At 35.4% G+C, this 40,849-nt stretch carries 35 protein-coding genes; 15 read left to right on the top strand and 20 right to left on the bottom strand.

Going from position 1 to position 40,849, the window contains the following annotated elements; all coding sequences use genetic code 11:
- The 3 genes from ACH2CJ_RS09130 to ACH2CJ_RS09120 all read left to right on the top strand — a co-directional run.
- Positions 1-824 (top strand): transposase (locus ACH2CJ_RS09130; protein WP_394992267.1); only part of this gene is annotated, 824 nt, incomplete at its 5' end.
- Positions 825-1,123: 299 nt separating this feature from the next.
- The gene (gene chrA / locus ACH2CJ_RS09125; protein ID WP_394992265.1) at positions 1,124-1,696 is read left to right on the top strand and encodes a chromate efflux transporter; all 573 of its coding nucleotides are present in this window, start codon (positions 1,124-1,126) and stop codon (positions 1,694-1,696) included.
- Complete coding sequence (locus ACH2CJ_RS09120; RefSeq protein ID WP_394992263.1) at positions 1,693-2,418, top strand: superoxide dismutase; 726 nt, start codon at positions 1,693-1,695, stop codon at positions 2,416-2,418. The genes chrA and ACH2CJ_RS09120 overlap by 4 nt, the downstream gene beginning before the upstream one ends.
- A 13-nt stretch (positions 2,419-2,431) precedes the next feature.
- Here the strand turns inward: ACH2CJ_RS09120 and ACH2CJ_RS09115 are convergent, their stop codons facing one another.
- Both ACH2CJ_RS09115 and ACH2CJ_RS09110 read right to left on the bottom strand, forming a co-directional pair.
- Positions 2,432-5,062 (bottom strand): TonB-dependent receptor, encoded by a 2,631-nt coding sequence (locus tag ACH2CJ_RS09115; RefSeq protein WP_394992261.1) that lies wholly within the window; start codon positions 5,060-5,062, stop codon positions 2,432-2,434.
- 64 nt (positions 5,063-5,126) lie between these two features.
- A complete protein-coding gene (locus tag ACH2CJ_RS09110) occupies positions 5,127-5,495 on the bottom strand; it encodes a winged helix-turn-helix domain-containing protein (protein ID WP_394992259.1) in 369 nt (122 codons plus the stop codon).
- 348 nt (positions 5,496-5,843) lie between these two features.
- Here ACH2CJ_RS09110 and ACH2CJ_RS09105 point away from each other — a divergent pair, with 348 nt between their 5' ends.
- The 3 genes from ACH2CJ_RS09105 to ACH2CJ_RS09095 all read left to right on the top strand — a co-directional run bounded on the left by ACH2CJ_RS09105 (position 5,844) and on the right by ACH2CJ_RS09095 (position 10,206).
- Positions 5,844-8,411: a TonB-dependent receptor gene (locus tag ACH2CJ_RS09105; protein WP_394992257.1), complete on the top strand. Its 2,568-nt coding sequence runs from the start codon at positions 5,844-5,846 to the stop codon at positions 8,409-8,411.
- Positions 8,412-8,495: 84 nt separating this feature from the next.
- Complete coding sequence (locus ACH2CJ_RS09100; protein ID WP_394992255.1) at positions 8,496-9,251, top strand: DUF2490 domain-containing protein; 756 nt, start codon at positions 8,496-8,498, stop codon at positions 9,249-9,251.
- Positions 9,252-9,330: 79 nt separating this feature from the next.
- Entirely contained in the window at positions 9,331-10,206 is an 876-nt protein-coding gene (locus ACH2CJ_RS09095; RefSeq protein WP_394992253.1) for an aldo/keto reductase family oxidoreductase, read from the top strand.
- A 67-nt stretch (positions 10,207-10,273) separates the two neighbouring features.
- Here ACH2CJ_RS09095 and ACH2CJ_RS09090 read toward each other — a convergent pair whose 3' ends face one another.
- Together ACH2CJ_RS09090 and ACH2CJ_RS09085 are read right to left on the bottom strand one after the other, a co-directional pair.
- Positions 10,274-11,452, bottom strand: coding sequence for an AGE family epimerase/isomerase (locus ACH2CJ_RS09090; protein ID WP_394992252.1), 1,179 nt, complete (start codon positions 11,450-11,452; stop codon positions 10,274-10,276).
- A gap of 85 nt (positions 11,453-11,537) precedes the next feature.
- Entirely contained in the window at positions 11,538-13,595 is a 2,058-nt protein-coding gene (locus ACH2CJ_RS09085) for a glycosyl hydrolase family 95 catalytic domain-containing protein (RefSeq protein WP_394992251.1), read from the bottom strand.
- Positions 13,596-13,710: 115 nt separating this feature from the next.
- Between ACH2CJ_RS09085 and ACH2CJ_RS09080 the strand changes: the two genes are divergently transcribed.
- A complete protein-coding gene (locus ACH2CJ_RS09080) occupies positions 13,711-14,553 on the top strand; it encodes a c-type cytochrome (RefSeq protein WP_394992249.1) in 843 nt (280 codons plus the stop codon).
- A 136-nt stretch (positions 14,554-14,689) separates the two neighbouring features.
- On the opposite strand, the gene ACH2CJ_RS09075 is transcribed toward ACH2CJ_RS09080, so the two are convergent.
- The 4 genes from ACH2CJ_RS09075 to ACH2CJ_RS09060 form a co-directional block, all read right to left on the bottom strand.
- Entirely contained in the window at positions 14,690-16,204 is a 1,515-nt protein-coding gene (locus tag ACH2CJ_RS09075) for an outer membrane beta-barrel protein (RefSeq protein WP_394992248.1), read from the bottom strand.
- 33 nt (positions 16,205-16,237) lie between these two features.
- Positions 16,238-16,801, bottom strand: coding sequence for an RNA polymerase sigma factor (locus tag ACH2CJ_RS09070; protein ID WP_394992247.1), 564 nt, complete (start codon positions 16,799-16,801; stop codon positions 16,238-16,240).
- Between the two features lie 227 nt (positions 16,802-17,028).
- A complete protein-coding gene (locus ACH2CJ_RS09065; RefSeq protein ID WP_394992245.1) occupies positions 17,029-17,754 on the bottom strand; it encodes a hypothetical protein in 726 nt (241 codons plus the stop codon).
- A 204-nt stretch (positions 17,755-17,958) separates the two neighbouring features.
- Entirely contained in the window at positions 17,959-19,626 is a 1,668-nt protein-coding gene (locus tag ACH2CJ_RS09060; protein ID WP_394992243.1) for a glutamine--tRNA ligase/YqeY domain fusion protein, read from the bottom strand.
- A 216-nt stretch (positions 19,627-19,842) separates the two neighbouring features.
- Between ACH2CJ_RS09060 and ACH2CJ_RS09055 the strand changes: the two genes are divergently transcribed.
- Entirely contained in the window at positions 19,843-20,685 is an 843-nt protein-coding gene (locus tag ACH2CJ_RS09055) for an N-acetylglucosamine kinase (protein ID WP_394992241.1), read from the top strand.
- On the opposite strand, the gene ACH2CJ_RS09050 is transcribed toward ACH2CJ_RS09055, so the two are convergent.
- The 4 genes from ACH2CJ_RS09050 to ACH2CJ_RS09035 all read right to left on the bottom strand — a co-directional run bounded on the left by ACH2CJ_RS09050 (position 20,682) and on the right by ACH2CJ_RS09035 (position 25,467).
- Complete coding sequence (locus tag ACH2CJ_RS09050; protein WP_394992239.1) at positions 20,682-22,667, bottom strand: helix-hairpin-helix domain-containing protein; 1,986 nt, start codon at positions 22,665-22,667, stop codon at positions 20,682-20,684. The genes ACH2CJ_RS09055 and ACH2CJ_RS09050 overlap by 4 nt on opposite strands.
- A gap of 75 nt (positions 22,668-22,742) precedes the next feature.
- Positions 22,743-23,471, bottom strand: coding sequence for an RluA family pseudouridine synthase (locus ACH2CJ_RS09045; RefSeq protein ID WP_394992269.1), 729 nt, complete (start codon positions 23,469-23,471; stop codon positions 22,743-22,745).
- A gap of 123 nt (positions 23,472-23,594) precedes the next feature.
- On the bottom strand, positions 23,595-24,650 hold the full coding sequence (locus ACH2CJ_RS09040) for a sensor histidine kinase (RefSeq protein WP_394992238.1): 1,056 nt from the start codon (positions 24,648-24,650) through the stop codon (positions 23,595-23,597).
- Between the two features lie 127 nt (positions 24,651-24,777).
- The gene (locus ACH2CJ_RS09035; protein ID WP_394992236.1) at positions 24,778-25,467 is read right to left on the bottom strand and encodes a response regulator transcription factor; all 690 of its coding nucleotides are present in this window, start codon (positions 25,465-25,467) and stop codon (positions 24,778-24,780) included.
- 345 nt (positions 25,468-25,812) lie between these two features.
- Between ACH2CJ_RS09035 and ACH2CJ_RS09030 the strand changes: the two genes are divergently transcribed.
- From ACH2CJ_RS09030 to ACH2CJ_RS09015, 4 genes are all read left to right on the top strand, one after another.
- Positions 25,813-26,565 carry a bacteriorhodopsin-like gene (locus tag ACH2CJ_RS09030; RefSeq protein WP_394992235.1) on the top strand — a complete coding sequence of 251 codons (753 nt, stop codon included), beginning with the start codon at positions 25,813-25,815 and terminating at the stop codon, positions 26,563-26,565.
- Positions 26,566-26,682: 117 nt separating this feature from the next.
- Positions 26,683-27,621 carry a Brp/Blh family beta-carotene 15,15'-dioxygenase gene (locus tag ACH2CJ_RS09025; protein WP_394992233.1) on the top strand — a complete coding sequence of 313 codons (939 nt, stop codon included), beginning with the start codon at positions 26,683-26,685 and terminating at the stop codon, positions 27,619-27,621.
- 67 nt (positions 27,622-27,688) lie between these two features.
- Positions 27,689-28,159, top strand: a complete 471-nt coding sequence (locus ACH2CJ_RS09020; protein ID WP_394992231.1) for a CYTH domain-containing protein — start codon at positions 27,689-27,691, stop codon at positions 28,157-28,159.
- A gap of 75 nt (positions 28,160-28,234) precedes the next feature.
- Complete coding sequence (locus ACH2CJ_RS09015; protein WP_394992229.1) at positions 28,235-29,221, top strand: cation diffusion facilitator family transporter; 987 nt, start codon at positions 28,235-28,237, stop codon at positions 29,219-29,221.
- Between the two features lie 3 nt (positions 29,222-29,224).
- On the opposite strand, the gene ACH2CJ_RS09010 is transcribed toward ACH2CJ_RS09015, so the two are convergent.
- The 4 genes from ACH2CJ_RS09010 to ACH2CJ_RS08995 all read right to left on the bottom strand — a co-directional run bounded on the left by ACH2CJ_RS09010 (position 29,225) and on the right by ACH2CJ_RS08995 (position 33,360).
- Positions 29,225-30,127: a tetratricopeptide repeat protein gene (locus ACH2CJ_RS09010; RefSeq protein ID WP_394992228.1), complete on the bottom strand. Its 903-nt coding sequence runs from the start codon at positions 30,125-30,127 to the stop codon at positions 29,225-29,227.
- Between the two features lie 114 nt (positions 30,128-30,241).
- A complete protein-coding gene (locus ACH2CJ_RS09005) occupies positions 30,242-31,015 on the bottom strand; it encodes a hypothetical protein (RefSeq protein WP_394992227.1) in 774 nt (257 codons plus the stop codon).
- A 299-nt stretch (positions 31,016-31,314) separates the two neighbouring features.
- Positions 31,315-31,863: a hypothetical protein gene (locus ACH2CJ_RS09000; protein WP_394992225.1), complete on the bottom strand. Its 549-nt coding sequence runs from the start codon at positions 31,861-31,863 to the stop codon at positions 31,315-31,317.
- A 102-nt stretch (positions 31,864-31,965) separates the two neighbouring features.
- Positions 31,966-33,360, bottom strand: coding sequence for a BamA/TamA family outer membrane protein (locus ACH2CJ_RS08995; protein ID WP_394992224.1), 1,395 nt, complete (start codon positions 33,358-33,360; stop codon positions 31,966-31,968).
- A gap of 209 nt (positions 33,361-33,569) precedes the next feature.
- Between ACH2CJ_RS08995 and ACH2CJ_RS08990 the strand changes: the two genes are divergently transcribed.
- Positions 33,570-34,784 carry an acyl-CoA dehydrogenase family protein gene (locus ACH2CJ_RS08990; protein ID WP_394992222.1) on the top strand — a complete coding sequence of 405 codons (1,215 nt, stop codon included), beginning with the start codon at positions 33,570-33,572 and terminating at the stop codon, positions 34,782-34,784.
- Positions 34,785-34,841: 57 nt separating this feature from the next.
- Positions 34,842-35,636 carry an alpha/beta fold hydrolase gene (locus ACH2CJ_RS08985; RefSeq protein WP_394992220.1) on the top strand — a complete coding sequence of 265 codons (795 nt, stop codon included), beginning with the start codon at positions 34,842-34,844 and terminating at the stop codon, positions 35,634-35,636.
- On the opposite strand, the gene ACH2CJ_RS08980 is transcribed toward ACH2CJ_RS08985, so the two are convergent.
- A complete protein-coding gene (locus ACH2CJ_RS08980; protein ID WP_394992218.1) occupies positions 35,633-36,838 on the bottom strand; it encodes a sensor histidine kinase in 1,206 nt (401 codons plus the stop codon). The genes ACH2CJ_RS08985 and ACH2CJ_RS08980 overlap by 4 nt on opposite strands.
- A 481-nt stretch (positions 36,839-37,319) precedes the next feature.
- Between ACH2CJ_RS08980 and hemA the strand changes: the two genes are divergently transcribed.
- On the top strand, positions 37,320-38,576 hold the full coding sequence (gene hemA / locus ACH2CJ_RS08975) for a glutamyl-tRNA reductase (protein WP_394992217.1): 1,257 nt from the start codon (positions 37,320-37,322) through the stop codon (positions 38,574-38,576).
- An 87-nt stretch (positions 38,577-38,663) separates the two neighbouring features.
- Here hemA and ACH2CJ_RS08970 read toward each other — a convergent pair whose 3' ends face one another.
- The 3 genes from ACH2CJ_RS08970 to ACH2CJ_RS08960 all read right to left on the bottom strand — a co-directional run.
- Positions 38,664-39,125, bottom strand: a complete 462-nt coding sequence (locus ACH2CJ_RS08970; RefSeq protein WP_394992215.1) for a hypothetical protein — start codon at positions 39,123-39,125, stop codon at positions 38,664-38,666.
- Complete coding sequence (locus ACH2CJ_RS08965; RefSeq protein ID WP_394992213.1) at positions 39,122-39,316, bottom strand: hypothetical protein; 195 nt, start codon at positions 39,314-39,316, stop codon at positions 39,122-39,124. The genes ACH2CJ_RS08970 and ACH2CJ_RS08965 overlap by 4 nt, the downstream gene beginning before the upstream one ends.
- A gap of 92 nt (positions 39,317-39,408) precedes the next feature.
- On the bottom strand, positions 39,409-40,849 hold a 1,441-nt coding region (locus ACH2CJ_RS08960), incomplete at its 5' end, for an ATP-binding protein (protein ID WP_394992211.1).

Below are 40,849 nucleotides of genomic sequence, written 5' to 3'. Positions count from 1 at the left end.
TGTATAGTGATTATTTGATAGTAAATCAAGGACAGGCAACTGCAACTGATTTAGCTATGTTAGTGGACGGGCATTACTCACATGACAAAATTACAAGGTCTTTGAGTAAAACCGTTTTAGGTTCAAAAGAATTGTGGCAAATAGTCAAGCCCCAATTAAAATTAATTAACAAAATAGGCGGTGTTTTGATAATAGATGATACTATAGAAGAAAAGGCATATATGAGTGAAAATGACCTCATCTGTTGGCATCATGACCATGTAAGCGGTCGAACCCTAAAAGGCATAAATCAAGTAACGGCTTTGTATTATAATGATGAAATTAGTCTACCTGTTGCCTATGAACTTGTTAAGAAAACCGAATGGGTATTCGATAAAAAAAAGCAAAAAGACAAACGAGTAAGTGCTATTTCAAAACATGAACATTTTAGGAACTTAATTACTCAAAGTATAGCTAATGATTTGATTATCAGCTACATACTTGCGGACAAATGGTTTTCGTCTGCCGAAAACTTTGTTTTTATAGAATCATTATCTCAGAAATTCATTATCCCCTTGAAGGATAATCGAAAAATAGCACTTAGCAAAGAGGCTCAAATTAATGGGCTATATCAGTCAATCGGGTCGTTGGCGATAGAAGAGAACCAAACGCTTCAAGTGTATTTAGAAGGGGTGGATTTTCCCTTGCTTTTAACTAAACAGCTATTCAAAAACGAAGATGCCGAAGCGGTTCTCTATCTGGTAACCAATGACTTGATGGCTGATGTAGAAACAATTAAAACCCAATACCAAAAACGGTGGAAATCGGACCGCCGAAGCGGTTGAAACCTTTTACAAATCAATCAAATCTAATTTAGGGTACGCCAATTCTCCAACCCATACTGTAAAAACACAAAATAACCACCTGTTTTTATCTATGGTTGCTTTTGCTAAAATGGAAATTCTTAAAAATATTACACAAAAAAATCACTTTGCTTTAAAAAGACTATTATCAATGAATGCCTTAAAAGCCGCTTGGAAAAAACTCCAAGTTATTAAAGCTGATAATACTCTACTAAATCAGTGTGCGTAACTAAACTTGGTTAATTAAAGTTCCACCAAAATTTACTCGATTCAATCTAATTTTGCCAATTTTACTTCAAATTCCTGCATTATCTACCGAAAATGCTATTTTATGGAAAATATTTTTGTTTTTCGGAAAAGCAGGAGCATTTGTTTTTGGTAGTGGTTTGGCAATCGTGCCGTTCCTATATTCAGGCGTGGTGAAAGAATATGGCTGGCTCAACGAACAACAATTTTTAGATGCCATAGCAGTTGCTATGATAACTCCCGGTCCAGTCGTAATTACCGTTGGTTTTATTGGCTATTTGGTCGCAGGTTTCAAAGGAGCTTCGGTGGCGGCTTTGGCAACTTTCTTGCCTTGCTATTTGCTTACAATTTTGCCCGCACCCTACTTCAAAAAATATGGAAAACTTCCTGCCATTAAAGCATTTGTTGATGGCGTAACGGCTTCTGCCATTGGTACGATTGCTGGGGCGGTTATAATTTTGGGTAAAAAATCTTTGATAGATATTCCTACCATTCTGATTGCTCTAATTTCGATAATAATGCTTTGGAAATACAAAAAAATTACTGAACCTTACATCATTATTGCTTGTGCGGTAATTGGATTTATTTTAAAAAACTATGTTTTATGACACGAAATCAATTTCTAACAAATACCGCCATCATTACGGGAGCAAGTCTCTTGAAAGGCAATGATGTTTTTAGTGCTACGCTCAACGAAAGTGGTTTAGATAAATTGACAGATGAATCTGGAAAATTTATTTTAGGTGCTTTGCCCTATTCTGACACATTTTTAGAGCCATTTATGCCTGCCGATGTATTGAAACTCCACTATACTGCCCATCATGGCGGAGCAGTCAATACTGCCAATAAAGCAACCGGATTAATAAAGTCTGCCTTAGAAACTGGCAATTTTGAAGGCGTTGATTACTGGACAAAGAAACTTTCGCTGCACCTTTCGAGCCATGTGCTACATACTATTTTTTGGACAAATATTACCAACAGAAAATCACAGCCCACAGGTGATTTATTAAAAAGAATAGAAAAAGATTTTGGTTCGTTCGATAAAATGAAGGTGCAATTGGCTCATCATTCCAAAAATGTTGACGGAAATGGTTGGGGATTGTTGGGTTTTCATCCACAAAGCAATCGTTTGATGATTTTGGAAGTAGAAAACCATGAAAAACTAACTGTTTGGGGCATTGTACCATTAATGGTTGTTGATGTTTGGGAACACGCTTATTATTTGAAATACAAAAACAAACGTGCCGATTTTGTAGATGAATTGTTCAATTATATGAATTGGGACAATGCCGCCCAAAGACTTGAAATTGCTTTGAAAATAGTTAAATAGTTTATAATTAGCATTAACTACTTTTTTGAAATAATCTGTTAAATGTAACCGTGGCATAATAAAATGCCCCGATAGTTGGTCCAGCAATGAAACTTACATAGTGATTATTGAAAACATTTGTACCAGCAATTTTGAACTGTATCCCTTTGTTTCGTAAGTAATAGGTAAGTTGAGCATCAAAATTAGTAATTTTAGGCACAATGCCTGATGCCAAAGCCGACTGCCACAAAAATGATTCTTGGTGTTTATAATTGACACCAAAACCAATGTTTTTGGTCAATGTTGCATTATTAATACCAACATTCACTATCCAACGAGGTGTATTAAAAGCTTCTTCAAAACCATCATTATTTGCCACATTTTTGAGTTTTGCAAATGACGTATTACTTGTAATTATAAAGTTTTTATAAAAATTATAAGTTAGGCTAATTCCTCCACCATAGTTTTTGACAATCGTTTTTGAGTTTGTCCAAAGGCGATAGCGAGCTTGTTTATTACGGTCGTACATATAAAAAGCCAATGAATCGGTATTTGTACCAATCGGCACATTCGCTTCAATTTGTGCCATGAAATTTCGATAAACATTATAATAAAAATCAGTATCTAAAAATAGTCTTTTCCCTATCGGATAACCTTTATAACCAATCTCAAAACTATTGACATATTCGGGTTGGAGGTAAGTATAATCATTTTTACGAAGGACGTTTTTATTCTTCAAAATTGCCTCATTTTGACTCAACTTATTGACATTAATGTCTTGATTGACTGCCGCCGTAAAATCATCAATAGCTTTGCGTAGATAAGAGTTTTCAAAAATTCCCTGCGACATAATCGGCAAACCACCTACCCGTTTTACACCACCACTATTAATATTTGAAAAAGCCTCAAATAAACTCGGAAAACGATAGCCATTTTGGTAAGAGGCTCTAAAATGATTGTTTTCATTGAGCGAATACACCACTGAACCACGAGGATTGAATCGCAAATCAAAATATTGATTTTTATCACCTCTTAGTGTAAGTATAAATTTAAGTTTTTCGTCAAAAAATTTCTTACTCAATTGTACAAAACCGCCTGATTTCCAGTAAGTTAGCATCTTACCTGTTTCTTTTGGATTGATAAAATAATTTCCGTCAGGAATCACAAAGTAGTTTCGGTAATCGAATCCTGCTAAAAGTCCAAAACCTTTTTTTTGTAAAACAGGAGAAAGTTTTTTGCTCAAATCGGTCAAGCCTTCGGTATGCAAAAGATATGATTTTACTCGCAAAGCAGCACCAATATCCCAATTATTGATGTCTCCTAATTTTTCAATCAAATCATTAAATTGCTGCGTAGTTGGTTGGGGTCGTCCTTTATCTGCAACAGTTCGAGCAATTGTCAAAGCATCAACAGTTGTTTTACCTTGCTTGTTTTGATTATTAAATTCATTCGTAAAATCTGTAAACCAAGTATTATCAGTTTTGAAACTTCGGTCAATATTTTCTGCCATCGAACGAATATTATACGATTTTCCCGTATTTTCGGAAGTCAAATATGCTTTAATTTGTGTCGTTAAGTTTTGGTAAACCAAAGCGTTTTGAGACAGTCGATAGTTGTCCAAACGAAAACGATTGGTGCGTTGATAAACATTATCTAACTGAGCATATTTGAAAATATACGAAATTTCATGATTAGGTTTTAGCGGAACGCCGCCCATCCTAAAATTGACGGCAAAATCGCCCTTAATATTATTGATTGAATAATCAGTTACCTCTTCCTCCAAATACCCTGTTCGAGCAACTACGTATCTTTTTCCGCTTAAAGTAAGCGTTCGGCGATTAGAAGATTCATTGCCGTACGAATTTACATAATCTGCTCCTACATTATCTTTGCCTAATAAACCCACCGATGTATTGGCGTTTGGATTAAGGTCTATGATTGAATTTGCAATCCAATCATAGCCTTTTTGATAGGTAAAGTTTGTTTTAAAAGCCCATTTTTCACTCAATTTTTTTGCATAACGCAAGCTTATTTCTGAAAATAATTTAGGATTAACTGTTTTATTATCATGCTGACTGCCGCCCAGCAGGGTGCCGCCAGTATGATTCACGCCTGTTTTTTGCTGAAAACTCAAACCCTCAGACTCAAACGGATTCAATGTAATTAAGTTAACCAAACCATTCAAAGAGTTCATGCCATACAATGCCGAAGCTACTCCAGGAATCATCTCAACTTGTCGAATATCAAGATCATTTGGTGCCATTGCTGAAGCGATAGGCGAGCCAATATGCGGAGCTTGGTTATCAATTCCATCAACTAATTGTACAAATCTCACATTAGTAGTATTAGTAAAACCACGTGCATTATATACTTTAAACCCCAAACTTGGGGTGATGAGTTGAATCCCCCTCATGTTTTCGATTGCGTCGAAATAACTCAAAGCTGGACTTTGTTGGATTTGCTTGAGGGTCAACAGCTCAATACTTGTTGGAGATTTTAAGTAGTTTTCTTTAATTCTTGAGGCTGAAATAACCACCTCATTCAATATTTGAGATTTTAATGTATCTGCTTGTCCTTTTACAAGAAATGAAAAAAGGAAGAAACAAGTAAACGTTATATAAATAAAAATATAACGATTTACATGGGAAGATAAATTTTTAATCATTGAAAAACCATGAAAGAATTTGTGAAATGAAGCGTTATATTTACAAATATATAACGAAATCTCCTCAAGATTGTAAAAAGGTCTCCAATTTTTCAGAAAGATAAATTTCAAAGTCATTATGCAATTTTTTGAATGCTATAATTAGCTGCTTGCCATCTTCTGTTACAATCGTTCCGCCGCCTCTTTCACCTCCAGTTTGGGTCATAACAATAGGCGTATTAGTATGCTTGTTTATTGAGTTAATCAAATCCCATGCTTTTTTGTACGACATCCCCATCAATTTGGCTGCTTGGCTAATTGAACCCGTCTCTATTATTTTTTCGAGTAATTCGATTCTACCCGGTCCTAAAAATCGGTCGTCATTGCTTTCTATTCTAAGCAAACTTCTCAGATGGAGTATCTTTGAAGGTTTTAAAATTTCTTTGATTGACATTCTAACCTTTATAAATTAAAAAAATGTGCCGATTCGTTTGTAATCTTTCCCAAATATATAGATAAAGACAACAATTTTGAAGGTTTTTACAATTACATTAGAAAAAATAAAATTATTACTCTACTTATTTGGTAGATTAGATATAGTGTTTTACTTTTGCACCAGAAACACAAGAAAATTATACCCAAATGAACTTAAATATTACCTGTTGTAACTAAAACGGAAAAACCAGTTTGGCTGCAACCAAACTGGCATAATTTAACTCAAATAATATCACGACTAAATGACTCCAAACGGTAAACAAAATTACTTGTTCAGACCTTATTTTAAATTAAACGATTAAAATTAATGAAAAAACTTTTAAAATCAACACTCTCAGTATGGGTAATATTTTTACCCTTAGCCCTTTCGGCTCAAAATAAACCTGAAATAAATGCGACGGTTTTGGGAAGAGTAATAGATTCTCGCACTAATGAATTATTGATTGGTGCAACAGTAACAATCAAAGGCACAACCAATGGTGCAACGACCGATGCAAATGGAGAGTTTGCTTTAATTACAGGTCAAAAACTACCTTTTACGCTCATTATATCTTTTGTAGGCTATCTGAAAAAAGAAATTATAATCAATAATGGCAAGGTAGAAATCAGACTTGAAGAAAATGTTAATCAGCTTGATGATGTGGTGGTATCTTCACGCCGTCGCCAAGAATCGGTACAAGATATTCCTATTCCGATTTCGGTCATTCGAGGCGTAACAGCAGAAGATGCAGGTGCATTCAACCCAAATCGCTTGAAAGAACTTATACCTTCAGTACAACTTTATTCATCGAATGGACGAAATACAACCCTTAATATTCGTGGATTGGGTTCGTCTTTTGGTCTTACCAACGATGGTATTGACCCTGGTGTTGGTTTTTATGTTGATGGTGTTTACTATGCCCGGCCAGCAGCTACGTCGATTGACTTTGTTGATATTGAACAAGTAGAGGTACTTCGTGGACCTCAAGGAACACTTTACGGAAAAAATACAACGGCTGGTACATTTAATATTACCACAAGAGCTCCCAGCTTTACACCAAGTGCCAGTTTTGAAACAAGCTACGGAAACCTGAATTACATTCAGGCAAAGGCTTCGATAACAGGTCCTTTGAGCAAAAAAATTGCTGCAAGATTATCTTTTTCAGGAACGCAACGTGACGGAACGCTTTACAATACTACCACACTAAAACCAGTAAATTCGCTTAATAATGTAGGTTTCAGAGCTCAATTTCTTTATACACCGACCGACAAAATCAATATTACAATATCGGGAGACAATGCTCGTCAAAGGTCAGATGGAAATGCAACAGTGGTGACAGGAGTTATAACGACTAAACGTGCGGCTTATCGTCAGTTTGGTAATATTATTGCTGACCTTGGCTATAAATTACCAACGACCAATCCTTTCGATAGAATAACAGATTCTGATTCGCCTTGGAGAGTAAATAATGATTTTGGTGGAGCTTCAATTAATATTGATGCAAAAATTGGAAAAGGGAAATTGACTTCAACTTCGGCTTGGCGTTATTGGATTTGGGACCCATCGAACGACCGTGACTTTATTGGTCTTCCTGTATTAACCAAATCGCAAGGCAATTCAAGACATGACCAATATACACAAGAAATTCGCTACGCAGGACAATTTTCTTCAAGATTGAGCGGCGTTTTAGGTGTATTTTTCATTGACCAAATTCTAACATCAGACCCTGTGCAAATAGAAGAATCTGGTTCAGCACAATGGCGTTTTTCACAAAACTCGACTTCTGCCCTATGGAAAACCGCAGGTTTATTTGATGGATTTGGCACTAAAACTACTTCAAGACTTGAAACGCTCGGTGCAGCAGTATTTGGTCAAGCTGACTGGGCTATTACTGAAAAACTACACTTATTGCCGGGTATCAGATTCAACTACGATAAGAAAGATGTAGATTATAAACGTGAAACTTATGGTGGCTTACAAACCACTGACCCAGCATTACTTGCTCTCAAGAATGGTGTTTATACCAATCAGGCTTTCAAGTTTAATGTTGAAGAAAACAATTTTTCAGGTCAAGTTACACTTGCCTATAAGCCAAATAAAGATGTCAATGCCTTTGCCACTTATGCCAATAGTTACAAACCTGTGGGTGTAAACCTTGGCGGCTTACCCACTGCCAATGGTACAGTTTTGATTGATTTGGCAAGAGTGAAACCTGAGTATGTAACCCATTATGAAATTGGCTTGAAGACCAAACCAACGCCACTATCTACCTTAAATTTCGTTGTTTTCAATACTGATATTAAAGATTATCAAACACAGGTTCAAACGGCAGAAGTGGGTGTAAATAGAGGATATTTGGCAAATGCCGAAAAAGTACGTGTAAAAGGTGCAGAGTTAGATGGAAACATTAGGGTTAGCAATCATTTATCATTTACGGGTGCAGTAAGCTACACCGATGGAAAATATATTTCCTTTAAAAATGCACCAGTTCCGTTAGAAGAAGTAGGCGGAGAAAGTGCATTCAAAGATGTTTCGGGCGGAGTTTTGCCCGGTATTTCCAAATGGGCAGGTTCGTTAGGTGGTGAAGTTACAAGAAATGGTAACTTACTCACACTCAAAGGCAAATATTTTTTGGCTATTGATACTTACTACCGATCTTCGTTTTCGTCAAGTTCTTCCCCTTCAAAATATTTGAATATAGACGGTTATACTTTATTGAATGGCAGAATTGGTTTCCGTGCCTCAAATGGTTTTTCAATCTTGGTTTGGTCTCGTAACTTAGCAAATAAAAATTATTTCGAGCAATTATTGCCAGCGGCTGGCAGTGCAGGGCATTATGCCGCTGTACTGGGCGACCAACGAACTTATGGTACTACTTTGAGATATACGTTTTAAAAAGCATTTTTATTGAATGCTAAGTAAACAAAAACTATTTTTGATAAAAATTTGATAAAAATCTAAGCATAGTTCATAATTATCATGAAGAAAACACTCCTTTTTTTACTATTTAATCTCGTTGTTTTTACAGTTATATCTCAAAACTCTCGTATTGTACAAGATGAAGAACAATTTTGGACAGGTTATTTTAACCAAACTCGACTATCTGACAAATGGGGAATTTGGCTTGATGTGAATTTACGTACGACCGAGCATTTTGTAAAAAAACCTTCAAAAGCTATTGGCCGTTTAGGGCTAATGTATTACTTGAATGATGATTTGAAGTTTACAAATGCGTATGCATTCATTAATCATTTTCCCGAAGAAGGTCATGCCAATATTTCTCAACCTGAGCATCGCATTTGGCATCAACTACAATGGCATACCAAATACGGAAAAATTAGAACGATGCAGTGGGTAAGATTGGAAGAAAGATTCCGACAAAAAATAAAAAATGATAATGAACTGGCAGAAGGCTATCGTTTCGATGAGCGAATCAGGTATAATTTTTTGTTAAATATTCCTCTCAATAAAAAAGGCATTGTTCCGAAGAGTTTTTCGGCGATTTTGAATAATGAAGTGATGATAAATCTTTCAAAAAACAACATTTATAACATATTTGACCAAAACCGTTTTTTTGTTGGACTTGCCTATAATTTCAATGCTCATTCCAATCTTCAATTTGGTTACATGAATGTTTATCAGCAATTGGCAGCAGGAAATAAGTACAAAAATATCAATGCGATAAGGGTATTCTTCTTCCAAAATCTTGATTTTAGAACGAGAAAGGATAAATAATTTTCAAAAATAGCCAAAAATATCTACATGAAACTAAAATTACTATCTTTACCACGCGAAAATAAAAACCTTGAACAACATGAAAAAAGTATATCTCAGTGATTCGGGTCCGAAAGTATCAGAGGCAATTTATGGTTTTTGGAGATGGGAAAATCTGGATAATACCTCAGCCAAAATGGAGCAAATTATTAATTTATGCTTAGAATTAGGCATTAATACATTTGACCATGCCGATATTTATGGTGATTTTACGATTGAAGAGCATTTCGGAAAAATCATTAACAAGAAGTCTTTCAAGCGTGAAGAAATTGTTCTGTTTAGTAAATGTGGTATTCGTAAATCAGAAAGTGGAAAGGTTTTTTACTTCGATAATTCAAGAAATTATATAGTAAAAAGTGTTGAAAATTCCTTAAAAAATCTAAAAACCGACTATTTAGATATATTTTTATTGAACCAAAGTGATTTTTTGGCAGATCCAGAACAAACAGCAATGGCTTTGGCAGAAGTAGTCAATTCGGGAAAAGTAAAACATATTGGCGTAGCAAATTTCACTGCTTTTCAACATAGATTATTGGCTTCGTATCTTACTATTCCTATCGTTACGAACCATATCGAACTAAATTTGATGAATATTTCGGCAATTGAAGATGGTCGTTTGGATTTTATCAAGCAGAGTTTCAGCAAACCTTTGGCTTGGGCTCCCTTAGCTGGTGGCGAAATTTTGGAAGGAAAAGAGGGAAAATCGGCCGTTATTAAGAATAAACTCGAAGTAATTGGCAAAAAATACGACGCCAATGTTGAGCAAACTGCCGTCGCTTGGTTGATGCAACTCGGCACATTACCAATTATTGGTTCGTTGTCAGAAACTCGCATCAAAAATGCAGCAAGTGCTTCCGAAATCAAACTAAGTCGTGAAGACTGGTACGATATTTATCAAACTTGTATAGCTTCTTGATTTACAAATTACGACTTTTAAATAATTATCAGCAGCTTGTATTTTCATTCGTAAATCGTCATTTCTCCTATTCCCCCGCTCTTCGCCAAATTTCTAAGCAGGCACGGGCGTTGTGGTAAGGGCATTTCCAAAAATTTATTTTATCTGTATTATAAACCGAATGGTCTTCTTTTACACCCCAATACCATTCACCATGTTCTTTATCAATCAAATATTTTTTAATAAATTCCCACGAATTGGTCGCTTTTTCTAAATAATTCACTTTCCCCGATAGTTGGTAGGCGTTATAAAATCCTACCATTGCTTCGGCCTGAACCCACCAATCTTTATTGGTATTGAGGTGACTTGTTGCCACATTCAACTCGTAATTCAGTCCACTATCTGCTGCCAAACCATCAGCAGCAGCTTTTGCCATACCAATAGAAATATCTTTTATTTTTGGCAAAAGCACCTTATCATCTAAAACCTCGGCGGCTTCCCACAAAAGCCACGAGGCTTCAATATCATGCCCATAAGAAATTTCTGTGCTTTTTACATTCCATTGTTCATCAAAAAACAACCTCATGCGATTGTTAGCAATAAGATGTTCGGTAAACGAACCTAACATTTTTTTCAATTGTTGACGAAGTCCCACTTCTGGAAAAGCTCGATAAAGATTGGTATAGGCTTCTAATAAATGCAGGTGCGTATTCATAGATTTACGATGGTCGCCTTTACTCAAAATATAATCATCGGTTTGCGACCAATCGGGTGCAAAGGCCTCAATATAGCCACCATTTTGAGGGTCAAAACTATATTTTTCGACTAATTTGTAGAGTTCAATCGCTAAATCTAAGGCTTTTGCTTGTTTGGTTGCTCGGTAATATTCGCTCAAACCAAAAATAGCAAAAGCATGGCCATAGATTTGTTTTTTGCGTTCAAGTGGCGAACCGTCAGCATTAACTGACCAATAGACTCCGCCATTTTGTGTGTCAATAAAATAGGTTTCTACATAATTAAATGCCCTTGTAGCAACCGCCAAATAAGCTTGTTTTCGGAAAAGAATATAGGCCGTAGAGAAAGTCCAGAGAATACGGCTGTTGATTACAATAGATTTTGGTTCGTTAGGCACAGGCTTATTATCGGCAGTAACACGACCATAAAAACCACCTTTTTCCTCATCAATTGAATAATTTATCCAATAAGAAAGAATGTTATTGAATTCTTGATAGGCTTCTTGTCCGAGAGCAGGAATACTTAGTGGCATTTTTATAATGGGGTTAGATAACATAAAATTAGCACAAAAAAACTCCGTCTTTATCAAACGGAGTTTTTTTCTTGGAAAAAGGAAATTACTTCACCGAAAAAGTCTTTTTTTCAACACCTACTCCATTGATAGTCAATGACTTCCATTGTTTTGGAAGTTTAGTTTTCAATTGAATAATTCCTGCATCGGTGATGTCAAGTCCGCCCCAACCATTGATTAATGTTTGCAAATAGCCTCCTGCACCTGTGGCAAAATACGGGTTTGTCCCTCCAGCTGTTTCCGCCAAAACGCCAAAAGGCGGAGCTTCGTTTGGTTTATAACTATCCATGTATTGTTTGTAAGCAGTTTCGGTTTCACCCAAACGCACATTCAGAATCGAAAAAACTCCGTGAGCCATTGCAGGACTTTGTCCTTTTCTTCCTGGCTGGTTGTCGGCAAGGGCTTTCCAATAAAAATCTAAATCCTTCTTAATCGTCTGATTATCAGTAATTTGTTTCATCGGATATGCCAATAGATTTACATCTCCTTGCTTGATTAATTCGCCGTTATAGGTGGCGTGTTCACGAGTAGTACCATCAGGAAACTTCAAAATTACAATTCCATCTTGCACTTCTTTCCATTTCGGATTTTCGGGCAAATCTAATTCTTTTGCTGCTTGATTAGCATAGCCTAATACTTCCTTTGCCATTCCATTCGTATAGGCATTATCGTCAACATTTTCGGCCCATTCATCAGCACACACTACATTAATAATATGGTATTTGCCATCAGCCCCTTTTTCTACCCTACTTGTCCAAAAATCTGCAACTTCTTTTAATATCGGATAACCCCTATCTTTGAGCCAAGATTTATCTTTTGTTACTTGATAATATTTCCAAAAAGCAAAGCCAACATCGCCTGTAATATGGTGCTGAAAAGGGCCAGTCAATGCCCAAACAGGCGTAGATTCCTGCCCCGTATCGTCAGATTCCCACGGAAACATTGCTCCTTGATAACCGTGTTCTTTGGCATTATTTTTGGCAGATTCGAGGCGTTGGAAGCGGTATTCTAGTAAAGATTTTGCCATTTCTGGGTGCAAAGTTAGCATTGGAGGGAACATCCAAATTTCGGTATCCCAAAAAACATGCCCGTTGTAGCCTAAACCAGACAAACCCATCGGCGAAAGGCTATACGCTTGCCCTTCTCGACAAAAAGAATACAAATGATACAAAGAAAAATGAGCTGCTCGTTGAGCTTCTTCATCTCCTTCAATAATAATGTCCGACTCCCATAATTTTGCCCAAGCCTCTTTGTGTTTTTTCAATAACCGCTCACGTTTTTCAAGTGCTGCAAAGATTGTCAAACGCTCGGCTTCATTGTGTGGGTCGCTCACTTGAGCTGTCGAAATAACCGAGCCAACCACCGAAAACTTGTAGGTTTCTCCTGCTTTCAGTTTTTTTGTAAACTTCATTCGGTGCATGCCATTGTCCCATTCTTCATGAATCAACTGCGGCTCTTTTCCCCTTTCTTCTTCAAACAAAAACGAATTTGATGCTGCAATTGTATGTTTTCCTGTGGGTGTTTTTGCCACTGAAGTCATTAAAGGAATCAAAGAATGGGGCCGGTCAATGGTATGAAAAAAATTCTGCACATCACGTAGCATATCGGGTGTTTGCATGATGCTGATAGGGGTAAATTCAATGTCTTGTTTTGCCGTAATTTCCATGTCAATCATGGCAGTATGAGGTAAATGTCTGAGTGCCAATATATTAGACTTAACTGAAACTTTATTTCCCAAATCGAAAGTGGTTGTAAAAATGGCATTTTGCATATCAATCGTCTGCACAAAATTGCTAATATTCTTGCGGTCAATCATCTGATTATCAACAATTAACTCCATATTGGCAAACTCAAAAACTTTCATAATATTTGCTACACGCCCACGTCCGTAGGTATCAAATGTGCCATTCAACACAATTTCTTTTACTTTCAGCGGGTCGGGTGACGAAATAATACCAATCATCCCATTAGCAACCGTTACACCATAATAATTATTCGGGTCGAAGTTTTTAGCCGAAATTTGCCATTGAGCAATGGTAGGCATAGATACTATGATGCACAGCAGAAGCAGGACGAATTTCATCCTTAAAGTTGATTTTTTCATAGGTTAAGTTTTAAATTTATGCTTAAAGATACCATTTTTTTAAGAAAAAAAGCAAAAAACAGAGATTTTTCATTACTTTTAGGCGTATTTCTGACCACTTTTAATTAGTTAAATCATGAAGAGAATTTCGATAATTATTTCATTATCAGTATTTTATATTTCTTGTAATAATTCAAAAACAACACATGGGGATTCTTTGCGGGTGGCAAAATTGGAAAAAATTGAAATTCCTGCAGGCGATACACTTAATATTGATTTGGTAGATTTGAAGGCCAAAGGTCTATTAATAAACACGCAAGTTGTAACAGTAAATGATGACCCTGTTTATCACAAAACTAAAAAATTTAATGCTTTACCTCTGAAAGAATTATTAGAGAAATTTTCTTCAATAGAAAACCTTAATGCTGCTAATACAAAAGTAGTTTTTGAGTGCGAAGATGGTTATAAACCAGAAATGCCTCTCGAAAAGTTACTTTCAGCAAAGGCTTTTTTAGCTGTAAGTGATGTTGATGCACCCGAAGGGCGTGAATGGGAACAGATTTTGAAAGATGGACATGCTATGAAAGCCGAGCCTTTTTATTTAATTTATGCAGGGGTTTCGCCCAAAGATGGAGATTTTAAGTGGCCTTATAATTTAGTAAAAATTCATTTTGCTCCACTAAACGAAAACGATGCCATGCTTGTTCCAAAAGACGCTACGGCAATGACTGGCTATAATTTATTTAAGAAACATTGCCAAACTTGCCATGCGATAAATAAGATTGGCGGTAAGATGGGGCCAGAATTAAATTTTCCAAAAAGTGTAATCGAATATTGGAAAATAGAAGATTTGAAAGCATTTATTCAAAACCCTGCGAGCTATCGAAATGACGTAAAAATGCCAACATTAGGCATAAAACCAACAGAAGTTACCGAGATATTGAAATATTTGGAGTATATGAGTAAACATAAAATATGAGTATCCGCCATAGAGACGCATTGCAATGCGTCTGATGCCATAACAAATAATGCGTCTGATGCCATAACAAACAATGAATCTATATTTATTACACCATGTAGAGACGCATTGCAATGCGTCTCTACATGCCTAATATCTAAAACCGATAATTTAAACCATAATTCACACCCAACATTCGTAGTCTCATTTGTAGGGCGGTAGATGAATTGATACCCGAAAACAACGAATGTTGATAAGAACTGCCAATATTTGCTTGCCAATGTTGGCTTATTAAATAGCTTGCACGAACACCACCTAAACCACTGATATTCAATGGCTTGTATATATTATTTATGCCATTAATTGTGCTTTTTTCTTGTACAAAAGTGTTATCACTGGCAATGGTATTTTGCAAGAAAATATCGGTTGAAATACCAGCTAAAAAATTCAAACCAAACTTTTTTGACAAGCCAATTTCATACCCTACTTGCATCGGTATCATCAAATATTCGTAACGATTATTAAATTGTGAGGCATCTGCCACAACCGTATTGGTTGGATTTTGAGTAGCAGTCAAATTATTACTTGAGTTTTGGAGTAAATAATCTGCAAAAAAAGTATTTACATAGCCATTTTGCTGAAAAGCGTAAGTATTACTCTGTAAAGTAGAATTGCCACGTAAATACCGCACGCCACTCTCAATGTTCCATTTCTTAGCAACTTTATAACCAAAAGCAAAACCCGTATTGAGTCCTATACCTGATTTGATTGCATTTTGAGGTTGAGAAACTGCAACGCTTCCTGCGGGTTGTGCTCCAATAGCTCCTGTACTTGGCGAAGATGGCATATTTGATGCTTTAGCAAAGGCATCTGCTTCTTTCAAAGCAAAAGTATTCAGCCCGCTCAATTTCATATTTGGGTCAAAAGGAGCAACTCCTGACTGAATTCCTAACCAAAATTTCGATACATTTGAGGCAATTGTTTTTGTTTCTGGGGCTTCATAATCGAAAACTAATTTGTTACGATTGAGTGTGTATCTGCTTCCAAAATATGTATATTCCTTTCTTTTTAAAGTATTAATATCAGCAAATGAATTTCGAGAATCATTTGCAAAAGCATTTCTATTCTCTACATTAATTACTTGATTATCAATACTTTGCATTACTTCAATTTTGTTTTCAGGAATAATATCATCAACTTTAGACATTGTCATAAGTACAGGTTTTTCAAAAAAACTATTTGAGTTTTGATTCTCAATTCTGTTCGAGCGGTGTTTGTTAACTTTACTTTTAAGTCTAACATTATCTGACAATTGAGTTGGATTTCTAATTGAAGCTAATGTTTCATCGTTCGAAATATTTTGCGTTGAGTTTGGTACTTTAGCTATTGATTCTACTGATTGAATGGCTTTAGATGTATTTTGGGTATATTTTTTTTGATTTCCTATATCATTTTTATTAAAGAAAAGTAGTCCTCCTAAAACCAAAACCAAAGCCGCAGCTAAGCCCGAAGCAATAGCTGAAGGTCGGAAAAAAAATAGGAAAGGGCGACGTTTCTTGCGTTCTAATTCTATCTCAATTTTATCCCACATATCAGCAGAGGGAAAAATTGAAGCATTTTCAAACGCTTGTTGCCATTCTTCTTCAAAACTATTTTGTTTTAGTGGTTTCATGTATCTTGTAACACATATTTTATTTTGTGCATTTTAACTTTCATTTCTTGTTTGAGGAGTGTACAATGTTCCTCTATTTTTTAATTTCGCTTGTAATAATACTCTCGCCCTTGAATATTGCGATTTTGAAGTTCCTTCCGAAACGCCCAGCATTTTTGCAATCTCATTATGCTGGTAGCCTTCAATTGCATAAAGGTTAAAAACCGTGCGACAGCCATCAGGCAAACTCTGCACTATCTCCATCAATTGCTCAAACTGAAAGCCAGAAAGCGTAAGTTCTTCTTGTTCAACTTCATCACTAATCAATTGACTATCAGTGTGTTGCATCCAGTTAGGCTGATTCTGTAATGCTTTTAATGCAGTATTGACAACTATCTTTCTGAGCCATGCCTCCAACGGGCAATCAAAGCGAAAGGCGGTTATTTTTTGATAAATCTTTATAAATGAATCTTGTACAACATCTTCAGCATCAGCTCTATTTTTCATGTAACGCATAGCCGTAGCAAACAACTTACTCGCAAATTGCGTGTAAAGCTGTCGCTGAGCGAGGCGTTCTTGGCGAATACAAGCCTGTACTAATTCTTGTTCGCTGTACATGAAAAGGGTATTTTTTTATCCAACCTTATGGATTTAATTGGGTTGCATTAGGAAGACCCAATTTATTTAGAAATGGTTGGAATTGGTTTGAAAAAACATTGAGATTTGAGATTTTAAATATGGAATATGACATTTTCCCAAAATCTCGAATCTCCTATCTCAAAATCTAATTTAAGCAAAAAAAAGCCCCTCAAAAAATTGAGAGGCATAATATTTTGAAAATAGGTTTAACGACTAAAAAACTCTGCTCCGATTTTATCATTAAAAACAAAACTGGTCGTCAATTTTATGACTCGTTTATCAACGCTACTCTGATACGTTGATTCGGAAGGATATTTAATGCCATAAGCCGAATCTGAGTATTTGGAATAATCTTCTGTAATCACTTCTTTTGTAGGCAAAGTAAATTTTTTTCTTACCAAAAGCCCCGTAGCTTCATCAAAATATAGGTTATATTTTATGCCGTTTCCACTTAGTTCTACCTGACTTACTTTTGTATCGTTTAGCGTTTCAGTATCTACCAAAGTTGCAATGTAGCCTTTATCTTGATAGTCTAAAAAAGGTAAAACTATCTCTTTTAGCTCTCTACGCATATTTTGTTGCTCTTTTTCGCTTAGGCCTTTGGTTTCATATTGCGTAGCTTTATCACTACTACCAAGCGGAACTTTCAGCCATCCTTCTGTGCCTCTAATTCCATAAATAAAAGTTCTTTTCATAATCGTTTTTGCTTTATATAAAGCTGCATCGTCAAATGAACCCTTAATATCCATGTCATAATCGGCAGCCGAATTTCCACGATAAGTCTGTTTCATCGAATATGTAGAAACGCCATCCCAAAGAGCTTTTCCGCCAGTAGCCTCTATGTATTTATCAAAAACAACATCGGCAGTTTGTGCAAAAGAAGTGGTGCTTATAGCTAGAAATGTTAGAATACTAATGATTATATTTTTCATAAAATTTGTTGTCTTGATTGTTGTCGGTAATAACGTTGTTTAGCACAAAATGGTATATTTGATGATTAAGATTTCTTTTAAAAGTCAAAAATTGAGATAAATCTAACGAAAAGTCCTCGAAAAATCATAGAGTTTTTATTTATTTATTACCTTTATTTTAAAAGCTTGAGAGCTTCTCAATGCTGACTAAAAACTTTTCTTTTATTACTTCCCAGCCTCTTTCGCCCACGTATCACGCAAGCCAACGGTACGGTTGAAAATCAATTTCTCGGTTGTAGTATCTCGGTCTAAGTAATAATACCCTTTTCTTAAAAACTGATAATGTATTGATAATGAGGCATTTGCTAAACTTGGCTCTACAAAAGCCGTAATCGTTTGTAAAGAATCTTGGTTAATATAATCTTTAAAATCTCCATCTTCACGACTTGGGTCTTCCACCTTGAAAAGTCGGTCATATAACCTAATTTCTGCTTCAATCGCTTGTGCTGCCGACACCCAATGAATCGTACCTTTTACCGCAATACCCGAAGTATCATGTCCACTTTTTGAGTTTTCGATATAAGAGCAGTGTAACTCAATTATTTCCCCAGCAGCATCTTTTATTACTTCGTCGCAACGAACGATGTAAGCACTTTTCAAACGAACCATTAAGCCAGGAGCTAAACGAAAATATTTTTTCGATGGATTTTCCATGAAATCATCCTTTTCAATCAAAATCTCTCGACTAAACGGCATCGTTCTTGTGCCGCTATCATGGTCTTCTGGATTATTTTCGGTCGTCAATTCTTCAACTTTCCCTTTTGGATAATTCGTAATGATTACCTTTAAAGGGTCAATCACAGCCATCACGCGAGTAGCTATTTTGTTGAGATGCTCACGCACACAAAATTCCAATAAACTTACATCTATTAAATTATCACGTTTTGCAACGCCGATTCTTTCGCAAAAATCACGAATTGCTTCTGGTGTATAACCTCTTCTTCGCATTCCCGAAATAGTCGGCATACGTGGATCGTCCCACCCTGTAACGTGTTTATCATTAACCAATTGCAGCAATTTTCGCTTGCTCATAATGGCGTACGAAAGATTCAAACGAGCAAATTCATATTGTTTTGAAGGGAAAATTTCCAAATTTCCGATACACCAATCATATAATTCACGATGAGGAATGAATTCTAAAGTACAAATAGAGTGCGTAATATTTTCGATAGAATCGGACTGCCCATGAGCAAAATCGTACATCGGATAAATGCACCATTTATCAGCTGTACGGTGGTGCGTAGCAAATTTGATGCGATAAATAACAGGGTCTCGCATCAACATATTGGTCGATGCCATGTCAATTTTTGCTCGAAGCACTTGCGTACCTTCTGCAAATTCACCGTTTTTCATTCGCTCAAACAAATCAGCATTTTCTTCGATACTTCTGCTGCGACACGAACTGTTCATTCCTGGCAAGGTTGGCGTACCTTTCATGGCGGCCATTTCTTCTGAAGTACTGTCGTCCACATAAGCTAAACCTTTATTTATCAGCTTTTTAGCAAATTCATAAAGATGGTCGAAGTAATCGGAAGCATATAATTCTTCTGCCCAATCGAAGCCCAACCATTTTACATCGGCTTTGATTGATTCTACATATTCTGTTTCTTCTGTTACAGGGTTTGTGTCATCAAATCGTAGGTTTGTTTTTCCACCGTATTTTTGGGCAACACCAAAATTTAAACAGATAGATTTAGCATGACCAATATGCAAATATCCGTTTGGCTCTGGTGGAAAACGAGTCAAAACTCGACCATTATTTTTGCCTACTGCGAGGTCATCTTCGATGATTTGTTCAATAAAATTTAGTGATTTTTCCGATGCGTCTGCCATGATTCCGTAAGTGGTAATGTTGCTTGTGATGCGAATTTAAACATTTTTTAAGTTTAAAGGTTTTTTGTTTTTACATTATACTTTATTTTATTGGATTTGTTAAAGAAAAAATTGAAATTGTTATACTTATATACAACCGTTTTCTTAAACCGTAGTACGATAAATCACAAATTTTTCAGATATTTACGCTAATTTCATTTTTCAAAACTTCCTCGCATGATTCTTATCGCAGATAGTGGCTCAACCAAAACCGATTGGCGTATTTTAGACGAAAGTAAAGTAGTTGGGCAAACCCAAACTGTAGGTTTTAATCCATATTACCAAGATGCTAATTCTATTGCCAACGAACTGACAATCAATCTTTTACCTCTTTGCAAAAATAAGATAAACCAAGTTTTTTATTATGGAACAGGCGTAACTAATGACGAAAAAGCAGGTGTTATCAAAGAAGCAATTTTGAAGGTTTTTCCGACTTGTTCAAAAATTGAAGCATTTAGCGATGTAGTGGGGGCAGCACGAGCAGCTTGTGGGCGTGAAGCAGGCATTGTTTGCATTCTGGGAACAGGTTCAAATTCTATTTATTTTGATGGAGAAAAAACTGGTTTTCAAGTGCCTCCTTTGGGGTTTTGGTTAGGAGATGAAGGAAGTGGCGGACATTTAGGTAAAAGTCTAATCTTGAGTTATTTACACAAAGAAATGCCACTTGAAATCAGAGCAAAATTTGAAGAAAAATATGGAGTAATGGATAGATTGACTGTACTTGAAAATGCTTATCACAAACCTTTTCCGAATCGTTATTTTGCTTCTTTTTCGAGGTTTTTGTTTGATAACCTTGACAATGTTTTTTGTTATGACTTAGTAAAAAAATGTTTCTTCGAGTTTTTTGAAAAATATATTTTAAAATACCCAATGTGTCACAATGTAAGTATAAATTTTGTGGGTTCGGTTGCTTTTTATTACAAAGATTTATTAGCAGAAGTGGCTTACAGTCAAGGCATTAGCATTGGTTTGGTCTTAGAAGCTCCTATTGGTGGCTTGGTTAAATACCATCTTAATTAAAACCGATACCTGACCTGTGCTTTCAAATCTGACTTGTGGGGAGCATTTATTTGGTCAGTACCACTGCCTATTGATGTAACATTATTTAGTTGAGTACGAGCAAAACGAACCCACAAATCTAAATTACGATTAATGCCATAACGAGCAATTAAATAGGTGCGAAAACCTTTACCATAATAAGCAGGTAATGACACTGCGTAAAGCACATCATTTTCGTAAGCGTAGATTCTCGAATCATAATCATCAGTACTAAAAAACGCAATTCTACCCTTCAATTGTAAGCGTTTTACTGACCCTTCAATGTCTTGCATAATTACATAACCCTTTGACGTTGAACGACTTGCATATCGAAATGTATTCATCTGTACACGAGTTTGACTCTTGAAAGTTCGGTTGATAGAATATTCAAAGTTTACCAAAACACTTTGTCGCAAGGTATTGACCACTACATCTGAAACAGTCATATTATTTGGCAAGTTTTTACCTTTATGTTCTTCATGATATTGGGTATAAAACAGCATTTTTTTATTGGGTTGATACGTCATTCTGAGCAAATAATCAAACCCAATTGATGGTGAATCAACCAAATATTTTAGCCACGGAAATTGAAAACGATCATAAAAAGCACTAAATATCAAGCCTTTCATTGGCGTAAATTTCAAGCCCATATAAATGCCTTTTTCGTTAATAGTACGGCTATTTTCACCAAAAGCATTGGCGTAAAAACTATGAAAATTTTTGTCGTAACTTCTTATATTTACCGCCCATTCGACTTGCCTACTAAGAGATGCTATAAAGCCGCCAATTGCACCTACTCCCCCGCTACTTGAATGAGCCGCTTCTCCAAAGAAATTGATATTTTGCCAAGTATAAGTGAAGTTTGTTCCAACTACTAAATTATGTTTTCCTGAAAATTCAAACTTATTGTATAAGTAGGGTGTTCGTTGCAAAATAGCATCAAATTGTGTATTGAGTATTGTTGCTCCAATTTGACCATTCTTTAGTTGAAAAGTAGCATTTACGCCAATATTTTGTTCGGAAATTTGATTTTTTCGAGCTAGTTCTGCTTCAGTTCTGTGATACCCACCTGTGAGAATCGAACTGAAATAATCTTCTCTTTCGCCGTCTATTTCATCAACATTTGCATCTCGTTTTGTATAAGAGTAAAAGGCTGTTAAGTCTATTTTACCCAATTGATAAGTAGCGGCTGCACCTCTAAAATAGCCACCTTCGAGTAAAGAACCATAAGGGCGAATGCCCAAATTGCTGCGACGAGTGGTAGCAATGGCTTCGCTACCTTTGCCTAATGCAAAACCAGCCGAACAAATGAGTCCTTGTCCAAACTGGGCTTGGTAATCTCCTAAAACCAAGTTTTTTAAATGCCCTTTATTGCGTAATTGAAAATGGAAAGTATAATAATCGAGGTAGTTTTTTTCGCCAGCATCTTTCTCAATAATAAATCCAACCTGAAAATCCTTTGGATGACTCAGGCGATAGCGAGCGTATATACGTTGTGGTGAACCCAAATATTTTCCATCTTCAAAACCTTTAGATTTTTCTAAAACTTGGTCGCTTCGTAATACTAAATAATGTTCTGTGGCATTGGTCAAGCGATTTTTTAAGTCATTTATCGAAAAATTATATCTTACTTCTACAAAAGGCAGCAATCGGTTGATGGTTTCCACATCAAAATTTGGTACAGCTTGTAGTTCATAAATGCTTAGAAAATCGCCGTTTTTTTGACGATGTTCCAAAATATTATTGATTTGCAATTGAGACAGCACATAAATTGAAGCTAATTCTTCGGCTGATGCTACGTTTAAATCTAAGGGATTTTGATAAAGTTGATAAAGCGATTCGTAGAGGTCGTCGTAGTTGATGTTTTCTTGTTGCACAGGAAAAACCCGCTGAATAAATTCATCTAAATTGATTTCGGTACGCAGTCGGGTTTGAGCAAAAGAGAGATTAATAAATATAGGCATCAAGACAAAAATGCACAAGATTTTTTTGTGTTTTCTTTGCAAAAAAGAAGATAAAAAATTTCTCATACTTTCGCATCAACTAAATTTATCTAATTGCTTCACCAAAACATTAAAATCTTTTGGATAAGGGGCTTCTATCTTAATAATCTCGCCATCTAACAAACGAAATGTGAGCGAATGAGCATGTAGAGCTACTCGTCTAATAAGTGGTAATTCTTCGGTGCCATTTTTGAGGTTAAAGTTTTTGCTTTTGAGATGCGAAAGTCGAATATCATCACCTCCATACATTGGATCGCAAACGATTGGGGCCTTTAAGCATTGTAAATGAACTCTAATCTGGTGCATTCGTCCAGTAATTGGCATACACTCAAGCAAAGTATAGTAACGATAAACTTTCAGTGTATTAAAAATCGTTTCGGCAATTTTACCTTTTTCACGGTCGATTCTTACACCAGTTCCATCTCTCAATTGAGCAATTGGCAAATAAACTGATACCCCATCAAAACTATGAACGCCATTAACGACCGCATGATAACGCTTCGTAACCTCACGGGCTTCAAATTGCATCGCTAAGTTTCGGTAAGCAGCTGGATTTTTGGCAATGGCAAGCACCCCCGAAGTTTCTTTGTCGAGTCTATGGCAAAGCTGAGCATCGTCCGAATATTCTTTGGCTAAACGTAAAATACTTTGGTGTTTGTCTTGCGTACGCTCGTCAAGGCTTGATAAATAGGGCGGTTTATTGATAAGAATATAATCGTCATTTTCAAAAATAATTAAACTTTTGAAAGCAACGGTTTTAGCCATATTCTTTATTTTGGGTGTTTCTTTCTTATCAAAAATATCAAAATCAAAATCGTAGTCCATCTTATTCGTGCTTTTTTTTCTGCAAAGTTAATGTTAATCTACAAAAGATTGAGTAGAAATTCATTAAACAACATGAACTAAAGATTCTGATATTTTTTTCAGCTTAAAACCAAAGGTTGTTCCTTTATCTATTTTGCTTGTTACAGTAATTTTTGAATTGTGTGCATTCAAGATATGCTTCACAATTGCCAAGCCAAGACCTGTACCTCCTGTATCACGAGATCGACTTTTATCGACCCGATAAAAACGTTCAAAAATACGAGCTAAATGTTCAGGTGGAATACCTGGACCATCGTCTTCCACCGAAATATGAAAATATTTTTTTTCTTCTTCAATTTCAACAATTATTTTTCCTTGATCTCGCCCATACTTTATTCCATTGTCAATCAAGTTGGTCAAAACCTGCGTAATTCGCTGTTTATCAGCCATTACCATTGCTTTTCCTAAATCTTTTGGTTTAACTTTCAAGGTTACTTTGCGGCTTTGAGCTTTGGTTTCTAATTGCTCAAAAATTTCTTCTGTAATATGTTTGAGGTCAATTTCTTCGAAGTGCATTTTTAAATCGCCTTTTTCTACCTGCGAAAGTATAACCAAATCACGCACTAAAGCATCAAGTCCGTCTATACTTTTGGCAGCTCGATTCAGAAATCGGTCAAGAATTTTGGGGTCGTCTTTTGCTCCGTCAATGAGTGTATGAATAAATCCTTGGGCGGCAAAAATCGGAGTTTTGAGTTCGTGTGAAACATCGGCTAAAAATTCTCGCCGAAATTGCTCCATTTTTTTTAATTCTTCAATTTCATTCTGTTTTTTAGTAACATAGCTCGAAATTTCAGAATTAAGCTTTTTGATAGGATTGACACTTTTTATCAAAGATTTTCGTGAAATATCAAAATCACGAATTTTTAGTTTTTGAATGGTTTTATAAATTTGGTCCACTTCCTGAAAAACCAAAACGTCAATAGTATAGAAAACAAAGAAAAAGGAAGTAAAAAAACAGGCAACACCTACCACAAAAAGCATTGCGACCGTTACTTCTGGCACAAAACTAAGAAATGCCACCGAAACGAGGGTAATCATTATGGCTAGAAAAAAAGCAATAAGTCGAGGGCTGAAAGACATTATTTAGTCGATGCGGGAACGCCCGTGCGGTCAACAGACAATGGTCAATAGAAAACCTCCATCGTGTTGATAGGTTTAATTTATCAACGACAAATGTAATTGAAAATTAGCAATTAATCATTGATAATTATACTTCGTCGGTAAACATATATCCTACACCTTTGAGGGTTTTGATGAAGGTTTCGCCTACTTTTTCACGTACTTTTCGAATATGCACGTCAATAGTACGCTCAACAACATAAACATCTATTCCCCAAATCTTCTGCAAGATTTCGTCACGACTAAAAACTTTATTAGGATATTGTGCAAGAAAGAAAAGCAATTCAAATTCTTTTTTTGGCAGTACAACCAAACTTCCATCGGGCTTAGTAACGGTATAGTTCAAACGATTGATGTTCAAACCTGCCACTTCTAAAGTTTCGGTTGGGTCAGTTTTTTGGGCTTCACGGCGAAAAAAAGCATTAATTCGACTCATTAAAGCACGAGGCTTTATGGGTTTATTAAGGTAGTCATCAGCACCAACTTCAAAAGCCGCAATTTCAGAATATTCTTCTGAGCGAGCTGTAAGATACAAAATGTATGTACTTTTCAGTTCGGGCATAGCACGAATCATTCGCCCAACTTCGATGCCATCCAGGTGAGGCATCATAATATCCAAAATCACTAAATCGGGCAAAAACTCTTTGGCAATTTCGATAGCTTTTTTGCCATCGGGGGCAGAAGCCACTTTATAACCTTCTTTTTCGAGGTTATAACTCAATAACTCCACAATATCGGCTTCGTCATCAACTACTAAAACACGGTGAGCAAGACTCATAAGTAGTAATTTGTTTTTTACGATGCAAAGGTAAGATTAAAAAAACGTTAGGTATATTAAGCCAATGTTAAATCTTATTGAGGGGAGGAGTTTAAGGGGTATAGAATTTTAGCAACATAACCATCATTATCAGTATTTTCCTGCTTATTATTAGCTACAAAGTAAGCCTTCATACTAAGGGTTTAGATAGCGTAAAAGTGTATTATTTATATTTTTTAGTTGAATAATTTAATAAAAGTGGTGGAAAATGTTTTTTTTGTCTAATTATTTTAACAATTTATTAAACAAAAAGATGAAACACTAAGTCTTATCTACATTATTCAATTTTTAAACTTAATTACCCTAATGTACACTTTATTCCTAAACGTCGTCAATGTTGATGGCAAAGACCCAGTTTCATTTACTTTTTTTACGGGCTACATGGCTATGTTAGCCGCCTCCGTTTTCTTTTTGTTTGAAAGAGGAAGCGTTGATGGCAAGTGGAAAACTTCTCTTTTAGTATCTGGTTTAATTACCGGAATCGCAGCGGTTCACTACTATTACATGAGAGATTTCTACGGTGCAACTGGCGAAAGTCCAGTAGCTTTACGTTACATTGACTGGACACTGACGGTTCCCTTGATGTGCGTTGAATTTTATCTTTTATTAAAGCCAGCAGGTGCAAAACCAGCTTTCATGTGGAAACTCATAGCAGCATCGGTACTAATGTTGGTAGCGGGTTACATCGGAGAGGCGTTTAATACAAATTCCTCAACAAGCCACTCAGTTATGTGGGGTGTGATTTCGTCAATCGGTTACGTTTATGTGCTTCATTCGGCATGGATGGGGGAAGCAAAGCAATTGGCTGCCGCTTCAAACTCTTCATCAGTAAAGTCTGGCATTCAAGCATTAGCTTGGTTTGTGTTGGCTGGTTGGGCTATTTATCCAATCGGTTACATGGCAGGCCCTGGTGGTTGGTTAGGGCCAGATGGTGCTGGTTTACTGCAAACAAAAGATTTGAACTTGTTTTATAATATTGCAGATGCAATCAATAAAATTGGTTTTGGTCTGGTAGTATATAATATTGCTATGACGGAGTCGAAAAAAGTTGTCTCTTAATTTTCTTCTTTATTTATTTTGCCACAAAAGCCTTTAAATAAAGGTTTTTGTGGCAAAAATATCAACATTTCCTCCTAATCAATTTTCGTTTTCTTCACTTTCGACCAAATAGAAACAATGAGAATAATACTGTTGTTCATCGGGTTTGCTATGTTGTTGATACATCAATATGTGCAAACGATTTCTGCACAAGGACAATTTTTGGCATTTGCTATCGGTATTATATTTTTGGGGATTCCCCATGGAGCTGCCGATTTGTTGGTTGCCACAAAAAATGCAAGTAATGAAAAGAGGCGGTTTTCAATTTTATATTTTTTTGTCAATTATTTAGGTCGCTTGGTAGCATTTGGTGCTATGCTCTGGTTTTTTCCACTATTGGGTAATATTCTATTTATTTTCTTGGCGGCGTATCATTTTGGCGAAACTGACTTGCATCAGTTCAAAACGGATACGATTTTTGGGAAATTTTTTGTTACAGCTTATGGTTTAGTTATTTTAGCAGTTATTTTATTCCCAAATTTTGACGAAGTAAGAGCAATTTTGCAACTTTTCAAGGCTGGTTCAGATAATTTATCATTTATTAATTGGCTCGACGGGCATCGCTACGAGCTTATTGCCTCCTCAATGATTTTATTTATTATTAGTGTTTTTGTTTATTTTGCAAAAAACAAAAACACTAATATAGTCGAAATACAACTATTTTTAGGTCAGTTTATTCTTATCCTTTTGATTATTTATAACTTGCCCATGCTATTGGGTTTTACGTTTTATTTCGTAATTTGGCATTCAACGCTTTCGCTCAATAACATAACTTCATACTTGCAAAAAAACAGCACTTATTACAACATTAAGTCGGTTCTAAAACAAATCATTTTTTACAGTCTTCTTGCTATTGGAGGGATTTTGATATTTGGATTTGCTGGTTTTATGTTCATCAATAACAACGCAATGATGGCGTACAGTTTTTTAGGTTTAGCTGTGCTGACAGCACCACACATGCAAGTGATGCACGATATGTATTACAAAACTCGCTTAAACCAAAATATAAATACTTGATGTAAAATACTGATAATCAACAAAATAGAAATAATTTTTCAGCAATTATTTCTAAAACCTCTGCAAAATGCCACTCGAAATCGAAAAAAAATACTTAGTAAATAAAGAAATTTGGCAAGAAACCAAGAAACCCAAAGGTATGTTTTTTCGGCAAGGATATTTATTGACCGACCCGAATAAAACCATTCGTGTAAGAGTTACCGATACCAAAAGTTACTTAACTATCAAAGGCTTATCGATTGGTGCAACAAGACCCGAATTTGAGTACGAAATTCCGAAAGATGAAGCCGAACAATTGTTAGATATGTTTGCTATTTCTGATTTAACAAAGATTCGATATAAAGTTTTGTTCAATAATAAACTTTGGGAAGTTGATGAGTTTTTAGGCAATAATATGGGTTTAATTGTAGCCGAAATAGAATTAGAAAGCGAAGATGAAGCCTTTGATTTACCCAATTGGGTAGAAAAAGAGGTTACGGGAGAAAATGAATATTACAATTCAAATTTGTCTCTTTTTCCATACAAAAACTGGTCATAACTCATGCTTTTCATATAAACTTCTCTTCATTTAGCAATTTATCGTACCTTTGCATATTCATTAAGTATCCAATAAATGACAAAGGCGAGCGAAAATTACAACATTCAAAAAAGACTATTATCAATTACCATTATTTTGTTTTTGATAAAACTCACCGCTTGGTATTTGACTAATTCTGTTGCAATTTTAACTGATGCTTTAGAATATACAATTAATGTAATTAGTGGAATAGTTGGGCTTTACAGTCTTTATATTTCGGCACAACCTCGTGACCAAAATCACCCTTACGGACACGGCAAAGTAGAATTTATTTCTGCAGCAGCCGAAGGGACTTTAATGATTGTTTCGAGCTTCTTGATTATCTACGAAGCTCTTAATAATCTGAAACACCCTCACCAAATTTCTCAACTCGACTATGGTATTTATTTAGTGGCACTCACGGCTTTTATTAACTATGGCGTTGGTTTTTATGCAGTCAAAAAAGGTACTCAGAACAATTCTCTTGCACTTATTGCCACAGGAAAGCACATGCAGTCTGATACTTACGCTACGATTGGTATTATTATAGGTCTTGTTCTGATTTTTTTTCTGAAATACACTTGGATTGATAGCGTTGTGGCGTTTGTATTTGCAATCATAATCATTGTTTCAGGATACAAGATTTTGCGAAGTTCGATTGCGGGAATCATGGACGAAGCCGATGACGATTTGCTTGATAAAGTAATCGCTTTATTTCAAAGTTCGAGAAGAGAGAATTGGGTTGATTTGCATAACCTCCGTATCATAAAATATGGCGGAACGCTACATCTCGACTGCCATTTGACTGTACCTTGGTATTTGAATATTCACGAAGCTCACCTTGAAATTGATGAATTAAGTAAATTAGTAAAAGAAAATTTTGGCGAAAGTATTGAGTTATTTGTTCATACCGACGGTTGTCTTGATTTTTCTTGTGCGATTTGCACCAAACACGATTGTCCAGTAAGACAACATGAGTTTGTAAAAAGAATAGATTGGACCGTGCAGAATGTATCGAGTAATTACAAACACAGAGTAGAATAAGTATTACTTCAATTGGCTTATCAAATCTTTTGCATATTGATTATTTGGATTGATTTGTAAGGATTTTTGACAATTTTGAAGAGCAGCATTTTTCATTCCCATTTTTTGATAAGTTACTGCCAAACGATAAAATCCATTGTCGCTACGTGGATTGAGCGAAATAGCTTTTTGGTAGTAATCTACGGCTTTGTTGTAATTATTCTCATCAAAATATAAGCCTCCCAAGTTGAAATTCGCTTCGTAATGTTTGGGATTTAATCGCAATGTATTTTCTAAGTCATCAATTGCTCCATTTGTTTGTCCTAAAGCAGTTTTGCAATTGCCTCGTTTGTAATAGCTTATTTCCGAATTAATACCTAATTTAATACAACGATCAAAAACTACAAGTGCTTTCAAATCATCTTTCTTGTCATAATATTCCATGGCTTTTTTAAACAACTCTGAGGAGGGAATTCTTTCAACTTCTTTTTTAAAATCGCTTATATTCGGCAAATCATCTTCATTTTCTTCCAATTTTAACTCAAATCCATCAAAAATATCAATATTATTTACTTTGGCTAATTGGCTCAAATTATTTTCCATTCGAGTAGCCGATTCGGCATCAAAAGCGTCTGTTTTCTCTACTTCTAACTGATATTTATCTGCCTTTTTTGATGTATTTACGTAGCTATAATTTTGCTTTAATAGCAAATCTTTAAAGCGAGCAAGGTTTTGTTGGTCATTATCAATAAAAAAATAATGATATGAAATCGGTTTTTTTGTGTCAAAACCATTGGCAACCAAATGTGTATAAAGTGTTTGAATCTCACGGGCATGATTACATCTTTGAGAAAAGCCCATAAACGGAAAGAGCAAATAGCAGAGCCATACACTTAAAAATTGAAAATTATTTGCTATTTTTTTCATCTTAAATTTAAAACGTTTATTTAACAATTTTATTCAACAGACAGTAAAAAACAATAAAAGACACCTTTTGAGTGCCTTTTGATTTTATAGTTTTCTAACAAATAAAGTAAACAATTATCTCGGAATTCCGAATGCTTGAGCAACTTCATTAAAGTTTGAATAATCTATGCTTGCTCTTGACTTAATTCCTCCTGGAATAATGACATAACGAAACTGAAGACCCGTGGCTGGCTTACCTTTTATATCTAATAATTCGACAAAAGTTACATTTATTTTACCGATGGTTATCGAAATATTATAATTGGTCAGTCCTGAACTTGTTTCCAACATGAGTGGAAGCAAATAAGCTGGCCCACCCAAAGTTTGGCGACTGTAAGCAAGCACCACACCTTTATCTATTATTTCTTGATTCGCTTTCGACTCGGTTATTCCATATATATAATTTTTCTCCGTCACTTTTTGCCAATCGGCAATTACAGGAGTAACCCAATCTGAGTAAATGACATTAGTCGCTGTTCCTCCTCCTGTTCCAGTCGAGCCAGAAGGGCCGGTTGCACCGGTTGCTCCCGTCGCACCAGCCGAACCCGTTGCACCAACAGCACCCGTATCACCTTTGGGGCCAGTTGCACCGGTAGCACCTGTCGCACCAGCTGGGCCCGTTGTACCTGTATCGCCTTTTGGTCCTTGGGGGCCCGTTGCACCAATAGCTCCCGTTGCACCGATTGCACCAGCAGGGCCCGTTGCTCCAGTTGCACCTGTATCTCCTTTTACTCCTTGAATACCTTGATCGCCTTTTGCTCCTTGCGGGCCTTCTGGCCCCTCACAACTACATAATGTTAAAAATCCCAACAGTAAGAAACTGAAGGTTAGTTTTGTTTTGATTTTCATGATATTAGGATATGATTATTATACACTCACAGCAATTATAGCAATTATATTGATATCTTTTCAACATTTATGCTAATTTTATTTTTCTATTTATCAGCATTTATTAGTCAGTAATTTTACAAATTACGTTAAATTATAGTTAGCTGATTTTAAGTGTTTTGTCAGGAAAATTCAGAAGAACGCAGAAGTACAAAAAAATTACCAAAAGCTGAAAGAGGGGTGATTTTGGTTTTGAAAGCAGCAATTATTAACTTAATATCCCCGTGATTAAAAACTTCACGGGGATATGAAAACGTATCTTATATAGATTTTGGCAATTGAGAAAATCTCACTTCTAAACCCCTATCTAACTTATTTTTTACAACTTTAATATTTACTTGACCATTGGGTTTAATTTTCCACGTTGGTATATCAATATCTGATAACGGTTTGCCATATCGAATCGTAAATTGATTAATCAATTCGTTTTTCAAACTATCATTTGAGGCATCAGAATTCATATAAATATCTAACTCTATGCCCGATACATGATTTTTTTGGTCTTTTTCGTAGAGAATATCTACCGTTTCGAGACTTTCTGTATCAAAAGAATACCCAATATGCGTTTCTTCCTCTTCAAAAAGCTCAACAGTTTCTTTCTTTTTTACATCCGAAATAGCATCCCCAAATTTAATTCCTCTAAGCAGACCTTCACCTGTACCCATGATGGAACGTAACAATTTTTGAACGTTACTTGAAGGAACATTGGGAGTTGAAGCTGGACTGGATACTTTTTCTTCTGTTTGTGTATCTTTTGGGTTACTGCAAGCGATGAATATTAAAGACAAAATAACTAAGTAAATTTTCATAATTTTTTGAAAGAAATATATTAATTGAAAACATTGATAATTTATTGTTATAAAGTTATTCAAAATATGTATTTATATAATGAGGTACTGCTTTGAAAATTCCTAAAACTCACGCGATAAGTTGAAAAAAAAGCGTTTTTCGCCCAACCCATTAATGGAGTAATTGAGCCGACCCACTATATTATACCATGTAATCACATCTAAACCTAAACCACCACCTACTAACCACTTATTTGCTAATTTAGTATTATTTATTTGAGGAAATTTATTTTTAGCATATCCTATATCTATGAATGAATTGAGATAAGCCGCCACTGGCAATGTATTGAATTGCTTTATTTTCAGAAATCTACTCAGGTCATAAATATGGTCAATAAGTTGATATTTTAGATTAGTTTTAGCCAAAACATAGCTTTGTCCATCTATTACATAAAGCTCATAACCTCGCACCAAATCATTTTTATAACCCAAGCCTGCCGTTTGTAAAAAAGGCTGCTTGTGAGGAAATGATACTTTTCCACGAAAACTGTAATTTGCATAAAATTTACCTCTTATCGGCAAATATTTATTGTAAGAAGCACTAATATTCAATTGATTGATATTATCAGCATTAAACAGACCATATTTTGTAATCTCAAAGCTCGCTCTATAACCTTTCAGAGCATATTGTCTATTATCTCGCCTATCAAAAATGTAAGAGTAATTTATCAAAAAATATTTTTGTTTGGTTTGTCCATTCAAAAAATAATTTGGATTTAAGCGGGCAATTGTATCGGCAATTTGGGTTTGGTTATAGCTTATTTGCAATGATTGATTTTGGTAAAAACCTGTACGGCGAGATAAAACCGTATAAAAACTTAGTCGTTGACGCTGCTGTTGTTCACTTTCCAGAAATTGAAATTTATCCTGCCAAGTACGATAAACCATTGTTTTATTAATTCCATATAAAATACCCCCTAAAAAAGTAGTTGTCAATTTTTTATCTAAATATGGGCTACTATACGAAATCTCGAAATTAGGAATAAAGCCAATTTCTGCCCGAACTCTGAGTTGGTCATTATTACCTGTCAAATTAGCGTGTTTGCCATAAATTCCATAAATAGTTCTTCGTAAATCGTGGTTACGTTCATACCACCATTCATTAACATTTCTGTCTGCCAAATAAAATACAGGTAATACCACCAAATATAGCCTTTCTTTTACTTCTACAAATATATCAATTTGCTGATTATCAATCTCTTGTGAAGTGATTTTTACAGTGATAAACAAATATGTATTCGTGATTTTCTGGCGGTCAGATTCTAAAATTTCTTTAAGTTTAGCTTTTTGTAAAGTGTCACCGACTTTAATGAGCATTTCTCGAAAAATAATTTTCTCTTTTGTACGAGTATTTCCTACTATCTTGATGTTATGTACAACAACAAAATCATCAGCAAAACACTGATAACTCGTATTTAGTAGAAAAAAAAAGCAAACAAAAAATAAACGATGTGTCATTAATAATAAGTTGGTAAAGTTCGTATTCTATTATGACATACGATATTTTATTGGTGCTGGAAAACCCAAAATTAAACTATTTTTCAAGAAAAACCTTAATTCTTTGTGCTATCTCGATATGAAAACTAACTTTATGGGAATATTCAGGAATATTAAAAAAACAGTTTGTTGAATATTCCTTATGAAATCAACTCTAAAAATCAACTATAATGGAAAGTCTATTTGTTACCCAAAAACTCAAAAATCTTTTGCCAAAAATTCAAGCGTTTGTAGAAAAAGAATTATATCCGCTCGAAACTACCGAAAATCTCTTACATAATTTTTCTTATGTATTGCCTGTTCTAAACCAAAAAAGAAATTTAGTCAAAAATGCGGGACTTTGGGGCTTACATTTACCCGAAGCAGATGGTGGACTTGGTCTAACACTCTGCGAATTTGGTCAAATCAGTGAAGTTTTGGCAAGTTCACCTTTCGGGCATTATGTTTTTAATACCCAAGCTCCCGACATTGGGAATACCGAATTGTTGCACAAATATGCTCCCAAACACCTCAAAGACAAATATTTAAAACCTTTGATGAATGGCGAGATTCGTAGCTGCTTCTCCATGACCGAACCCGAATTTGCAGGTTCAAATCCAACAATGATGGGTACAACTGCCGTGAAAGATGGTGATGATTATATTATAAATGGGCATAAATGGTTCACTTCTTCAGCAGATGGGGCAGCATTTGCGGTCGTGATGGCTGTTACAAACCCCGATGCCGCTCCACACAAACGAGCCAGTCAAATTATTGTTCCGCTTGATACGCCTGGTTATAAATTTATCAGAAATATTCCTATCATGGGACACGCTGGCGATAGTTGGGCAAGCCACGCAGAAGTATTGTACGAAAATGTACGTGTACCGCAAGCCAACCTCATTGGTATAGAAGGTTCTGGTTTTTTATTGGCACAAGAACGCCTCGGTCCAGGCAGAATACATCATTGTATGCGATTTATTGGCATTGCCGAGCGTAGCTTCGATTTGATGTGCCGCTATGCCGCTTCACGAGAAATGGAGCCAGGCGTGATGCTGGGCGAAAAACAATTTATTCAAGGTTTTATTGCAGAAAGTAGAGCCGAGATAGATTCAGCAAGGCTTTTGGTACTACGAACTGCCAAAAACATTGATGAACAAGGAGCCGCCGCCGTGCGTGATGAGATTTCGATGATAAAGTTTTTTACAGCAAATATGATGCTTAGGGTTATCGACCGAGCGATTCAGACGCACGGAGCTTTGGGCATGACCAACGATATATTATTATCGCAATGGTATTCGCACGAACGTGCTGCAAGAATTTATGATGGAGCCGACGAAGTGCACAAAACTGCCTTAGCTCGTGGAATTTTGAAAGGTTATGGCTTAGATACCAGAAAAAAATAACTATTAAGGGAGTAGGTACGCATCAAAACGTGTACCTACCAATCAATCTAAACAAACATGAAAAGCTTTATTTTTCTCTTTTTATTCTCGTTTACAACTTTCGCCCAAAATGAAAGCGAAGCATTGTTTACGTCGTTTGACGGCACAAAAATTCATTATGAGATCAAAGGAGAAGGATTTCCTGTGGTACTGGTGCATGGATTTATGAGTAATAGTAATTCGTGGAAACGTGGGGCGTTGATTCCTGCATTGGTTAAAGAAGGTTTTAAAGTCATAACGCTTGATTTACGTGGCAATGGACTATCGGATAAGCCTCATTCGCTTGCAGCCTACGAAGATAATGCTGAAATAAATGACATTATGGCTTTAATGAAACATTTGGGTTTTAAGAAATATGACTTAGTAGGTTACTCACGAGGGGCAATTCTCACGGCTCGACAATTGATTTTAGATAAGCATATTCATAAAGCTGTTATTGGAGGGGTTGGAGCAGATTTTACCGATTCCAATTGGGCAAGACGAAAAATGTTTGCCGAGGCTTTTTCTGGAAAAGCTCACCTTTATCCTGAAACCAAAGGTGCGATAGAAAGTGCTAAAAGAAATGGCGTTGACACTTTAGTAATGGTTTTTTTACAAAAAGTACAACCAGCAACCACACCAGCACAACTGGCAAAAGTTAAAAAACAAGTTTTAGTAATTGCAGGCGACCAAGACCTTGACAATGGAAATCCAGCCGAAGTAGCAAAGTTATTGCCAAAATCAACCTTAAAAACCGTTCCAGGAAATCATGGTAATACGTCTCAATCGGAGGCTTTTGCTAAAGAAGTTATAGCATTTTTGAAAAAAAACTAATTTTCAGCCTCCAAAACTATTCTAAAAGTTGTTCCTTTATCAACTTGTGTTTCTTTCACGAAAAGTTTCCCATCGTGGTAATTTTCAATGATACGTCGGGCTAAAGTCAAGCCAAGCCCCCAACCACGTTTTTTTGTACTAAACCCCGGTCTGAAAACTTTTCGAATGTTGCCTTTTGTAATTCCTTTTCCTGTATCAGTTATATCAATAGCAATATTATTTTTGCCTATCGGGGTTAGTTTTACGAATAACTCTCCTATTCCTCCCATCGCATCAACAGCGTTTTTGCAGAGGTTTTCGATAACCCATTCAAACAAATGCTTATTCAACTTAACTTGCAAATTATCAGGTAATTGGCTATCGAAATGCACTTTTACTTTGGTCGAAATTCGTCGTCCTAAATAAATCAAAGTTTGCTCTACTAAGGGTGCAATTTTCTCCTCACTCATTTGTGGAATCGAGCCTATATTTGAAAAACGAGTGGTAATTGTTTCGAGGCGTAGCACATCTTTTTCCATTTCGTCGCCAATACTTGCATCAAAATCTGGATTCGAACGTAGCACTTCTACCCAAGCCATCAATGCCGAAATCGGTGTGCCGAGTTGGTGAGCTGTTTCTTTTGCCAATCCTACCCAAACCCTATTTTGCTCTGCTTTTCGAGACGAACTATATGCAATAAAAGCCAACGAACCAAAAATTAGAAATGTACCAATTAGAATAAAGGGAAAATACCTTAACTGCCTTACTATTAACGAATTACTGTAATATACATAGCCTTTATCTTTCCCTACTTCAAACACAATTGGTGGGTGTTCTTGACCCATTTCACTAATTTTTTCATATTCAAAATCCAGTTTTTCCTGTTTTCCCCATTTTTTATTTTTGTCGTCTAATTCAGAAATATTTTGATGATAATCAGTTGGGATACCATTCAAAACAATTATCATTGGTACAGTTTCATTAGCATCAAGCATCTCCTGCACGTAAGTATAGTCACAAGTACTATTTGTTTGTTCAATTGTAAAACGAATTCCGGCTGCATACAAAGTTGCATATCTTTTTTCACGCTCTTCTACCTGTTTACCCAATTTATTAAAATAATATAAGACTCCAATCCCAACCAAAAGTAATATTGCTATTGCCACAAATCTCCAACCCGTGATTTGCTCATAAATATTCAAAAAAACTTCTCTTCGTGCCATAAATTTTATATTTTGTTTAACCCTAGTTTTAAGGTTTTGTAGTTCAATATTTATTGCCTCTTATTTTAGAATCATTCTAAATTACTATACTTTACAATAATCATTATATTTTCAGCAAACCATCTAATCAAAATAGTCGTACATGATATAGAGTTTTAAAAAAAATCATAGGTTTTCTAACCCAGCGAATTTTCCAAATAACCGATTATTTTGTCAAACAGCCCAAAAAATTGATGTTCAGCCCTTTAGTTTGATAATGATGTATTGAAACTCATATATTTACGTTAATTACTTCCAATCAGATCATATTAATTAAACGTAAAGTCATCGTAGAAATGCTTATTCAGATATTGTATTTTTTTTAGATAATAGCCAAACAGAACCTTAATTTGTTTAGAATTGTTCTAAATTACAAAAACTGATAAAAATCATAACAATATTTAGTATTCTGACTGTAAATTTGCAAACTATTTTAGAAACAATGCAAGGATTATTTAAAGCACTAACCATTTCGCATAAAAAAGCATCTCTTCAAGTAAGAGGTCAAATTGCACTTAACGAAGATGAATGTAAAGCTTTGATGCTTAAAATGCGTGAAACTTATGATGTTTCAGAAGTGCTTGTGCTTTCTACTTGCAATCGTACCGAAATATACTATTGTTCAGAAAACGATTTAGGCGAAAACATTATTCGCTTACTTGCCAGTCAAAAGGTACTGAATTCAAACGAAATACTTCCATATTTTGATATAATTTCTGAGCATAACGAGGCGGTTCGCTATTTATTTGAAGTTTCGATGGGGCTGCATTCGCAAGTTGTAGGCGATTTACAAATTCCTAATCAAGTAAAGCACGCTTATCAATGGTCGGCAGATGTGCAAATGGCTGGACCATTTTTGCACCGTTTGTTACACACGATTTTCTTCACCAATAAAAAAATCGTTCAAGAAACATCATTCCGTGACGGAGCGGCATCTACTTCTTACGCAACCGTTGAGGTAATGGAAAGTTTCTTACCGATGCTCAATAATCCAAAAATATTAGTTGTTGGCTTGGGTGAAATTGGCGAAGACGTTTGCCGAACCTTAGCAGATAAAGGATACAAAAATATAACGATTACAAATCGTACGAAAGAAAAAGCAGAGGTTTTAGCAACAGAATTAAATTTTGAAGTATGTGATTATCAATTAGTTAATCAAAATATTTTGAATGCAGACATTATTATCTCATCAATTCGTTGCGAAGAACCTATCATTACGAAAGCTACTTTAAATAGTAAATCGGCTTCAGTAAAATATCTTATTGACCTTTCAGTACCGAATAGTATTGCTGCCGATATTGAAGAAGTTGCGGGTGTAGTTTTGTATGACCTCGACGAAATTCAATGCCGTGCCAATGCCGCCTTGCAACGCCGAATGGAATCAATTCCGCAAGTTTTGAATATCATATCTGATGCAATCGGAGAGTTTAATAATTGGTCGCAAGAAATGATTGTTTCTCCAACGATTCAAAAACTCAAAGGTGCTTTGGAGCAAATCAGAAAAGAAGAAATGGCTCGCTTTGTGAAAGAATTATCGGCAGAAGAAGCAGAAAAAATGGAAAAAATAACAAGTAGCATGATGCAAAAAATCATCAAATTACCAGTAATTCAATTAAAAGCTGCTTGTAAACGTGGCGAAGCCGAAACACTGATTGATGTATTGAATGATTTATTTAATTTAGAAAAACAGACGGTTTGATAGACTGATAATCAATATATTATGGCGTAATTTTTGAGTAAATTACGCCATTTTTTATTTTTTTCTTATCCTATATAATAGCTGATACTATTTTTTACGCTTCTGTTTTTTCTGTAAAGTGTTCACATCAACTATGTCTTTTTCTCGCCCGCTTGCTTTTTTATTTTGAATCAAATCTCTCAATCCAATATAGTTTGCTTTTAAATCTTCTATCTCAATTACCTGTATTTGAGAATATGCTTCTTTGAAATTTATTCCATCAATATTTGTTAAAATATCAATTCTTAAAGGTGGATATCCTATTTGATTAATTAGATTTTCTTTCAAAAAATCTTCTTTTTTAAATCCGAGCGATGAAAAACCAAATGCTTTGATAACCAAAATTATTTTTTCAGCATTCGACTCTGAAATATCAATCCAAATATCCAAATCGCCTGTATAACGTGGACTACCGTGAAAAGCCATTGCATAGCCTCCAACAATCATATAATCAACCTCATATTGGTTGAGAAATTGAATAAAGTCCTCAAAATCAGGGTCAAGGGTCATTTCATCATTCGTTTTGAACTTACGGTTCTATCCATTTTTTGCCCATTAGTCATATTTTGACGAATCAAGAACGTAACGGCTTGTAGCCTTTCTTGGGGTGTTTTCGATAGCCAATAATCTATATCTGCCTCTTCTTGATTAGGGTCATTCAGATTAATTTGCTTGGCCACCATTGCCATTTTTCTTTGCATTGATTGATTATTTTTTATACAAATATACAAAAATATCAACCCAAAATCATAGCTTCTACTGTTCTTTTGGCTTCTTCGATGGCGGTTTTTGCTTAGATAATATTACATTTCATCTCCTCTTTAAAAATGATTGGTGTATCTGAATTAGGAGTTATTACAGGCTTTTTAATTTTCAAAATGATTGGCATTGGAAAATCTACACCTGCTAAAACGGCTTCTCCTGGGGCTAAAATTGGCAAAAAACTCAATGCACTTTTTGTTGCTTCTGAACAAGCATACTCTATAACTTCTCTATCTCTTTGATTTATAAGGCGATGGACGATAAATGTTCCAAACTGACTTAAAACTCCTTGTGGAATATCTCTGGGCATTTGCGTAGCAAGTACAAGAAAAAGACCTTGTTTTCGACATTCTTTCGCAATTTTTTCAAAAGCATTGAGTTCGATTTCAAGTGAGTATTCATCTTTTACTTTTTTATTTAAAAACTGGTGTGCTTCATCAAGCATTAAGATTAAAGGAATTTTTCTGAAAGATTTATCAGATGAAAGTGCTTTTTCATATAAATACCTTCCAATTGCATTAACAAGTACAGCTTTTAAATCATTATCGGAGGTTACATTTTCTACTGAAAGAATTAATAAATTATCTTTACTGTCGGGTTTTATAAAATTTTCAAAAATAGTTATGAAATCGTTTTTGTCACCATCCACCTTACCAATTCCAAAGGCATTTATAAAAGAATTGTTTCTTAAAGTTGAATTAATTCGGGATATTAAAGAATTACATAATCCAAGGTCTCGCTCATACTTAGTACCAAACTTGCCTGTTGCCCCTGTTTCATAAATACATTCAAAATAGACTTGATGAGGTAGGTGTAAAATTTCAAAATTACAAATAACCGAATTTATAATTACGCCATATTCTTTCTCTAATTTCAAAAAAGCGTTTCGGTCTTTCCCATCTTTTCTTATTGAATCATTATGCTGTATCCATGTTTTATGTTCGTCTTTAATTTTATCTCCTAAAGTTAATAACTCTCTATGGATTTTTAATGACTTACAGGCTTCTTGCAATTTAGGAAGTTGAACTTGTCCCGCTGGTCTAAAAAGTGCCAACAAATCGGTTTCACGCAAACCTGAATAGTGGAAATATAAAGAATCCTCTCCATCATTGAATTTGACATATTTTACTTTGCTATTATTTTTCAAAGTTTCATATTCCCCTGTTGCATCAATTACAATAGCTTTTCCATTATTTTTTGAGATTTCTTCTAAAAGTTTAGCAACTGTATAGCTTTTACCTCCGCCAGTTGTGCCAACAATAGCACAATGTCTTCCAAATAATGCCTGTGGCGATAATTTTATTGTTGCATTTTCATCATCTGGTAAATTAGCAATTTCAAAAGCAGGTTCATTAGGGTTTTCTTTAGTGTTTTTACCAAAATCCTGCAAAAAACTCTGAAGTATTTCGGTTGAACAAATAAAAACCTTTGAGCCGACATGCGGTAGTTGATTTAATCCTTTTGTAGCTTTT

This window comes from Emticicia sp., assembly GCF_043780375.1.
In the GTDB taxonomy this organism is placed as follows: domain Bacteria; phylum Bacteroidota; class Bacteroidia; order Cytophagales; family Spirosomataceae; genus Emticicia.
The sequence above is the reverse complement of the archived record's forward strand: the minus strand, read 5'-3'. Positions and strand labels throughout refer to the sequence as shown.

Bases quoted from the DNA above. Each gene is read 5' to 3' on its own strand.
- ACH2CJ_RS09055 (WP_394992241.1), top strand. From the start codon at position 19,843: ATGATTCTTATCGCAGATAGTGGCTCAACCAAAACCGATTGGCGTATT.
- ACH2CJ_RS09090 (WP_394992252.1), bottom strand. From the start codon at position 11,452: ATGCCACTAAGTATTCCTGCTCTCGGACAAGAAGCCTATCAAGAATTC.
- hemA (WP_394992217.1), top strand. From the start codon at position 37,320: ATGCAAGGATTATTTAAAGCACTAACCATTTCGCATAAAAAAGCATCT.
- ACH2CJ_RS08985 (WP_394992220.1), top strand. From the start codon at position 34,842: ATGAAAAGCTTTATTTTTCTCTTTTTATTCTCGTTTACAACTTTCGCC.
- ACH2CJ_RS09080 (WP_394992249.1), top strand. From the start codon at position 13,711: ATGAAGAGAATTTCGATAATTATTTCATTATCAGTATTTTATATTTCT.
- ACH2CJ_RS09050 (WP_394992239.1), bottom strand. From the start codon at position 22,667: ATGCCTATATTTATTAATCTCTCTTTTGCTCAAACCCGACTGCGTACC.
- ACH2CJ_RS09030 (WP_394992235.1), top strand. From the start codon at position 25,813: ATGTACACTTTATTCCTAAACGTCGTCAATGTTGATGGCAAAGACCCA.
- ACH2CJ_RS09045 (WP_394992269.1), bottom strand. From the start codon at position 23,471: ATGGCTAAAACCGTTGCTTTCAAAAGTTTAATTATTTTTGAAAATGAC.
- ACH2CJ_RS09035 (WP_394992236.1), bottom strand. From the start codon at position 25,467: ATGAGTCTTGCTCACCGTGTTTTAGTAGTTGATGACGAAGCCGATATT.
- ACH2CJ_RS09000 (WP_394992225.1), bottom strand. From the start codon at position 31,863: ATGAAAATTTACTTAGTTATTTTGTCTTTAATATTCATCGCTTGCAGT.
- ACH2CJ_RS09005 (WP_394992227.1), bottom strand. From the start codon at position 31,015: ATGAAAATCAAAACAAAACTAACCTTCAGTTTCTTACTGTTGGGATTT.
- ACH2CJ_RS08995 (WP_394992224.1), bottom strand. From the start codon at position 33,360: ATGACACATCGTTTATTTTTTGTTTGCTTTTTTTTTCTACTAAATACG.
- ACH2CJ_RS09120 (WP_394992263.1), top strand. From the start codon at position 1,693: ATGACACGAAATCAATTTCTAACAAATACCGCCATCATTACGGGAGCA.
- ACH2CJ_RS09065 (WP_394992245.1), bottom strand. From the start codon at position 17,754: ATGAAAAATATAATCATTAGTATTCTAACATTTCTAGCTATAAGCACC.
- ACH2CJ_RS09020 (WP_394992231.1), top strand. From the start codon at position 27,689: ATGCCACTCGAAATCGAAAAAAAATACTTAGTAAATAAAGAAATTTGG.
- ACH2CJ_RS09015 (WP_394992229.1), top strand. From the start codon at position 28,235: ATGACAAAGGCGAGCGAAAATTACAACATTCAAAAAAGACTATTATCA.
- ACH2CJ_RS08980 (WP_394992218.1), bottom strand. From the start codon at position 36,838: ATGGCACGAAGAGAAGTTTTTTTGAATATTTATGAGCAAATCACGGGT.
- ACH2CJ_RS09025 (WP_394992233.1), top strand. From the start codon at position 26,683: ATGAGAATAATACTGTTGTTCATCGGGTTTGCTATGTTGTTGATACAT.
- ACH2CJ_RS09040 (WP_394992238.1), bottom strand. From the start codon at position 24,650: ATGTCTTTCAGCCCTCGACTTATTGCTTTTTTTCTAGCCATAATGATT.
- ACH2CJ_RS09070 (WP_394992247.1), bottom strand. From the start codon at position 16,801: ATGTACAGCGAACAAGAATTAGTACAGGCTTGTATTCGCCAAGAACGC.
- ACH2CJ_RS09095 (WP_394992253.1), top strand. From the start codon at position 9,331: ATGAAAAAAGTATATCTCAGTGATTCGGGTCCGAAAGTATCAGAGGCA.
- ACH2CJ_RS09105 (WP_394992257.1), top strand. From the start codon at position 5,844: ATGAAAAAACTTTTAAAATCAACACTCTCAGTATGGGTAATATTTTTA.
- ACH2CJ_RS09085 (WP_394992251.1), bottom strand. From the start codon at position 13,595: ATGAAAAAATCAACTTTAAGGATGAAATTCGTCCTGCTTCTGCTGTGC.
- ACH2CJ_RS09115 (WP_394992261.1), bottom strand. From the start codon at position 5,062: ATGATTAAAAATTTATCTTCCCATGTAAATCGTTATATTTTTATTTAT.
- ACH2CJ_RS08990 (WP_394992222.1), top strand. From the start codon at position 33,570: ATGGAAAGTCTATTTGTTACCCAAAAACTCAAAAATCTTTTGCCAAAA.
- ACH2CJ_RS09100 (WP_394992255.1), top strand. From the start codon at position 8,496: ATGAAGAAAACACTCCTTTTTTTACTATTTAATCTCGTTGTTTTTACA.
- ACH2CJ_RS09060 (WP_394992243.1), bottom strand. From the start codon at position 19,626: ATGGCAGACGCATCGGAAAAATCACTAAATTTTATTGAACAAATCATC.
- ACH2CJ_RS08970 (WP_394992215.1), bottom strand. From the start codon at position 39,125: ATGACCCTTGACCCTGATTTTGAGGACTTTATTCAATTTCTCAACCAA.
- ACH2CJ_RS09075 (WP_394992248.1), bottom strand. From the start codon at position 16,204: ATGAAACCACTAAAACAAAATAGTTTTGAAGAAGAATGGCAACAAGCG.
- ACH2CJ_RS09010 (WP_394992228.1), bottom strand. From the start codon at position 30,127: ATGAAAAAAATAGCAAATAATTTTCAATTTTTAAGTGTATGGCTCTGC.
- ACH2CJ_RS09110 (WP_394992259.1), bottom strand. From the start codon at position 5,495: ATGTCAATCAAAGAAATTTTAAAACCTTCAAAGATACTCCATCTGAGA.
- ACH2CJ_RS08965 (WP_394992213.1), bottom strand. From the start codon at position 39,316: ATGCAAAGAAAAATGGCAATGGTGGCCAAGCAAATTAATCTGAATGAC.